The organism is Erythrobacter alti (assembly GCF_037996805.1).
Lineage (GTDB): Bacteria > Pseudomonadota > Alphaproteobacteria > Sphingomonadales > Sphingomonadaceae > Alteraurantiacibacter > Alteraurantiacibacter alti.
In genome coordinates, this window is the sequence record NZ_JBBNAX010000008.1 from 112,205 (window position 1) to 167,731 (window position 55,527).

General features: G+C 59.9%; 56 protein-coding genes and 1 tRNA gene (2 of these 57 only partly in view). 28 read left to right on the forward strand and 29 right to left on the reverse strand.

Annotated elements, in window-relative coordinates; all coding sequences use genetic code 11:
* Positions 1–1,341: the 5' end (the start) of a bifunctional proline dehydrogenase/L-glutamate gamma-semialdehyde dehydrogenase PutA gene (gene putA, locus AAC850_RS10295; protein ID WP_340588666.1), read on the reverse strand. The gene continues 1,776 nt to the left of window position 1, outside the view; 1,341 of the gene's 3,117 nt are visible here — the first part of the coding sequence; its start codon is at positions 1,339–1,341; its stop codon lies off the left edge, out of view.
* Positions 1,342–1,429: 88 nt separating this feature from the next.
* Between putA and AAC850_RS10300 the strand changes: the two genes are divergently transcribed.
* Positions 1,430–2,161: an Nmad3 family putative nucleotide modification protein gene (locus AAC850_RS10300; RefSeq protein WP_340588667.1), complete on the forward strand. Its 732-nt coding sequence runs from the start codon at positions 1,430–1,432 to the stop codon at positions 2,159–2,161.
* Here AAC850_RS10300 and AAC850_RS10305 read toward each other — a convergent pair.
* The 4 genes from AAC850_RS10305 to ftsE are packed head-to-tail and all read right to left on the reverse strand — an operon-like array spanning position 2,158 to position 5,065.
* Positions 2,158–2,877, reverse strand: a complete 720-nt coding sequence (locus AAC850_RS10305) for a lysophospholipid acyltransferase family protein (RefSeq protein ID WP_340588668.1) — start codon at positions 2,875–2,877, stop codon at positions 2,158–2,160. The two genes, AAC850_RS10300 and AAC850_RS10305, sit on opposite strands and share 4 nt — an antisense overlap.
* 7 nt (positions 2,878–2,884) lie before the next feature.
* A complete protein-coding gene (locus tag AAC850_RS10310) occupies positions 2,885–3,412 on the reverse strand; it encodes a YdcF family protein (RefSeq protein WP_340588669.1) in 528 nt (175 codons plus the stop codon).
* Between the two features lie 10 nt (positions 3,413–3,422).
* Positions 3,423–4,343, reverse strand: a complete 921-nt coding sequence (locus AAC850_RS10315; protein ID WP_340588670.1) for a cell division protein FtsX — start codon at positions 4,341–4,343, stop codon at positions 3,423–3,425.
* Complete coding sequence (gene ftsE, locus AAC850_RS10320) at positions 4,340–5,065, reverse strand: cell division ATP-binding protein FtsE (RefSeq protein ID WP_340588671.1); 726 nt, start codon at positions 5,063–5,065, stop codon at positions 4,340–4,342. Before ftsE ends, AAC850_RS10315 begins: the two co-directional genes overlap by 4 nt.
* Positions 5,066–5,228: 163 nt before the next feature.
* Here ftsE and AAC850_RS10325 point away from each other — a divergent pair, with 163 nt between their 5' ends.
* The 5 genes from AAC850_RS10325 (at position 5,229) to AAC850_RS10345 (ending at position 8,325) form a co-directional block, all read left to right on the forward strand.
* Complete coding sequence (locus tag AAC850_RS10325) at positions 5,229–6,098, forward strand: zinc-ribbon domain-containing protein (RefSeq protein ID WP_340588672.1); 870 nt, start codon at positions 5,229–5,231, stop codon at positions 6,096–6,098.
* A gap of 109 nt (positions 6,099–6,207) precedes the next feature.
* Positions 6,208–6,294 (forward strand) — tRNA-Leu (locus AAC850_RS10330).
* Positions 6,295–6,461: 167 nt separating this feature from the next.
* A complete protein-coding gene (locus AAC850_RS10335) occupies positions 6,462–7,637 on the forward strand; it encodes a tyrosine-type recombinase/integrase (RefSeq protein ID WP_340588673.1) in 1,176 nt (391 codons plus the stop codon).
* 137 nt (positions 7,638–7,774) lie between these two features.
* Positions 7,775–7,975: a helix-turn-helix domain-containing protein gene (locus AAC850_RS10340; RefSeq protein WP_340588674.1), complete on the forward strand. Its 201-nt coding sequence runs from the start codon at positions 7,775–7,777 to the stop codon at positions 7,973–7,975.
* Positions 7,975–8,325, forward strand: coding sequence for a winged helix domain-containing protein (locus AAC850_RS10345; RefSeq protein ID WP_340588675.1), 351 nt, complete (start codon positions 7,975–7,977; stop codon positions 8,323–8,325). The genes AAC850_RS10340 and AAC850_RS10345 overlap by 1 nt, the downstream gene beginning before the upstream one ends.
* A 447-nt stretch (positions 8,326–8,772) precedes the next feature.
* On the opposite strand, the gene AAC850_RS10350 is transcribed toward AAC850_RS10345, so the two are convergent.
* A complete protein-coding gene (locus AAC850_RS10350) occupies positions 8,773–9,378 on the reverse strand; it encodes a hypothetical protein (RefSeq protein WP_340588676.1) in 606 nt (201 codons plus the stop codon).
* A 399-nt stretch (positions 9,379–9,777) separates the two neighbouring features.
* Between AAC850_RS10350 and AAC850_RS10355 the strand changes: the two genes are divergently transcribed.
* The 8 genes from AAC850_RS10355 (at position 9,778) to AAC850_RS10390 (ending at position 19,411) form a co-directional block, all read left to right on the forward strand.
* Positions 9,778–10,791, forward strand: coding sequence for a restriction endonuclease (locus AAC850_RS10355; RefSeq protein WP_340588677.1), 1,014 nt, complete (start codon positions 9,778–9,780; stop codon positions 10,789–10,791).
* Between the two features lie 96 nt (positions 10,792–10,887).
* A complete protein-coding gene (locus AAC850_RS10360) occupies positions 10,888–11,328 on the forward strand; it encodes a DUF5681 domain-containing protein (protein WP_340588678.1) in 441 nt (146 codons plus the stop codon).
* Positions 11,325–11,630 (forward strand): hypothetical protein, encoded by a 306-nt coding sequence (locus AAC850_RS10365; protein WP_340588679.1) that lies wholly within the window; start codon positions 11,325–11,327, stop codon positions 11,628–11,630. The genes AAC850_RS10360 and AAC850_RS10365 overlap by 4 nt, the downstream gene beginning before the upstream one ends.
* 769 nt (positions 11,631–12,399) lie before the next feature.
* Complete coding sequence (locus AAC850_RS10370) at positions 12,400–13,932, forward strand: sensor histidine kinase (RefSeq protein WP_340588680.1); 1,533 nt, start codon at positions 12,400–12,402, stop codon at positions 13,930–13,932.
* The gene (locus tag AAC850_RS10375; protein ID WP_340588681.1) at positions 13,932–14,621 is read left to right on the forward strand and encodes a response regulator; all 690 of its coding nucleotides are present in this window, start codon (positions 13,932–13,934) and stop codon (positions 14,619–14,621) included. The genes AAC850_RS10370 and AAC850_RS10375 overlap by 1 nt, the downstream gene beginning before the upstream one ends.
* 439 nt (positions 14,622–15,060) lie before the next feature.
* Positions 15,061–15,381, forward strand: coding sequence for a peptidoglycan-associated lipoprotein Pal (pal, locus tag AAC850_RS13985; protein WP_422723194.1), 321 nt, complete (start codon positions 15,061–15,063; stop codon positions 15,379–15,381).
* A gap of 454 nt (positions 15,382–15,835) precedes the next feature.
* Positions 15,836–16,741 carry a hypothetical protein gene (locus tag AAC850_RS10385; RefSeq protein ID WP_340588683.1) on the forward strand — a complete coding sequence of 302 codons (906 nt, stop codon included), beginning with the start codon at positions 15,836–15,838 and terminating at the stop codon, positions 16,739–16,741.
* Positions 16,742–16,888: 147 nt separating this feature from the next.
* Positions 16,889–19,411: a hypothetical protein gene (locus tag AAC850_RS10390; protein ID WP_340588684.1), complete on the forward strand. Its 2,523-nt coding sequence runs from the start codon at positions 16,889–16,891 to the stop codon at positions 19,409–19,411.
* On the opposite strand, the gene AAC850_RS10395 is transcribed toward AAC850_RS10390, so the two are convergent.
* The 3 genes from AAC850_RS10395 to AAC850_RS10405 all read right to left on the reverse strand — a co-directional run bounded on the left by AAC850_RS10395 (position 19,408) and on the right by AAC850_RS10405 (position 22,967).
* Positions 19,408–20,031 carry a response regulator gene (locus AAC850_RS10395; RefSeq protein WP_340588685.1) on the reverse strand — a complete coding sequence of 208 codons (624 nt, stop codon included), beginning with the start codon at positions 20,029–20,031 and terminating at the stop codon, positions 19,408–19,410. The genes AAC850_RS10390 and AAC850_RS10395 overlap by 4 nt on opposite strands.
* The gene (locus tag AAC850_RS10400) at positions 20,028–21,665 is read right to left on the reverse strand and encodes a sensor histidine kinase (protein WP_340588686.1); all 1,638 of its coding nucleotides are present in this window, start codon (positions 21,663–21,665) and stop codon (positions 20,028–20,030) included. Before AAC850_RS10400 ends, AAC850_RS10395 begins: the two co-directional genes overlap by 4 nt.
* A gap of 384 nt (positions 21,666–22,049) precedes the next feature.
* Entirely contained in the window at positions 22,050–22,967 is a 918-nt protein-coding gene (locus AAC850_RS10405; protein WP_340588687.1) for a hypothetical protein, read from the reverse strand.
* A gap of 109 nt (positions 22,968–23,076) precedes the next feature.
* Between AAC850_RS10405 and AAC850_RS10410 the strand changes: the two genes are divergently transcribed.
* On the forward strand, positions 23,077–25,506 hold the full coding sequence (locus AAC850_RS10410) for a putative bifunctional diguanylate cyclase/phosphodiesterase (protein ID WP_340588688.1): 2,430 nt from the start codon (positions 23,077–23,079) through the stop codon (positions 25,504–25,506).
* 530 nt (positions 25,507–26,036) lie between these two features.
* Here the strand turns inward: AAC850_RS10410 and AAC850_RS10415 are convergent.
* The 8 genes from AAC850_RS10415 to AAC850_RS10450 all read right to left on the reverse strand — a co-directional run bounded on the left by AAC850_RS10415 (position 26,037) and on the right by AAC850_RS10450 (position 32,090).
* The gene (locus tag AAC850_RS10415; protein ID WP_340588689.1) at positions 26,037–26,426 is read right to left on the reverse strand and encodes a hypothetical protein; all 390 of its coding nucleotides are present in this window, start codon (positions 26,424–26,426) and stop codon (positions 26,037–26,039) included.
* On the reverse strand, positions 26,386–26,802 hold the full coding sequence (locus tag AAC850_RS10420) for a hypothetical protein (RefSeq protein WP_340588690.1): 417 nt from the start codon (positions 26,800–26,802) through the stop codon (positions 26,386–26,388). The genes AAC850_RS10415 and AAC850_RS10420 overlap by 41 nt, the downstream gene beginning before the upstream one ends.
* 110 nt (positions 26,803–26,912) lie before the next feature.
* A complete protein-coding gene (locus AAC850_RS10425; protein WP_340588691.1) occupies positions 26,913–28,292 on the reverse strand; it encodes a tetratricopeptide repeat protein in 1,380 nt (459 codons plus the stop codon).
* A gap of 11 nt (positions 28,293–28,303) precedes the next feature.
* Positions 28,304–29,023 (reverse strand): DUF4331 family protein, encoded by a 720-nt coding sequence (locus AAC850_RS10430; protein WP_340588692.1) that lies wholly within the window; start codon positions 29,021–29,023, stop codon positions 28,304–28,306.
* Entirely contained in the window at positions 29,023–29,688 is a 666-nt protein-coding gene (locus AAC850_RS10435; protein WP_340588693.1) for a DUF4331 family protein, read from the reverse strand. The genes AAC850_RS10430 and AAC850_RS10435 overlap by 1 nt, the downstream gene beginning before the upstream one ends.
* Before the next feature lie 182 nt (positions 29,689–29,870).
* Positions 29,871–30,623, reverse strand: a complete 753-nt coding sequence (locus AAC850_RS10440; protein WP_340588694.1) for an anti-sigma factor — start codon at positions 30,621–30,623, stop codon at positions 29,871–29,873.
* Positions 30,616–31,200, reverse strand: a complete 585-nt coding sequence (locus AAC850_RS10445; protein WP_340588695.1) for an RNA polymerase sigma factor — start codon at positions 31,198–31,200, stop codon at positions 30,616–30,618. Before AAC850_RS10445 ends, AAC850_RS10440 begins: the two co-directional genes overlap by 8 nt.
* Before the next feature lie 113 nt (positions 31,201–31,313).
* Positions 31,314–32,090 carry an alpha/beta fold hydrolase gene (locus tag AAC850_RS10450; RefSeq protein WP_340588696.1) on the reverse strand — a complete coding sequence of 259 codons (777 nt, stop codon included), beginning with the start codon at positions 32,088–32,090 and terminating at the stop codon, positions 31,314–31,316.
* Between the two features lie 274 nt (positions 32,091–32,364).
* Between AAC850_RS10450 and AAC850_RS10455 the strand changes: the two genes are divergently transcribed.
* From AAC850_RS10455 to AAC850_RS10465, 3 genes are all read left to right on the forward strand, one after another.
* Entirely contained in the window at positions 32,365–32,568 is a 204-nt protein-coding gene (locus AAC850_RS10455; RefSeq protein WP_340588697.1) for a hypothetical protein, read from the forward strand.
* Between the two features lie 114 nt (positions 32,569–32,682).
* Complete coding sequence (gene trxB, locus AAC850_RS10460) at positions 32,683–33,654, forward strand: thioredoxin-disulfide reductase (RefSeq protein WP_340588698.1); 972 nt, start codon at positions 32,683–32,685, stop codon at positions 33,652–33,654.
* 7 nt (positions 33,655–33,661) lie between these two features.
* A complete protein-coding gene (locus tag AAC850_RS10465) occupies positions 33,662–34,123 on the forward strand; it encodes a MaoC family dehydratase (protein ID WP_340588699.1) in 462 nt (153 codons plus the stop codon).
* Positions 34,124–34,147: 24 nt separating this feature from the next.
* On the opposite strand, the gene AAC850_RS10470 is transcribed toward AAC850_RS10465, so the two are convergent.
* Genes AAC850_RS10470 through hisC form a run of 3 tightly spaced genes read right to left on the reverse strand, consistent with a single transcriptional unit; the run spans position 34,148 to position 36,908 of the window.
* Entirely contained in the window at positions 34,148–34,912 is a 765-nt protein-coding gene (locus AAC850_RS10470) for an enoyl-CoA hydratase (protein WP_340588700.1), read from the reverse strand.
* Positions 34,913–34,921: 9 nt separating this feature from the next.
* A complete protein-coding gene (locus AAC850_RS10475) occupies positions 34,922–35,830 on the reverse strand; it encodes a prephenate/arogenate dehydrogenase family protein (RefSeq protein WP_340588701.1) in 909 nt (302 codons plus the stop codon).
* Positions 35,820–36,908 carry a histidinol-phosphate transaminase gene (gene hisC / locus AAC850_RS10480; RefSeq protein ID WP_340588953.1) on the reverse strand — a complete coding sequence of 363 codons (1,089 nt, stop codon included), beginning with the start codon at positions 36,906–36,908 and terminating at the stop codon, positions 35,820–35,822. Before hisC ends, AAC850_RS10475 begins: the two co-directional genes overlap by 11 nt.
* A 108-nt stretch (positions 36,909–37,016) precedes the next feature.
* Between hisC and metX the strand changes: the two genes are divergently transcribed.
* On the forward strand, positions 37,017–38,120 hold the full coding sequence (gene metX / locus AAC850_RS10485; protein WP_340588702.1) for a homoserine O-acetyltransferase MetX: 1,104 nt from the start codon (positions 37,017–37,019) through the stop codon (positions 38,118–38,120).
* The gene (metW, locus tag AAC850_RS10490) at positions 38,117–38,707 is read left to right on the forward strand and encodes a methionine biosynthesis protein MetW (protein ID WP_340588703.1); all 591 of its coding nucleotides are present in this window, start codon (positions 38,117–38,119) and stop codon (positions 38,705–38,707) included. Before metX ends, metW begins: the two co-directional genes overlap by 4 nt.
* A 12-nt stretch (positions 38,708–38,719) precedes the next feature.
* On the opposite strand, the gene AAC850_RS10495 is transcribed toward metW, so the two are convergent.
* The 6 genes from AAC850_RS10495 to AAC850_RS10520 form a co-directional block, all read right to left on the reverse strand.
* Positions 38,720–39,205 carry a VTT domain-containing protein gene (locus AAC850_RS10495; RefSeq protein WP_340588704.1) on the reverse strand — a complete coding sequence of 162 codons (486 nt, stop codon included), beginning with the start codon at positions 39,203–39,205 and terminating at the stop codon, positions 38,720–38,722.
* 87 nt (positions 39,206–39,292) lie between these two features.
* Positions 39,293–40,126, reverse strand: a complete 834-nt coding sequence (gene fghA, locus AAC850_RS10500) for an S-formylglutathione hydrolase (RefSeq protein ID WP_422723195.1) — start codon at positions 40,124–40,126, stop codon at positions 39,293–39,295.
* 2 nt (positions 40,127–40,128) lie between these two features.
* On the reverse strand, positions 40,129–40,527 hold the full coding sequence (locus tag AAC850_RS10505) for a VOC family protein (RefSeq protein ID WP_340588705.1): 399 nt from the start codon (positions 40,525–40,527) through the stop codon (positions 40,129–40,131).
* A 10-nt stretch (positions 40,528–40,537) separates the two neighbouring features.
* Positions 40,538–40,891 (reverse strand): cupin domain-containing protein, encoded by a 354-nt coding sequence (locus tag AAC850_RS10510; RefSeq protein WP_340588706.1) that lies wholly within the window; start codon positions 40,889–40,891, stop codon positions 40,538–40,540.
* A complete protein-coding gene (locus AAC850_RS10515) occupies positions 40,891–41,997 on the reverse strand; it encodes an S-(hydroxymethyl)glutathione dehydrogenase/class III alcohol dehydrogenase (protein WP_340588707.1) in 1,107 nt (368 codons plus the stop codon). The genes AAC850_RS10510 and AAC850_RS10515 overlap by 1 nt, the downstream gene beginning before the upstream one ends.
* 93 nt (positions 41,998–42,090) lie before the next feature.
* A complete protein-coding gene (locus tag AAC850_RS10520) occupies positions 42,091–43,521 on the reverse strand; it encodes an NAD-dependent succinate-semialdehyde dehydrogenase (protein ID WP_340588708.1) in 1,431 nt (476 codons plus the stop codon).
* On the opposite strand from AAC850_RS10520, the gene AAC850_RS10525 reads away from it, so the two are divergent.
* The 5 genes from AAC850_RS10525 (at position 43,520) to AAC850_RS10545 (ending at position 47,573) form a co-directional block, all read left to right on the forward strand.
* The gene (locus AAC850_RS10525) at positions 43,520–43,642 is read left to right on the forward strand and encodes a hypothetical protein (RefSeq protein WP_340588709.1); all 123 of its coding nucleotides are present in this window, start codon (positions 43,520–43,522) and stop codon (positions 43,640–43,642) included. The two genes, AAC850_RS10520 and AAC850_RS10525, sit on opposite strands and share 2 nt — an antisense overlap.
* Complete coding sequence (locus AAC850_RS10530; protein WP_340588710.1) at positions 43,639–44,004, forward strand: hypothetical protein; 366 nt, start codon at positions 43,639–43,641, stop codon at positions 44,002–44,004. The genes AAC850_RS10525 and AAC850_RS10530 overlap by 4 nt, the downstream gene beginning before the upstream one ends.
* Positions 44,005–44,087: 83 nt before the next feature.
* Complete coding sequence (locus AAC850_RS10535) at positions 44,088–44,759, forward strand: glutathione S-transferase family protein (protein WP_340588711.1); 672 nt, start codon at positions 44,088–44,090, stop codon at positions 44,757–44,759.
* An 84-nt stretch (positions 44,760–44,843) separates the two neighbouring features.
* Positions 44,844–45,254 (forward strand): peptide-methionine (R)-S-oxide reductase MsrB, encoded by a 411-nt coding sequence (msrB, locus tag AAC850_RS10540; RefSeq protein WP_340588712.1) that lies wholly within the window; start codon positions 44,844–44,846, stop codon positions 45,252–45,254.
* A 144-nt stretch (positions 45,255–45,398) separates the two neighbouring features.
* On the forward strand, positions 45,399–47,573 hold the full coding sequence (locus tag AAC850_RS10545) for a transglycosylase domain-containing protein (protein WP_340588713.1): 2,175 nt from the start codon (positions 45,399–45,401) through the stop codon (positions 47,571–47,573).
* A 75-nt stretch (positions 47,574–47,648) separates the two neighbouring features.
* Here the strand turns inward: AAC850_RS10545 and AAC850_RS10550 are convergent, their stop codons facing one another.
* The 3 genes from AAC850_RS10550 to hflK form a co-directional block, all read right to left on the reverse strand.
* Complete coding sequence (locus AAC850_RS10550) at positions 47,649–49,211, reverse strand: Do family serine endopeptidase (protein WP_340588955.1); 1,563 nt, start codon at positions 49,209–49,211, stop codon at positions 47,649–47,651.
* 80 nt (positions 49,212–49,291) lie between these two features.
* Entirely contained in the window at positions 49,292–50,155 is an 864-nt protein-coding gene (hflC, locus tag AAC850_RS10555) for a protease modulator HflC (protein ID WP_340588714.1), read from the reverse strand.
* Between the two features lies 1 nt (position 50,156).
* Positions 50,157–51,344, reverse strand: a complete 1,188-nt coding sequence (gene hflK, locus AAC850_RS10560) for a protease modulator HflK (protein ID WP_340588715.1) — start codon at positions 51,342–51,344, stop codon at positions 50,157–50,159.
* Positions 51,345–51,438: 94 nt separating this feature from the next.
* On the opposite strand from hflK, the gene AAC850_RS10565 reads away from it, so the two are divergent.
* The 3 genes in view from AAC850_RS10565 to hemH are tightly spaced (at most 10 nt apart) and all read left to right on the forward strand, a layout consistent with a single transcriptional unit that may run on beyond the window.
* Entirely contained in the window at positions 51,439–52,404 is a 966-nt protein-coding gene (locus tag AAC850_RS10565; RefSeq protein ID WP_340588716.1) for an Mrp/NBP35 family ATP-binding protein, read from the forward strand.
* Between the two features lie 10 nt (positions 52,405–52,414).
* Entirely contained in the window at positions 52,415–54,691 is a 2,277-nt protein-coding gene (locus AAC850_RS10570) for a molybdopterin cofactor-binding domain-containing protein (protein WP_340588717.1), read from the forward strand.
* Positions 54,688–55,527, forward strand: partial view of a ferrochelatase gene (gene hemH, locus AAC850_RS10575; RefSeq protein WP_340588718.1) — the 5' portion only. Its footprint extends 195 nt past the window's final position; 840 of the gene's 1,035 nt are visible here — the first part of the coding sequence; the start codon lies at positions 54,688–54,690; the stop codon falls past the right edge of the window. The genes AAC850_RS10570 and hemH overlap by 4 nt, the downstream gene beginning before the upstream one ends.

The window sequence follows — 55,527 nt, forward strand, 5'->3', positions numbered from 1 at the left end:
CGTGGTACGCTTGTCGCCCTCCATTTCGGCGAGCGTGTCATACACTTCCTCGCCCATGCCGTGGAGGCGCTGGAACTCGTATCCCGAAACGCCCATGTCCGCCGCCAGCGCCTTGATCGCGCCGATGGTGTAAGCGTTGTGCGTGGCGAAGGCGGGGAAGATGACATCATCCGCCTTCATCAATTCGCGGGCGCAGGCGAGGTAGGACACGTCGGTCGCGATCTTGCGGGTGAACACCGGATAATCGGTATGGCCGCCCACCTGGCTCAGCTTGATCTCGGCATCCCAATAGGCACCCTTCACAAGCCGCACGAACAGCTTGCGATCATGCTTGCGCGCGGCCTTGGCGGTCCAGCGGCACAGCTCGACTGCGCGTTTCTGATAGCCCTGGATGGCAAGGCCGAAGCCGTCCCACTGGCTGCCGTCGGCTCTCGTGAACAGGCTGTCATCCGCCAGCAGCGCCTCGATAATGTCCATGCTCAGCTCAAGCCGCTCGGCTTCCTCGGCATCGACGGTAAAGTGGATATCGGCCTCGCGCGCCTGCTCGGCCAGTTCCCGCAGCATCGGCACGATGGCCTTGCGCGCGGCCTTGGCGTGGAGGAAATCATATTTCGGATAAAGCGCGGACAGCTTCACCGAAATGCCCGGCCCGCCGTGCACGCCGCCCGGTTCCTTTGCGAGCCGTTCGATCGCGTTCCAGTAGGCGTGGGCATAGCGTTCGGCATCGTCGTAGGTCATCGCCGCTTCGCCGAGCATGTCGAAACTGTGGGTCAGGCGCTTCTTGCGCTCGGGCGCAGCGCGCTTCATCGCCTCGTCGATGGTGCGCGCGTAGACAAACTGGCCCCCGAGGATTTTCATGGCCTGCTGCACGGCCTGCCGGATTACCGGCTCGCCAAGCCGCCCGGTCGTCCGCCGCACGGTGTTGGCAAGACCCGCTTCGCTACGCACGCCGCCGCGCAGCACTTCGCCGGTCAGCATGAGAGAGAAGGTTGCCGCATTGACGAACACCGATTTGCTGGTCCCCAGATGCTCGGCCCAATCGACATTGGCGAGCTTGTCACGGATCAGCGCGTCGGCGGTCTGCTGGTCGGGAATGCGCAGCAGGGCCTCGGCAAGGCACATCAGCGCGATGCCTTCCTCGGTATTGAGGCCATAGGTGGCAAGGAAGGCGTCGAGCCCCTTGCTGGTGCGTTTGCGCGCGCCTTCGATCAGCTTCGTGGCGTAGGCGGAAGCCTTGTCGTGCAGGGCGGACACGGGTGCGGCCTGCTCCAGCCGTTGGGCTATGCAGGCTTCTTCTTCCATGCGGTAAGCTTGGCGGAGCGCGAGTCGATCAATAGTCATTTGCGCGCCCTTTCGCATATGGTTTCATCTGCAAGCAAGCGAAGTCGACGCATTGCAGTGGGCGGGTTGATGGAGCAGGGGGCATGGTATGAAAATCATCCTGAGCCGAAAGGGTTTCGACAGCAGCTCTGGCGGTGGCCCCTCGCCAGTGGTGAGCGGGCGCGCATTGAGCCTGCCGATCCCCGACACGCAGGGGATCTCGCGCACGAGTTATGGCAGTTTGCGGCTGGGTGGACATGCCAGGGCAGCTAGCAGGGGGAGGCTGAACGGCAGGCATCTTTGTCATAACGACCCGATGTTTACCGATGACGGGCGCGCTTATCTGGGCCAGTGCAGCGCTGCGCAAACGCATCTCGCCAATCATGGCGTGAGTATCGGCGACCTGTTTCTGTTCTTCGGACTGTTTCGCGAAGGGGCACGGCGTCCTCACCACCGGATTTTCGGCTACCTCGAGGTCGAGGAGGTGGTCGATCTGGCGACTTGCGAAGATAGCGCCCGCAGCACGCTGGCGGCGCTCGATCATCCCCATGCCATTGGAATGCATTCGAGCAATGACGCGGTCTATTGCGGGCCGGGCAAGACCCATGCTCCGGCTTGCGAGGGATTGCGCCTGACCGTCCCCGACGGTTCGCCGAGCTTGTGGCAGGTGCCCCCGTGGCTCGCCGAGACGGGGCTCAGTTATCATGGCAAGGCAGAACGCTGGTTGCCCGGCAACCGCTTGCAAAGCGTGGCGCGGGGGCAGGAATTCGTGGCCGATATCGGAGGCCGGCAGGACGCGCGCGACTGGGCGGCGCAGATCGTGCAACTGATCGAAAGCTAGGCGTTCTCGCCTTCTACAGCCGTTTCGGTTTCGACAGCGTCGTTCAACGCATTGATCCCGGCATGAACCCGTGCGGCAACTTCCTGCCGCGGCAGACCCGGCTCGATCATTTCGCCGAAGTGCCAGGTGATCGTGCCGCGCTTCTTGAGGAACGGGCCATAGACCGGGCCGCTGTTCACTGCGACCGGTACAACCGGCAGGCCGAACAGCTTGTACAGCGCGGCGAAGCCAGATTGCAGCGGCGGCTGCGTTCCGTGCGGTACGCGCGTCCCCTCGGGAAAGATAACGATGGGCCGTCCCTGATCGAGTGCGGGCTTGGCCGCCTTGAGCATCGAGCGCAGCGCCTTCGCGCCCTGTTCGCGGGCAACCGGGATCAACCCATAGGCCAGTCCTGCACGGCCCCATCCGGGAATATCGAACAGTTCGCGCTTTGCCACGCCTGCCGGGTGATCGAAGGTATGCGCCATGGCGATGGCTTCGAAAAAGCTTTCGTGCTTGATAGCGTAGAGCGCGGGGACATCGGGCCGCGTCCCCGTGATCTCGATTGTCAGCCCGAGCAGGCGGGTGCAGCACCAATGGTGCCAGTGCGACCAGTTATCGCAGATCGGGCGGACCCATTTTGGCCGCACATAGGATGACAGCGCCGCAATTGCCGAAATGAACGCGGATCCGATATAAAAGGCGAGGTAGAAGGCGATATTGCGTAGTAACAGCATGACCGTCTTAGCCTAGCGCCTGCAAGGTCCAGACCGCGAGGAACTTGTGATATTCCACGAACAGGGTCGACAGGCTGACTTCGGAGCGGACAGCATCGCGCTCTATCGCGATATTGTCGGGAAGTTGCTCGGCAAGTTCTGCCGCCGCGCGCCGCATATGCCAGTCTGCGGTAACAAGGCGCAGCGAATTGTAGCCGCGCTCCTCCATCCATTCTGCCGTCTCACGGGCGTTGCCACGCGTATCGAGCGCCGAGAAGCCAAGCGTGACGCAGCAATCCATGACCCTGTCGGGAACATCGAACTCGACCTGGAATTCGCCCGGCAGCACTGAAGGGTCGACCCCCGTCACCAGCATCTGCTCTGCAGCGCCAAGCTGGATCAGCTCCAACCCGCGCTCGATCCGCCCGCCGCTCCCGGTAGGAACGACGATGGCATCGGTCGGCGATGTCTCCATGGGCTGCGGCAAGGCGACCGCGAAGAAGACAAAGCCCAACGCCCAGGCAATCAGGGGAATGGCAATCAGGGTACGGATCAACGCTAAAGCCTCATAACATCCGTCGCAGCGCGGCGACGACGGTCAGGCGCGCGGTTATCACGGCCAGCACGACGCCGATAACAGGAATTGCGCCAATCGCCACCCAATCGATAATCCCCAACCCTCCACCGGCAACAAGGCCGGAGCCAAGACCCTGGAATTGCTGTGCAAGTATGAAAATTGCGGATAGGCCCAGAAGCAGTCCCGCGATCCCCCCCAGGGCCGCATCGATACCGATCGAGCGCGCGAACAGCGATGCGATCTGGCCATCCGTCCCGCCGAGGTGATGGATTGCCTCTATCGTTCCGCGATTGGAGCCAAGCGCGCTGCGCGCCGCCAGCCACACCGCCGCCGCACTCGTCAGGGCCAGCAGGACGACAAGTCCGATTGCGAGAATCTGCAGTGAGCGAACTGCATCGAATACCGGACCGAGCCAGCTTGCCTGCGCATCGAGCCGCGCCGCCGGTGCCTCGGCCAGCAGCCCTTCGCGCATCTGCTCAAGCCGCAGCGCGGTGACGGGACCGGACAGGCGCACGTCGACCAGTGCGGGGATCGGCACGCCATCTTCTTGCGCCTGGCCGACATCGCCCAGCCACGGCGCAAGCAGCTCGGCCAGCTCGTCATCGGGCACGCGGCGCACCGATGCGACATCCTCGCGGTTCGAGAAATAGGATACCGCGCGTTCGGCCTGCCGGTCACGCTCGAGTGGTGCCGCCTCAACGATCTGGACCGTCAGGCCGCCGGCGATCTCGTCGCGCGCATTGTCGGCGATGTTGTTGAGAGCAAGTCCTGCTGCTGCCGCCATTACGGTGAGCGCGATCATGATGGCGATCACCCACGGCATTGGCCCGGCGATGCGGGCCTGTTGCAGCAGGCGGCCCGAATCGCCGAAGCGCGGCCCGCCGCGCCGGATGGGCGAGGGCGCGCTCATGCGCCTGCCGGCTCGCGCCGGGGTGGATAGCGCAGAGCACCGGTCGGGTCGGACAGCGTACCCTTGTTGAGCCGCATGATAAGGGAATCGGGCACCTTGCGCAGCAAGTGGACATCGTGAGTGGCGACCACGACCGTCGTGCCCAGCCGGTTGAGCGCCTCGAACAGGCGCAACAGCTTCACCGCCATTTCGGGATCGACATTACCGGTCGGCTCGTCCGCGACAAGAATGGCGGGTCGGTTGATCACGGCACGGGCGATGGCTGCGCGCTGCTGCTCCCCGCCCGAAAGCGTTTCGGGCCGCGCGTCGCTGCGATGGTCCAGCCCGACCCAGGCGAGCATGTCCGCGACGGGCTTCTTCAACCGCTCTTCCGACATGCCCGCAATGCGCAGCGGCAGCGCGACATTATCGAAAGTGGTCAGGTGCGGAACGAGGCGGAAATCCTGAAATACCACTCCGATCCGCCGTCGCACGTCGGGCAGGGCTTTGCGCGGTAGGGTGATGACATCTTCGCCGAACATAGAAATCATGCCGCGGCTCGGGCGCTGCGCAAGGTAAAGCAGCTTCAGCATCGAAGTCTTGCCGGCACCGCTGGCTCCGGTGAGAAAGTAAAAGCTGCCGGGATACAGTGTGAAGGAAATATCGCTCAGCACTTCGCGGTCGGTGCCATAGCGCAGCCCGACGTTGGAAAACTGGACAATTGAACTTTCTGGCCCGCTCATAACGCCTAGCTAAAGCCTGAGGTGGGTGACGGGAAGTGCTCAAAAGCCATGTATTTGCAGTATAGATGCTGGCGCTTGTGGAAAACAGGCGCAACTTGCTACTTCTGGTGGCGCGTCAATCTTGTTGCGCGCGAATCTGACGCGTAGGCATCGAAGCTGGCCCATGATTATTCAGTGCCCTGCCTGTACGACACGCTATGTTGTGCCCGATGCCGCGATTGGTGTGGATGGCCGGACTGTGCGTTGCGCAAAGTGCCGCCACAGCTGGTTTCAGGACGGGCCGACGCTTGAAAATTCGGACCTCACCAAGCCCGACAAGACTGGCAAGGCGGCGACGCCTGCCGCTCCCCGCCCGGCATCGCCGCCAGGCCCGGCTCCCGCGCAATCGCAGGTGGAGGACGATGCAAAGGTCTCTGCGCCCCCATCCGACATACAGGATGCGGAGGAAGAGCAGGCCGATTCGCCGCATGAAGAACCCGCCGCGCCTACCGAAGGGCCATCAGCCGCGTCCCAGCGCGATGTCATTCGCCCGCCGCGTTCCGAGCCTGCGGATTTCGGTGATCCGCCGGCTTCCGCCTTCGATCACGAGCCACCGTTCCGGCCGCGCCGCAACTGGCTCAAGCTGTGGACATGGGCTGCTGGCATTTTCGCACTGGTCGTTGCAGGGTTGATATTTGCCGTGTCCTATTGGGGCCTGCCCGACTGGGTCCCGGTCGAACAGCCGACCTTTGCCGCCGGCCAACCCGATCTCGAGCTCGATTTCCCGCCTGACCAGCAGGAAAGACGCACTCTGCCTAACGGCACCGAATTCTTCGGCGCCAGCGGAACGATAACCAACATCGGCACTACGGCGCGCAATATCCCGACGATATTGATTGTCCTGCGCGATTCGCGTGATCGTATCGTTTACAGCTGGGAAGTACCGCCTCCGCAGCGCACGATCGCTCCGGGTGAAACTATTCCTGTGAGCGAGGCCGTCACCGATATTCCGCGCTCCGCACGCGAAGTTCAGATAGGCTGGAAGCCGGAGTAATCACCTTCCGGTCACTGTCAGCGAATAGACTGCTTGCAGCGGTGAAACCCTTTTGCTAGTGGCGCGCTCCTACCGAGGCGGGCCGTTGGCCTTGCACTCCTATCGATGTGCGGTCGTGGCGGAACTGGTAGACGCGCAACGTTGAGGTCGTTGTGGCCGAAAGGCCGTGGAAGTTCGAGTCTTCTCGACCGCACCATCAAACTTTTCGCTGACATTCGCGGGGGACCAATCGGTTCCCTTTTTTCGTCGTAGATCAGCCATTTTCTCCCTCACAGGCTTTCATTGCTCTTCATCCTCTTTCGGCCTATCAGTGTGGGACGAAATGAGGGAAGTTCTGTAACTAGAACGGAAGGGCATAGCGAAATGGGCAATTTGACCGCTGCAAGCGCCAAGGCAGCTTTACGGACGCCGGGGCGATACCGCGACGGGGGCGGTCTCATGCTTTACGTTCGCGAGCCGGGAAAGGCGTCTTGGGTCGCACGACTGCAAAGTGAGGGAAAGCGGCGCGATTACGGGCTTGGCTCCTATGATCTGGTGTCGCTGGCGGAGGCTCGCGAAAAAGCGCGGGCCTACAAGCGGGAGTTACTTTCTGGTGGTGATCCACTCGCTTTGTCGCGTCCCCCGGAAGGAATGACCCGGCTCTTTAGGGAAACGGCTCTCGAATTTATCGAGACCAAGGTTTCAAAGGGTAGCCGTGCGCGCGAGAGGGCGCGGTTGGAAAATCATGCCTTCCCCAAGCTGGGTAAGCTCCAACTCCAGAGCGTTGATGCAAATGCGATTGCTGATTGCCTAGCGCCGATTTGGCAAAAGAAGCCTGAGACAGCTCGAAAAGTGCGTGAGTTCATTATTCGCACACTTCGGTTTGGACGCCCGGATGGGGCCTTGCTGATTGGCAATCTGGCGAAGGCGGTGAGCGACCGGCTGCCCGCTCAACCGCCCCGAGGGAATTTCGCGGCGATGGATTATCGCGACGTTCCCGCACTCATGGCGAAGCTGGAAGCCAAGAGCGGTATCGGTGCGCTTGCGGTTCGCGCGACAATTCTCACCGCCGCGCGCTCGGGGACAATTCGAGAGGCGACTTGGGAAGAGCTTGATCTGGAGAATGCAGTTTGGAGCATTCCAGGCGAGCACATGAAGATGCGCCGTCCGCACCGTATTCCCTTGTCTGCTGAGACTGTTGAAGTGTTTCGCGAGGCTGCCAACATCCGTCGAGCAGATAGTCGGCTGATCTTCCCGTCTCGCACCGGCGGTTCTCTCTCCGATATGACTTTGACGAAGGCGCTCCGTGATCTTGGGGAACGAGCCACGGTGCATGGCTTCCGCAGCGCATTCGAGGATTGGGCGGCTGAGCAGACTTCCCAGCCGCGCGAAATTCGTCGCGCCGCGCTTGCTCATAAAGTCGAAAACGAGGTTGAGGCTGCATACCTCCGGACGGACTTCTTCGATAAGCGACGGGGCCTGATGGACGCATGGGGTCGCTTCGCTACCGGCAAAGAAGCTGGTCAAGTGATCAAACTCAAAACGTCCCGCTCGATTTGATCTGTTTTCGCTGCGAGCCAAGTGGTTGCGCTGGCATTCAAACGCAATTAGATTGCGAACTGCAACAGGGGCGATGCCCCGCCACGAAACCGCCCGGTAGTCGGACGGTTGGAGCACTTCACTAGGAGGCTCCACACGTGGCCATTACTCAGACTTGCCAGCTTGATCCCGAAATCCTTGCCTACCGCGTCAAGGATGCCAGCCGCGTTTCCGGCATCGGCATCACTTCGCTTTATGCCATGATGAAGGACGGACGGCTGGAAAAGCGCAAGGTTGGCGGCATGACGCTGATCCCTGCTGCCTCGCTCCGCTCGCTGATCGACGGGGAGGCAGTCTAATGGAAAACGCCCTCCCCCGGCTGGGGAAGGGCGCTGCCATCGTCGAAAGTGACAGCGCCCCCAATGCCACTGGCAACCGTCGCGCGAAAGCCCGCCTTACCTGCCACCCCGTTGATGCCGCTCCCTTCACGGTAAGCGGCAAGACTGCCCGCGCGCTCCGCCTCTTGGCGACCAACAGCGACGGGATAACTCCGCTGGATTGCATTCCCACCATCATGCGGCTGGGCAGCATCATCTGGCAGCTTCGCCATCGCTACGGTTTGGCGATCTCGACCGAAATGGAGCCACACGAGGATGGCCGGCACGCGCGTTATCGCCTCGTGTCACGGTTCCGGCTGGAGAGTGGATAGACGAATTGCCCCCGCCGGGTGCGCTGGCGGGGGCGATACCGATTGAGGACGGGTAAGACGGTGGCTCAATCGGTGTGTTTGGCGCTACCACGGGTTGCATCAGAGCGCCAGCCCAGCCGAAGGACCGAAGGGCGATGCCGTGGCGGAAAGCTGCCTAGCTACATAGCGGTCCCGCTGTCTCGCCAGCTCCGGCTTGACAGTGCCTGAAAGCGACGCCCGGCTCCGCCGTCCATCGCAAGGGCAGGGACGACGCCTTCGCATCGGCCATGTGCCAGAGCGGGGGATGTTCGCCTCTGCCTTCAGCTCAACCCTCACCACCATCCATCACGGATGCTGCAAGCTTGACGATTAGGGCCTGAGCTGTGAGACGAAGAGTGTAGCCCTCGCGAAATCGGGTGTCGTAAGAGCCAATGCCCCGGGTGGAAAGTGCTTGTTGCTCAGTCGAGGCTAGCTTGATGCCGCTGCTCGCTGGGAAGCCGTCGTTAAATACCCGCCGATCTGTGAAAGAATGTATCTGGCCTCGGAGTGCAGGCTCGAAACACTCGCGTCATTGGACATTATGCCGTCAAAGTAAGTAGCCGTCGCTGCGACATTTACGTCTACAATATCATTTACGATCTTCTCTGGCTTCTTTTCCATCTGCTTTCCCTCGGCCACCCAATGAGAAAACAGTAATGTCACGCAAAGCGAGTAGCGGAAGGGGAATAGATTGATCGCATCTCCGACGGTTTTTGGCCAATAATGCTTCTCAATTCCACCATGCTCGTAAAGCACCCGAGTTTGCTCAAACATCAAATCGATAAGCTTACCTTGAGTTTCGGAAGAGCGAGGTAGCCTATCTCGCAATTCGATTATCTGTTCTTTGCTGAATAACGAGGTGAGCCTGTCAAAAATGCGCGGAAATTGTTTTGCATTCTCCAAGAGGAAGGCCAGATTGTCCTCGGCTTCCTTCTGACTAGCTTCGATATAAGCCCGCTCTCTTCCGCCCTTTTGTGCATCGCCTAAAAACTGATTGAATGTCTGGAAAGCCGCAGTCTGCTTGGCATCGATCATTCGCGGTCCGAGACCACTCGACCTTGAGCTGAGGCGAAGGATTTTGTCGGGCCGCTTCAGTATGGCGACTTGTCTTGGATAACGTCGCAGGATTGCAGTGGATTTTTCTGCCGATAGCAGCGCGTTCTTCTTGAAAGTCTCCATTAATACCGCGTCCGGAATTACCGCGATGTTGCTAGTTCCACGAGATAGGTAATGGTCAAGCCGGGGATCTTGCAGACTATTGGTGTCGATTACGGTCCGTATGATCACCTCGCTAAAATCTCCGGTGCTCCATCGCTAATCAACGCTAAGCTCGTAATCGGCAGCACGAATGCCGCTAGTAGACTACAAATGCGCGAACCGCGACCTTGCGCATCCTCGCTAGGCTTCTGCACATACCGCGCTCAGTCGACTTCTGTGGTTGATCGGGTAACCCATTTATTGCGTTGCCGTGATTTAGTTGCCAACCTGCACATCACAAGAGGCTTCTCTCAAGGGGACGGCGCATTGGCTATTCCGGATTACCAGACATTGATGCTCCCGGTGTTGCAGTTAGCCGCTCAAGGCGAAATGAGAGTGCCTGAGGCAGCCGAGAAGATCGCGGATCAACTCTCGCTCAGCGAAGATGATCGGGCGGAAATGTTGCCAAGCAATCGGCAACGGGTGCTGCACAATCGTATCCACTGGGCCAAATTTTATATGAGCAAGGCAGGGTTGGTCGAAAACCCAAAGCGTGGGTTGTTTCGCGCCACCCCTAATGGGATGGCGCTCTTGGCGTCTCACCCTCCTACAATCGATAATGAGGTGCTTAAGGCATATCCGTCATTCGTAGAGTTCCTGGAAAAGAGTGCCTCTGGGAAGCCAAAGGACGAAAAGCCTGTCACAAAGGCAGCTGCCGGTTCAACAGCCACCCCAGAAGAGCAAATCGACGCGGCTCAAGCGGTTTTGCATTCAGCTCTAAGTGGTGACCTGCTGCAACGTATTCTCGACAATTCCCCTACATTCTTTGAGCAGGTGATAGTCGATCTCCTTGTTGCGATGGGCTACGGCGGCACTCACGAAAACGCTGCATTGAAGCTCGGAAAGAGCGGCGACAATGGTGTAGACGGAGTGATCGATGAAGACCGCCTTGGTCTCGACCGAATTTATGTTCAGGCCAAGCGATACGCGGAGGCTAACTCGGTAGGACGTCCGGAAGTCCAAGCGTTCGTCGGCAGTCTGGTCGGGTTCGGCGCAACCAAGGGAGTTTTCGTCACCACTTCCGCATTCAGCAGTGGTGCACGTGAATATGCAAATCAAATTCCTCAGCGCATCATTTTGATTGACGGCTCCCGCCTTACCGATCTGATGATTGAACACGACGTTGGCGTGCGCGTGAGCCGCACTGTCAGGATCAAGCGAATTGATGAGGACTTCTTCGAAGAGATCTAGTCTCTCGCAGGCAATGCGCGTTCCACCTAATTGGCCTGATGGCGGTAAAAGGCTGCGAAGAAATCCGATAGGTGCTTCCGCGAAAGCGAGGAGTGCATGCCTGATAGCCCTGCCAAAACAGGCCGCCGGAAGAACGGGACGTTTCGCAAGGGCGTTTCTGGCAATCCGAAGGGCCGTCCGGCTGGCAGTCGTCACAGCGTCTCTCTTGCATTGGAGGCGCTCATTGGCGGTGAAGCCGAGGCGCTAACCCGGCAGGTGATCCAGCAAGCTCTCGGGGGCGACGTGCAATCCCTTCGTATGTGCATGGACCGGCTATATCCCGCACCGAAGGACCGCCCGATCAATTTCACTCTGCCAGCCGTTGAAAGCCTGACCGATCATCCAAAGGCCATCGGCGCGTTGCTGGTTGCAATGGCGGCTGGCGAGCTAACGCCTACCGAAGCGGCATCTTTCGCGAAGTTGCTGGAGGCTCATGCTAATGCAACCGGGCTTGCCGAGCTTGAGCATCGCATCGCTGCGCTGGAGAACCGCCAATGAGCCGGAGTTTGGAGCGTCGTGTGCAGGCACTGGAAGCCGAAAGCCCCGCATCGTGGGCAGCGAGCGCCGCAGATGAATTTTGGCGGGCCGTAGCAAATGCGAAGGGCAATTTCGGCCCTTATGATAGCGAGCTAACCGTGGCCCAGCGCATTGTGCGTTTCACGCCGCTGGAGCATCTGGCTTGGCAACTCAACTTCACCGGGGAAGCCGATCTGGAGGCTATTCTCGCGCTTTACGGAGAGACGCCGCCCGAAATCTGGACCGGCTGGGTGCTGCTATTGAACTGGATGCCCGGAGATTGATCGCAAAAGTGCAGTTCAATACATCGTAATATCCAGCAAGCTCCAATCATTGCCACTGGCATCAGGGGCAAGCATCACCGTGTAATTCTGGCGGACGGTCGCACCAAACCCATTTTGAGCGTCGACGTATCCACGGACGGTGAACGCGCATTGCCCATTGCTTGCCGTGAACCGAGAAACAGATACCCCGCTAGAATTGACGAAGGGAAAGTCGGCCGTGCTGGGAGAGCGGAGTTGGCGCTTCACGAACTCTTGCGACATTACAAACGCTGTCGTGTCTTGCTCGCATGGCGGTGTGCTAGAGCAAGCGGCAAGCGTCGCGGCGATCAAAATTGCAAGATGGCGCATAGCGAGAGTGTATTATCAGCAAATGCTCGCGTCTAGCCGAACAACTTGAGGAAGCGGGTATCGGGCTTCTGAAGGGGGATGAAATGAGGGATGAAAGAAGTTTGAGCGCACTCATTATTTAGTAGAATACTGATAATACAGAGCGTTATGAAAAGTCGGTTCTAATCCTCTCGACCGCACCAAACAATCAGCCAAGCTAACCGATTTTCGCCTCCGGGCGGCATTTGCCGGTAGAATGGCGCAGTTCTGCGGCCTTCTCTCTTTTTGTGCAGACAAGTGCAGTCAGAGATCTACTCCTGTTTGACAGGATCCAGGCAAAGTCAGTCGGCTATTTGGTAGCCATGGCGAGCATCGCCATTTTGAAATTCGTACGACTATTTCCGGCGCCTTTCCGATTGCATGTGAAAATGGCGTTGAAGTGTTGAGGGCAAAAACCGGCTATCGTTCCCGCATTCATTTATCAGGGAGCCCACTTAAAGTGACCAGACGCTTTGTCATCGATATTTCCATTGACGTCATCATCTTCATGCTTGCGGTCGCTGGAACATATGTGGCGCAACTTGGAGATCGACCGATCACGGCCGTTCTCGTTTTTCTGTCCGGCGTCATCGCTATCGCCTTTCGTTCGGGCCTTCTCAGCGGTCTTGTTGCAGCCATCGCTGCCTCGCTGATTTACAACTTCTTCCTCAGCGAGCCGACCTTCCGATTTGGCATTACGACGGCTGACGAAGCGGTTCCCCTGCTGGCTTTCAATGCGGCTGCCCTTGTTGCTGCTGTGATGGTGGGGCGCCTAAAGGACTCTGCGCAAAGAGCCTATGTCGCGCAGTCCGAGACGGCGTTCCTGCTGGCCGTCAGCGACCGGTTGCAATCAGCCGTGAAAATTGAGGAAGTCGAGGCCGCAATCCGCGCGATTGTGCCACGCGAAGGCGTAAGCGCGGTGGAAATTTTCCTGGTCCGTGGTGACACCTATTACCGGCCATCAACCGGCGAGGTCGATATCGACCAGCTAAAGCCCCTGATTGAAACTTCGACCGACACATCGTCTGGTGGAGCGGGCAAGTCAGCCATCGTCGAACTCACCGGTGCGCGTGGCTCGCTGGGCATCGTCAAATTCAAACTCGTTGGCGATCCCATGGAACGCGCGGATCAGAAAAACCTTCAGTCGATCGCATCAATGCTGGCATTGGCTGTGGAGCGGTGCCTCCTTCTCGAAGAAGTGATGGAGGCGCGCGCTCTAGCCAGGACCGAGGCACTGAAAGATGCACTCCTTTCGTCAGTTTCCCACGACCTGCGCACGCCCCTTACAGTAATCAGGGCTGCAGCAGGGGCACTCAATTCGGACGAAGTCAATTTGCCCGAAGCTGAGCGGGAGCGCTTGCTCGCGTCCATCCTTGAGCACTGCGAGCGACTTGATCGCTACACTGCCGAGCTTCTTGATGTCGGCTTGATCGAGTCTGGCATTCAAGAGAACGCGCTTGAGGTTGTCGATCCAGCAGAGATCATGCACCTTGCGATCAACCAGGCACGCAGTGTCCATTCCTCCATCCGCGTGGAACGCGAGGTCCCGCGCGAACAGCATTTCATACGTGCCAATTCGGGAATGTTGCAGCAGGCGATTTACAACGTGATCGACAACGCCCAAAAATTTGGCGGTGAGGCTGCCGCAATCAAAGTTGGACTAACTTATGCGGGAGATGAAGCCGTCATCACCGTGACAGATCATGGGCCGGGCATATTCGGGCGTGAGCGAGCGAGTGTGTTCACCCGCTTCTACAAGGGCAGCGAAAGCGCGAAAAAGGCTGGCCTTGGCTTGGGGCTTTTCATAGCCAAGGGCTTTGTCGAGGCGTTTTCTGGTACCTTAACGGTGCATTCGCCAGTCGTTAACGGACGCGGCGCACGCTTCGAATTCCGACTGCCGCTTATCGCTGATATCGAACCAGCGGTGTCGGCTTGATGCGTATCCTTATCGTCGATGACGCACCCTCAATCATCGATGCCTTGCGCCCTGTGTTGATTTCGTTGGGCCATGAAATTTTCGAGGCGGCTGATGCAAAGCAGGCGCTAGATGTGGTCGGCGCTTCTGATCTCGATCTCGTGCTTCTGGATCTAGGATTGCCGGACGCCGACGGGATTGAACTGATACCGGCGATAAAGCAGACGGCGGAGGCCGCAGTTATCGTTATCTCCGCCCGTCACTTGGAGAAGGACAAGGTTCGCGCTTTGGATGAAGGCGCCGATGACTATGTCGACAAGCCGTTCAGTTTGAACGAGCTTCTAGCGCGTATTCGGGTGGCAGAGCGGCGACGGACCGAGCTAGGCGGTCGTACCGTCACAAGGTATGTCTCCGCCGGTCTGGAAATCGACCTTACCACAAGGGTGGTCACCTTGATGGAAGAACCGATCCATTTGTCTCCGAAAGAGTTCGCTTTATTCGAGTTGCTTGCCCGCCACTCCGGGCAGGTCGTTACGCAGCGGCAGATGATGATCGCCGGGTGGGCAACGCCGCGGATCGACGGGCAATACCTGCGAAGCTACATTTCTATGCTGCGCGATAAACTGGAAGTCGATCCATCCGACCCAGAACTTATTCTGACCGAACCGGGGGTAGGCTACCGCCTCAACGCCGATTTATCGCCTGCCTGATTCAAGTGTTGGCGGCAGGTCCGGCTCTATCGGGGGACGAACGGAGCTTTGGACCTGCCGACTTTGCGTAAGATCAGCGATCAACTTGGGGAATTCCGCTGACTGATCGTATTTTAGGACGAAAATTGCTCGATCGTTACTACGCGATTTTTATGCGAGGCGTGAAAATCCCATACTAACTGTCAGCCGGCGATTGGCAGTAAATTCGCGGCGAGCAATCGACTACCTCATGGAATCGGAGTTTTCGCCAGTGTCCCGTTCAGTATCCGTAATCACGCTAATTACTCTCGCTCTGGTATCTAGCGCCTGTTCAAAGAAGCAGCCGCCTGAAACCACCCCCCCTCCGCCGGGTGTAGCTACTGCACCGGCCGCTCCTCGTCCTGCTGGAGTGGTGCCGGGTAGCCAAGCTGATTTTCTCCAGCGCATGGGGGGAAGGGACGTGATCTATTTCGATACCGATCGCTCGAACATCGATGACGTCGACGCTGCCGCTTTGCGTGCCCAGGCGGAATGGCTGACGCAGTATCCGAACAAGCGCGCCACCGTTGAGGGCCACGCGGACGAGCGAGGCACGCGCGAATACAACCTCGCGCTGGGAGAACGCCGCGCCAATGCTGCCAAGAACTATCTCTCTTCCCTCGGCATCGACGCCTCGCGTCTGAACGTGGTGAGCTATGGCGAAGAGCGGCCCGCAGCCGTAAGCAGCGACGAAACTGCATGGGCGCAGAACCGTAGAGCAGTGACCATTACTATCGACTGATAGGGAAGGGGCGGTGAATTAGATTTTCACCGCCCCTTTTGAATCGCGGATGCGAAGTTCCCAATTTGCCGTGCTGCGCCATTCGGAATCATTCCCCTTTGCTGCTGCTTAGCCGCCATCCTTTGAGCCTCGGAGTGGAGTTGCATCACGCAGATGCAGGCTTGATGCGGAGCGTTGAACGCGGCGACTTGGGGCGCATGAGAGCCGACTATATCGAAAGATATACTACCTATATACTATAAGTTATACTCAGCTCTATAGACAAAGAGTTATTCTACTTAAATCTGAGGAAATAAAAACTGAACCATTTCAGGACTTAGCCAAAGATTTACTAGTAGAATCGCACTTAAAGGCTTATTAACCTTTTCATCGACCACGACTCGACAAGCACCCTGCAAAGCTTCCCGTTGGCAATGGGAAGCCATGGTCGAGCGTATGAACAGGAGGCTTTGACATGAAAAATCTGCTCACCATCACCATGATCGGCGGTACCGCGCTGGCTTCGATCATGAGTTCCCCCGCTCTTGCCATCGCGACGGAGACGCCAAGCGCGCAAGGTCCGAACGGGGCGACACTTTCTGCAATGCAATCGCAATGCAATTCACTTGCGTTGGCTCATGGTCCTGCGTGGAGTGGAGAGCTTGACTTGGGTAGCATCAACGGATCGCTGATTAGCGGTCCAACTCAAGTCGGCGGTCGTACCATCGTGGGCGAAATTGAAGGGTATGGAGACCTAATACCCTCGGACCCGTACATCGCCGGCGACCCTTATCGCACCGGCGGAAGCGTCAACATGTTCGGCGACCAGCGGGCAAGCGCGGCGTGGTACCCTCACAGCCGGTATGATTATACTGCCAATTTCACCAGTATGTTCAGCTATGCTTTTAGCTGCAACATGAGTGAACGAGTACGCTATCCGGCGACAGGCCACCATGAGTGGCGTGGACCCTCGCAGGCCGATCCGCAAGCAGCGGCATGTCGGCAATGGGACTTGAACGGTATTCATCAAGGGGTCACTCTTGGTCCATGCGAATGGGTCGAAGATGACCCGGCACATGACGAAGATGAACCGCGCAATCCCGAAGCCGGCGTTCCGATCTCCGAAACCCAGACAGACAATTTGATGGGCCACGAGGAAGATGGTGGTCGGTTCGAAATTTCGGGCGATCTTTTCATCGGCAAGGTTGTCGTGTGCATCTCGCCGAGCACTTCCACAAGGCGCGGTGTACCTGGCGAGTGGCGGCAGCAGAATGGCTATACCGGCAACAAGTGCACCACGACCTGGTTCAACGTCGCCCCATGGGGTGGCGGTTCGCAGACCAGCAACGGCACCTACATCTCTGTCCCGCCGGCAACCTGAATTGACCCCTGAGGTTGTCTGCTGATCCTGCCTCGCCGGATTCTTCCGGCGAGGCATTTGTTTCGGGCGTAGTCACAGCGCCGCCGCTTCAAGGAGTGTAGTCGGTTGATCAAAGGCAGGCACTCACTGCTCTTGGCCTGCGCGAGCATGGCAATCGTATTGGGATGTGAAGCACCTGTCAGGGGGCAGGATGCTCAATCACAAACGCCATCTGAGACACCTGAGCAAAGCCAAGGGGAAGAGGATGAGCCCAATATTGTCGTCATCGGCAATCGCGTTATCGTCAGTCCATTGCAGGACTTGCCAGTCGAACAGAACTACGATCCGGCTTATCTTGCATCTTACGCCGCTAGTACCCTCGGTGAACTACTCGACGAGATCCGCCGCGAAAATGGCGATACTGATCCCTCGATATTGGTTAATGGGCAAAGGATATCGGATCCCAACGACATTGCCGATCTTCCGGTAGAAGCGATTGCCAGCATTGAGGCATTGCCACGCGGTGCAGCCCAGCGCGTCGGGGGGATTGCCGGACAACGTGCTTACAATGTGATTCTGCGATCTTCGGTCAGAAGCGCGACAACGACCGCAAGTCACGAATTCGCCACCGAGGGAGGATGGAGCAACTCACGCGGAGAATTGCTGCTGAATTACATCGAAGGCCAGGACCGCATCGGCCTGACGATCCGCGGCGCGAGATCAGCAAACCTGTTTGAATCAGAGCGGGATTTCGTTCCCCGCGCTGACTTCATTCCCTATTCGCCTGTCGGCAACATCACTCCGGTTTTCGGGACTGAGATTGATCCAGCTTTCAGCGCGCTAGCCGGTCAGCCAGTGACCGTGGTCGCATTGAATGCGGGGGACCCGCAGCCAACGCTAGCCAGCTTGCTCGCGAATGCAAACACGATCAATCCGAGCATGCAGAGCGAATTCCGTACGCTCCGTGGATCTTCGCGCCCAATCGAAATAGCCTTGGCGGGAAACAAGGTTCTGACGCCGTGGCTCTCCGTTTCCTTCAACGGGAGAATCAACTGGTTTGAATCTGAAAGCTTCAACGGACTGCCGTCAGCTCGCTTCAGAATTCCGGAAAGCAACCCCAGCTCGCCATTTGCAACGCCGGTTTTTCTGGCGCTCAATGATCCATCTCGGCCACTGAGAAGCACAAGCAGCAATACCGACATTGCGATCTCATCGACTCTCAGTGCGGTCTGGGGCGAGTGGCGAGCCAACCTCGTCACTCGCTGGGACGATCGCGAACGTACTTATCAAAACCAGTTTGCGGGCGCACTCTTGAATGGCGCGGGTACGGTGGGCGACGCAACCAATCCATTCGACGGTTCTCTGGCTGGCACCATCCCGGTTGAGGGTCGGATTAGCGAAAGCACCAATAGCGCAACCGAGATTGCAGCAGATGCAGCCGGTCCCCTATTCGCCTTATGGACTTCGCCGATTTGGGCGCGTTTTTCGACCGGCGCTCGCTGGGTTGATCTCGACGCGAGCGACAGTTTTGGTGACAGGGTCTTTGCTCGTCACGAATATGCGGCTGACGCAGGCCTGACCATTCCCCTGACAAGCCGCGCAGACGTATTTCTTTCCGCCATGGGCGATAGCGAAATAGCGTTCGATATCGGCAGGACTGATTTAGGGATTTATGGGACGCTTGATCGACGCGCCGTAGCTTTCAACTGGCAAATTCTCGAATGGCTACGGCTCGCCGCGAGAGATTCGCGTCAGGAGCAGCCGATCATTGCAGAATTGCTTGCCGCTCCCGAATTCAGAACGCCCAATGTCCCGTACTTTGACCCGCTGACGGGCGAAACTGTCGATGTAACGATTGTATACGGCGGTGTTGGAGGCATCCAAAGCGAGGAAGCGCGAACCAGAACCCTTTCGCTAACAGCGTCACCGCTGGCAAAGTACCGCCTGCTGCTCAATCTGGATTATCTGGATACCGACCTGCGCAACCAGATTGGCGCCTTGCCAATTCCTAGCTCAGCAGTGGTTGCGGCTTTCCCCGACAGGTTCCAGCGCGATTCCACCGGCACCCTAGTTCTTGTCGACAGCAGGTCGGTCAACTTTGCCCGTCAACGCAGCGAACAAATTCGATTTGGCGCATCCTTCAATGTTCCACTTGTCGAGACAGTGCTTACCCCTGCGAACCGCGAGGCTGGCACGCCTGCCCGGCGGACCCCCGGTATCGATCTACAGGTGAATGCATCCCATACGTACCTGCTCAACAGCCGCACTGTAATCCGCGAAGGATTGCCCGAAATTGACCTCTTACGAGGAGGCGCTGTCGGCATCGGTGGTAGTCGGCAGAGGCATTCAACTGATCTCTCTCTGGCTGTGATGAGGGGCTTCAGCGGCTTCCGGTTGAACGCGCAAAGGCGTGGCGTGAACTATCTTGTCATCGGATCATCCGAAGCACCCGACCTGCTGACATTTGAGCCGCTGACGACGGTGGATTTGCGTGTCATTGCAGACCTGGCGGACGTGTTCCCCCATGCACCAATTGCCAACGGAACCCGTTTTACTCTCGTCTTTGACAATATCGCGAATGAAAGGCAGCGCGTGACAAACGACGCCGACATCGTGCCGCAAGCCTATCAGCCTGTCAGGCGCGATCCAGTTGGTCGGACCATCAAAGTGGAACTGCGCCGGGTTTTCTAGCTGTTTGCCGAATTCACGATTATCGCCAAGCCGGTGCGGCTGCGTATGTCGAGCTTGTGGTAAATTGAGTGCAAATGCACTTTTACCGTTCCCTCTGAGATACCCAGCGCTTCCGCAATCTCGCTGTTACGCATTCCTTCACCGACAAGGCGGGCTACCTCTTGTTCGCGCGGAGCCAGCGTGGAGAGTGGGCCTGCCGGAAGTCCGTCAGCGGTCAAGCTCATAGCTCTTCCGACCAGCTCAGGTTCGATCCAGTGCTGGCCGTCATGAACGGCATCAAGGCAAGTAATCAGACGCTCCTCTGCCCCATCCTTCAGCATGACGCCGTTCGCACCCGCCTTGATCAAAGCAAGGAAAATTTGGTCGTTGAGATCGGCGGTGAGCAGGATCACGGGCCGTTGATCACCGCGATTGCGCAATTCCTGCAAGGTCGCAAGCCCATCCATATTTGGCATCCTGAGGTCCAGGATGACGAGCGTCGGATCGTGCTCTTCGATCGCCACGAGCGCTTCGGCACCGTTGCTGGCGGTCGCGACAATGAAGTAGCGCGAACCACGCAGAACAGCCTCAACACCAGCGCGGATGAAAGCATGGTCGTCGGCGATTAGTACAGAAATCATGAGGTAATCTCGATTGGAATATCGATTGTGATCGATGTGCCTTGAGGACCGCTTTCTATTGTCAATGTTCCGGTGAGCTCATTGACCCGGTCTCGAATCGATCGCGGGCCGGCAGGCATATGCGACGCGTCGATGCCACATCCATCATCGCTGAAAAAAATGGTCAAGTTGTTGCCGGTTTGCTTGAGTTCACACGTGATGCAACTGGCGCCACCGTGGCGGACAGCATTCGCAACGGCTTCGCGCACTATCTGTTGAAGCTCGTGCGACAGATTCACCGCCAAGCTCACCTGTTCCGGAGCGGCAAATGAAATATCGACTTGCCAAAAACTGGCAAGGTTGGCGAGCATTCGCTCGAGATCGGCTACGGTTTCGTAGTTATCAATCCGCGAAGCACCGCCTGGACGCAAATCGGCGATTAGTCCCCGAACGTGTGCTTGTTCGCTCCGCAGCGCTTTCTTTAGCTCGACGATTTCGGGATCCGGATCGTGACCTGCGACAATCCAGTTGCGCAAGCCTTCGAGCCGGTATGACACTGCCGCTAAAGTCTGCGCAACGCTGTCATGCAAATCTCTGGCAATGACATCTCGGGTGCGTTCGAGCGCTGCTTTATGTGCCATTTGACCCAGCGCCTGACGATCAAATTCGGAGGTAATCTCGCGTACGACTGTCTGGACCATATCGAGGTCGTCTACGCACATTCCGGGAATGTCATAAAGCAGCAGCTGGCCGCGGCCAGAAGTCGCGACAAGAGGGGCTGAGACCCCTTTGGTGATTTCGAGATAGGCCGCGAGTGTGGGCGGATTTGCCGTAATGCGAGTAGGGGATGAATTTTCCTGAATTTGATATAGCCATCGTCCGCGTCGCTCGAATACGACAGCCTTCTCCGAGTGAGAGCGATCTTCAGCAAATTCGATCGGAGAGAGAACAAGCGGTCCAATGCCGGTTTCATTGGTGCGATAAACCGAGGTGCTCGGCTCTTCATCAAGCTGCCAAGAAATTGCGGCGCCTCGTGCCCGGGTGACTAGACATACAAACCGTAACGCTTCGGCCATCTTCGCGGTGTCATTTTCAGAAAGGGCGTCAACGATCCGGAACCGCGCTACAGAAATGCCGCGCCTTTCCAATCCAAACCAGACCAACATCAGCGCTAGCACAATCATGTAACCGATCCGACGGGCGAAACGATGCGCGTTCAATTCAACAGACCAAAAATCCATAATCAGGCCAACAACGAAGTAACTCGTGCATATCGCCACGGCTGCCCAAATCGTAGCCCGCCAATCCCAGCGCAGGGTTGCTGCCAGCATCAAATATGCGAAGAATGCGATGAACGGGCTCGTGAAATCTTCGGCAACATTCTCGGTAAAATAGACTGCTGCAAGGAACACGAGAAGATCGAGAATATATGCGGGGAGCGCGAGAAAGCGATCATGCCACCAATACCGCCATGCGATGACCAGCTGTAAAAGCGCCACTGAAAGATATGTCGCGAGAATTGCATAACCCAGTGCGGAGCTGCGCACCGGCTGCATCGGGTCAAGCCATATCGCGAGAACAAAGACCGCGGCAAGCGCGAGCCTGCAAATGGCGATGATCCGCCCAGATCGATGCTGCAGTGCTTGAGTGATCATTACATCATGCTGATCTCATGGCGCCGAACGACACTGTCGAAGGCGAATTTAGCTGTAGACAATATTCTGTCTTAAAAAATCTGATCAACGAACATCTTAAAGCCGACTTTCTAGCCTCGATTGAGCGTGTGGACTAGAATTAGTTGGGTGCGTTGCCGCGTTCGAGACTGTGAGAAAATGGTCTGAAACTAAATGCTGTAGGTAAATTGCGGAGTTCGCTTTTAGCTCTTCTTGCTTAACTAACGGCGGTTATCTCTCAATTGTCGAGCATAACTGGCCATTCCGCTTACGGTCCATTGGCAGCCAAAAATACAGATTTTCATGGCCTGCCAGATGATCGGCTGGCCATGCACGGTGACCTGATAGCTTCAATAGAATGAAAGGCTATTTTAGACCTTCCCGACTTGGAAATTCGTAGCGATTTATGCTGCCGAGAAGTTCTTCGAAGCGCAGAGCGGCGGTTCGTATATTTTCAAGTTCTGGATTGCTCAGCGGGATGCTTGCTCCGTTTGTCGATTCAGCAGCTTGTGAGCAATCAGCTATGATCTTGGCGACTTCCACCTCACCCTGTTTGACCAGTCGAGCAAGCCCGGCGATTTTTGTCGCCTGAAAGCTTCGCAGACCCATCTCCCGCGTGGCAAGGGTGGCTTCAATTGCGCGATGCTCCGCTACCTCAAGTTCTACGATGTCCCGTGAGTCGAGGACGCGTCCCAAATAGAAAGCCATCATGACGACATAGATCGAAGCGCCGATGAACGAAAGGAAGGCTAGCCAGTACATAGTTTCCAGCCCACCGGGCGAAGTGGGCGAACCCATAGGCACTAAGATTACGAACATGCCAATGTTCAGGCTGAGAAGGGCCAATAACGTAACCCACTGCGTGGTACTTTGTGCGGAATAGAGAAATGCTAGCAGGGGGACGATCGCAAGCCACAACAGGAAAGGAGAAGTCGCTCCACCATAGAAGAATGCTGCCCATAAAATAGTTATTAGAAGATGCTCGAGGGAAACCAGACACAGCAGCTCGTAAGGACAACCGCGTGTCAATGCGACGGGATATGCCCAGAACAGAATCGAGAGTGTCGCGAAGCCGATCAAACTGAAGTTTGCCGGATAACCCAGAACCAGCAATGCTGCCGCTAGACCCAAGCCGATAAACGGACCGAGAACGTGGCTTAAAACGAACATTTTCACATGAGGTAGCTTAGCGCTGCATTCTCGCGCTTGTGCACGCCCGGTCGCACCAACGCGCTTGAGAGTCCCCGTTGACCATTCCAATATTTTTATCCTTAGATTGGCCACGGATGCCGCCTCCCCGTTTATGCGTAACGGGCAATTAACGCATCGCGGTTAACAGCTGATTATGCCTGCGCAGCTGAAAACCACGCCGACCGAAAGCCTCAAGGCCTTGATGCTCCGCATTTCGGTTCTGCGCAGCTTATTCAATGCGCGAGATGGACATACTACGCTATATCGGAGTTTTTTAGCGGCCCAGCTTCTTATGCCGCTTTTTGTACTCCCAATCGCTCTGCTTGCCATGGCGATTGATCCCGCTCCTGCCATCTCGGCAATCGCCTGTCTCCTGTTGACAGTTCCCTTCTGGTCATTGGCTTGGGTGGCTCGCAAGAAGCTGAAACTGGCAGCAAATCTGTCAGTGCAGCTCGTCACCTTCTTGAGTCTGCTGGGATCGTTCTTTTACGGTGGCCCCAACTCCCCGTTTGCCGCGTGGCTGATCGTAGCGTTACTGACGGGCGCCCTTTATCTTCCCCGCAATTTGATGTCCTGGGGTGGGATAATGGCCCTTCAAATCGGCACTTTTGCAGTCGCATATTCGAGCTGGCCCGACATGCTAAGGATTGCGCCGTCCGCAATAGGCTTTCTGTTCGTCACTTCGTCCGGACTTGCTGCCGTATTTGTCACTTTAATCACCGCGTATTTCTCGCGGATTCGTGCCGATGGTGCCAAACTTGGCGAAATCCTGACGCAAACTGCCGACTTAGCCAATCGCCGTGAAAAGAGAATACGGCAGTTGCAGGATAACGACCGCGTGGTCAGGGATTACATGGCTGGCGCGAGCCATGAGTTACGAACTGCTTTGGACGTCGTTATCGGATACAGCGAAATGCTGCTCGAGGATGCCGATGAGGAAGAGCGGGACGGCGACGAGCGGCGCCTCTCTCGGATTATCGTGTCCAGCCGCAACCTACTCGCGCTGATCATCGACGCGAATGTCGCAATCGGCGTTCAGCCTGAGGCCCAAACCGAAATCGACACCGATGAAACTCCCGAAGTCTCACACAACAATGCCGAGATCTCTCGCGACCAAACCTTCCTTGTGCCATTCAGGAAGATAGGTTTAGGCATCGTCTTTGTCTCCGCGCTGGCGGTGATCTTCGTAACGCTTGCGCAAAATCTTTCGCTTATTCTGACGTTGGTTTCATTTGGAGCCATCGCGTGTGCCCTTGCAGCTGGACGACAACTGCTGCTTGAGGCTGACGTCTTGCCTGAAGGTGGGACCGACAAACTTACTGGCTTGATGAATCGCGGCACATTCTGGCAAAAGCTGGAACATCGTTTCGCAGCCCCACCAAAAGTTCAGGCAGCAGTTCTGTTTGCTGATCTTGACGGCTTCAAAGACGTGAATGACGCATTGGGGCACGACACGGGTGACGCGCTCTTATCGATCGTGGCCGAGAGATTTGCCCGGGTTTGTCCGCCGGAGGTCATGCTGGCGCGTCTCGGCGGCGATGAGTTCGGAGCCGCCGCTTGGGGCCCTCAAGCTGAAAGTTTGATTAGGCTCTTCGCTTCGCAGATGCTCGATGTCCTGGCGCAACCGCTAGAAGTCGATGGCCAAATCTTGGAAATCGGCGTCAGTATCGGGATTTCAGTGAATTCAACGGGCGAAATAAAGCCGCGTGAAATGTTCCGCCGCAGTGACGTGGCGATGTACAGAGCGAAAAGTGATAATCGAGACGCGGTGCAGGCGTTTGAGCCGGAAATGGACGCGGTTCTCAATTTCCGGCGCAATATCCGTAACGATTTTGAAAGCGCGCTGGCGGGTGAAGGTTTGGATCTTCATTTACAGCCGGTAGTCGATGCGCGCTCAGGCTCTCTCTCTAGTACTGAGGCTTTGCTCCGCTGGAACCACCCAGTACTTGGGCCGATCTCGCCGGAAAAACTAGTTTCCATCGCGGGTGAATCGGGGCAGATGGTAGCGCTGGACGATTGGGTACTTGAACGCGCTCTCGACTATATCGCCAACTCGGTCGATGTTCCTATCGCGATAAACGTTTCACCTGTTCAATTTCGACAACCGCACTTTGCGCGCAAGATTATCGACAAGCTCGATGCCCATGGGGTGTCGGCGGACAAGCTCAGACTGGAGATCACCGAAGGGGTTCTAGTTACACATACTCGCACTTCCGGGCGAACTATCTGTGAATTGCGTGAAGCGGGTATCAAGGTGGCACTTGACGATTTTGGCACCGGATATTCGAGTTTGAGCTATCTCAAGGATTTTGGATTCGACTTGCTGAAGGTTGATCGCAGCTTCGTTAATGCCTTGGACAAGGGGCGGCAGGGCGCCGAGTTGCTGAGGGCGATTATTGATCTTGGCCACAGCCTGTCGATGAAGGTAATTGTCGAGGGCGTGGAAACGGCTGAGCAATCTGCATACGTGCAATTGCTTGGAAGCGACTTTATCCAGGGTTACTTCACTGGACATCCGATGCCTCTGCGACAATTCAAGGAGTGGCAAGCTTCGCAAGAGGGACAATCGGACGCCTACCCAAGCGGCATACCCCAGAATTGGCAGGCGCCCGCAGTCAAGGCGGCTGGTTGACGTGCTCGTACCAGGAAGAGGCGGCTTTCAGGAGGCGGGCATGTACCGCTGAATGTCCGCAATTTGGTCGCTTGCTGACTGAACGCTGATTCATCTCAAACGCTGCAATCGGACAGTCCGCTTACGGCCCAAGTCCCGCCTCATCGTGCCTTCTAAGTCAGCTACCCACGGCCCAACATATTGGCTCCGAAGCTCACAGTTCTCTCGCATCACCTGCGAAACATTCCCGAACGGGATGCCCCTTCACGATATGAGCGGTTCTCGTGTTTGGCCTTGTGGCGATCCGAGACGATGTCGTTGATGATATCGAACGTACCCGTTCAATGCCAGACGCGCACTAGGCTTGTGCCGGGCGTAAGCCTGCGCTGTGGCGGTGTGGCCGCGCATGAGGTTAGATCAATTCAGAGCGGGACGATTGCAGCAGGATGCGTACCAGCAGACCAATCAGGCCACTACAAAAATGGGGCCGAGGCTTGCGCCTCGACCCCACACTCCTGGTCCACAGGAGTAAGTTCAGACCGGGATAGCTGTTACCAGCTGGCTTGGAAGCCGGCCCTTGCGCCGACCTTGCATTCGTCAAATCCGATGCCGATGCCATCAGTAAGGTAAGCATTGTCGGAAAGACGTGCGGCAACGCTGGCCGAACCTGCGATCCGGTCGTTGTAGTAACCAAATCCACCGGCAATACCGAAGCTGTCGCTAGGCATCAGGACCGGAGATTCCATCGCGAGTGCCAATGCCGCACCTTCGTTGGCTTCACGGACACCGACCGCATTCTCGTTGGCGAGATCGAACAGTGTCGCTGTCTGTCCCTGTAATGCACCGATGGCAGCGGCATTCGCTCCGATATTCGCGGAATTCGTGAAAATGAGACCGGAGTTAACGTCGATCGATCGCTGCCCTGTTGGCCACCACGTCATCATTGCTGGCAAGGCCCGACAGACCCATCGTCGAAGTGAGGCCGAGAGTGCCATTGGCGTCTGCGGTGACGAAGTTGACAGGACCGGTCTGGACGGCGGTGCTGGCAGCAAGGCTGGCAACAACCACTTGTCCGTCGGCAGTGGCAGTCGCGCCATTGCCGATGGCGACGGAATTGGCACCGGATGCGACGGTTTCATTGCCCAGTGCAACTGCTCCATCACCCGAGGCTACCGCGGCTTCACCGACAGCGACGGATCGAACACCTGTCGCATTGGCGAGATGGCCCAGCGCTGTTGCACGCTCGGCATCGGCAACAGACCGCCAGCCATACGCGGTGGCGGGACAGCTACGAAGCGGATTTGCTTTGAGATGCATTCATGCGCGAGAAATAATTGAACGGGGTGTTTCGCCGCCGTTTCGCGTTCACAAGATTATGCGTCCGCTTCGTGAGAAACGATACATCCGACGGTGATGACGGCCGCGAATTAGCCGTGACCGAACCAGAGCCGTCCGATTTTCGGGCTGAAAATGTGCGGGTTCAACTGTTCGGCCCGGTTTGCCGCAGAGCGTGACGCGGACACATTGCCAAGCTGCTCTTCAGCTTCGGACAGGCGCGCGTAGAGCGGCGCGCTACGCCAGCCTTGCTCTTCTGCCTGCAGCAAATGCGCCCGAGCTTCCGCAGGCCGATCATTTGCAAGAAACGCCTCCGCCAACAGGATATGGGCATCGCCATATGGCCGCATCGCAAGATTGCGGCGAGCAAGAATCAGCGCGCGCTCGGGGTTGCCGAAAGCCAGGGCGCTTTCGAATGCGTGCGCCGTATAGGCCAGCGGCATGGCTTCCACGCGCGAGCGCCAAAGAGCGGCCGAGCGATTGCTCCAGCGCAGGGCCGATTGTTCGTTGCCGTTTGCAAGGTGGAGCGTGGCGGCCGCATCCATAGCTTGCGGATCGCCGGTTTCTCTCGCGATACGCTCGAACGATGCGATAGCTGGGGCGAGTTCATCGGCCATGGCCTGCGCTTCGGCCAGATAGAACTCGGTCAGCCAGTGTCCCGGGAATAGTTCATCGGCCCGCGTATAGCGTGTTGCAGCGTCTTCGAAATTCCCCCGGGCGCTTTCAACCATGCCGATCTGCAATTCAAAGGCTGCCATCGAACGGGGAGTACGCAACTGGTCGCGCTGGGCAGCTTCGCGGATAAAGGTGATCGCCTGATCAAATTCCCCCCGAGAGCGGGCGAGCACTGATCGCCGGATCGCGGTCCCGGCAGTGGGAGTGATGCTTTCAGCCTCCAGATACAGCCGCTCCGCAGATGCCATATCGCCACGATAGAAGGCGATATCACCGCGCATTGCCCTGGCTACTGCCAAGGCCGATTGACCGGGACTGACGACGACACGGTCGAACCGGTCAAGAAACGTTTCCACTCCTTCCAGATCATGCCGCGCCATCGCGATTTCTGCGGAGGTAAGTAGAGGTCCCGAACCTTCAGGAGACAGGCTATTGGCCCGCGCAATGCTCTCGTTGGCAAGCGCCAGTTCGCTCGGTTCTGCGGTGAGCTTGAACCGCGCAAGAGCGGCCCGGGCAAGGGTTTCGTGCCGCAGCCACTCGTCCTCGGCGAATGCGACACGCTCTTTCATCAAACTCATTTGGCGATCGGAGGCCGTGAGTTCTGCTTCGTAGTCGACCGGGCCGTATCCAGCAGCCGGAAGGGCGGCTGCGGACACGTCCCGGTCTCCGCGGTGCAACAGGGTTTCAGCACCGAATATCAGGGTGACCGCAGTCGCAGAAAGGACGAGTGCTTTAAAAGCAAAAACCTTGCCACGGCTGCGATCACTGCCGCTGCCCCAGATGTGCCCCCAAGGCATGCGGCGACCCATCAGCTCGGCACTGCACAAGGCGTAAGGCCCGCGCCTGTCAGGTCATCGGCCAAAGCATTGGTCAGCCCGGTCAACTGGGCCGACAAGTCTGGGACAAACTCGCCGGTGACATCGTCGGCCGGACTTGCGTCATTGTAGGCGATCTTCCTGTCGGAACCGATGAGCGCCGTCGAAACTGCAGGCATACCCATTCTGTCCACCCTCACATAGGCCGAGGGATCGTTGGTTCTGAAAGCGAAGGACGCGCCGCCGGGAGTAGCGGTCGGTGGCGAGCCTTGCGGTGGAGCCAGGAAAGGAAAGCCCGTTCGGAACGCGACATCGTTCGACGGTGGATTGAGAGGCAGGGCAGCCAATGTTGTCGGGCTATGCACCGAAAGATCGAGGAAGATCACCGCCAGCGTCACATCGATCACCGGATCGCGCAGCAAACGGCCGTTCGGGAAGCCACCTCCGTTAGCCGACAGGTTGAGCGTCAAAGTGTCCGGAACCACTGCATTGGCGACAGTAAACCCTGTTCCCGGAATATTCTGCTCCAGACATGGCGTTACGTCAAAGGACGCGCTGGTTGGAGTAGGAGTGGGTGTTGGCGTCGGGGTCGGAGTTGGCGCGACTACAATTTCGTCATCATCGTCATCACCGTCGAAACAGCCTGACAGCATGGTGAGCGCGAGCATTGTCGGTGCCAGGGCCAGCGACTTGAGTGTTTTTCTATTGGTCATCAGAGTTGTCCTCCAAAACGCGAGGTTTCGGCCCAGATATCGATCAAATTGTCACCATTCTCGATGCGGTCACGCGGAATGGAAAGCACGACAGCGGTGAGGTTCTGGCCGGCGAAAAAGTCTCGGTCCGACATGAAGCTGAGCGTTCCGGTGTCGGCGGTTTCCCTGAAACCCTGAAGGTCGAAGAAGAAGGGATCGTCGAACAGGCCTGCTCTCACCCTCACTCCATTTCGCGCAATGTCGGTTTCGACGGCCCCTACGATGGGGCTCGTCGTGCCGGGCACATTGCTTACCTGCACTCCGGCTTGGCCGGGATTTGGGCCGTTTCCGAAGCGGATATAGATCGGGATTTCCGTATCCGCGCGTGAACCGGCATTGGAAATGTTGATCGTGTAAAGAACATCCGGGTCATAGGTGGCTGGTCGGTCGGTCGCTTGGGGGCCGGCAAAGGTGAGGATGATGTTGATGTTGTTGGCGGTATGCCAGGCATACAGGTCAGCAATATCTGCTGCGCGGTCCGGCGTGCTGTCGACGTTGGGATCGGTGCGGCCGGGCGGGTCGAGGTGATCGGCTGCTATCGAACCCAGTCCGGGCGCGAATTGTGAGACACCCACGGCAAGTGCAAGCACTGCCACTCCGGCCAGCACTGTGGTCTTTTTTCTCATATTGAACTCCCTGAGTTCCCTGTGCCGGGAAACGCGTATTTCCGGCGTTCGAGCGCAGCCGGTCATCCGGATGCTGAGGGAGCTACGTCGCAACTGCCGCCGCGGATGCATCAGGGTGAAAATTTAATTCCGGTCCGGAATTGCCAAAGCATCTGCTTGTCGGGCAATTCCCGGACGGCGGCTCAGACGCTTGAAAGGCCGCCGATCACCAGAATATCTGTTGAGGGAGCTTCATGCGGTGCGCTTGAGGCATCTTCGTAAGTCACGGCGAGTGACGCGCCAGCGACCAGCGCTTGCTGCTCGGCCTCTGTCAGTTGGCGTTCGAACGAACCACTTGCCGGAATCAGGCCCAGCGATTGCGGTGCGCCGCCAGCTGGCACCACCCACAACTCAGCCGCTTGCCCCTCGCCCGGTGCAAAACCCTCGATATTTAGCGAAAGCTCGCTTGCGTTGGGATCGACAAGTCCTGCCAGCGTCAACGCGCCGTCGGCGCTCTGCAATTGCGCGATCAGCACCGGACCGGAAGCGGGCGCGGTGGTTTCTACCGGTGCGATGGGGGCTTGCCCGGCAGGTTGCACAAGCAAAAGCGTCAAGACTGCCGCTACAGCCGCTGCACCGGCCATTCCGAAGGCAAGCGCCCACGCGCTGATGCCCTTGGCCCTTGACTGTTCGAGGCGTTCAACGATCTGGCGGTCGACTGGGTCGCGATCGACAAGGCGTTGTTCGATATTGGGCCAAACACTGGCAGAAGGCTCAACCGCGCCCATGGATTCGGCCATCTGGCCGAGGCGATAGCTCCACCAGCGCACGTTTTCGGCAAAGTCACGATCCGAAAGGTACAGCCGTTCGGCAGCCGCTAGTTCGTCTCCTTCAAGTACGCCCAAGGCATATTCGCCAGCGAAAAGATCGCGGTCGCCAGGATCGATGTCATCCATCGGCGACGCCTCCCAGACACCCTTTTAGGCTAGCAAGCCCGCGTCGGATCCGGCTCTTCAATGTACCCAGAGGCACATCAAGAACCTCCGAAAGTTCGGTGTGAGTGTATCCGCGGAAAAATGCCATGCGAATACACTTACGATGATCGGAGTTCAGGTCGTCAAGACATTCTTTCAACCTGGCGCTGTCTTCAGCATCGCACAACAAACCTTCCGCGTCGGGTGATTCATCTTCGATATCCGGCAACAGATCGTCGGAAACCTCCCCGCGACGCCCTGTCTTGCGCACTGCGTCTATGGCTGAATTGCGGGCAACCGTACAAAGCCAGGTGATCGGGCTCGCGCGGCTTCTGTCGAAGCTTCCAGATCTCTGCCAGACCTTGAGAAAGACATTCTGCAGCACATCTTCGGCCACATCGCGATCACGTACGATTTGCAAGATGACTGCCAGCAGTTTCGACGATGTCAGGTCGTATACCAGGCGCAAAGACTGACGCTTTCCGTCGGCAACCTCACGAAGCGCCTGTTCAAGACGATTCCGCCGGTCTGCTTGCGAGAGTTGCGCCATTTTTGTCATTTAAGCCTCTGCAATATCAAAAAAACTTATATCAACAACCCAATTATCAAAAGCCTGACAGTGTGGTGACGCTGCGGTCAGCCATGATTGGCCACATCGTGCCGCGCCGCCGGTCAGCCAGTGGTCTCCAGGATCAACCGGATTGTTTCTTCTGGCTGATCCCACATCGGAAAGTGTCCGCTACGATCAAACCAGTGCATTCTTGCCTTCGGGAATGCTGCCATTGCGCGCTCCGCCTGCTGCGGAAGGCACAGCCGGTCCTTGCGGCCCCAACCGATCACGAGCGGAGCATTCGTGTTTGCAGAACCTTCCTGCATCGGGCCGGCGGCAAGATCATTCACAAGCGCATCAAAAGTCGGCGTATCCGCAAAGGACCTGAGTTCGCGCGACAGCAGCAAGGGATCGAGCGACCACGGCCTTGCCGAGAGCTGGACCATGAGCGCGGTCCTGCCAACGACATTTCGGGTAATGGCCGGCAGGGCCGGTCGCAGGGCCCGAACCAGGGCAATCGAAGCTGTTATCGTGGTCTTGAAGAACGTGCGCTCCCAGCCATCCCAGAATCCACCCGGATCCAAGGCGACGACCGCTCCGGCGCGGCCGCGTCGCGCCATTTCGAGCACCAGGCGAGCGCCCAGGGAACTGCCGACCATGTCGATCCCTGCGAGATCCTCTGCAGCGAGCCATTCGTCCAGACCGCGTGCCAGACCATCGAAGCTACCACTGTCGGACTCCGCGGGAGTCTGACCGTGCCCCGGCAGATCGAGGGCGATCACATCTCTCTTCTGGGCAAGCGCCGGAGAGATCGTGTCCCAGGAAAAATTGGATCCGCCAAGTCCGTGGACAAGCAATAGGGGCTTGCCGCGGCCCGAGCGCGTGTGGTGGATGGTCATGCAAGGGTAACGCTTCAGACCCGATCATGGGCCCGACAACACGCAGATAAGGTCTTATGTCGATTATTTTATCTGGTGCGCTCAGTCCGCTTACTGCCCAAGAGCCGCCATTCACCTGACCTTGGCAAGTGATCTGGACTCCGGCAGAAAAATTCTACAACGATCAGAGTACCCTTTGCTGTCATCAATGGGGCACCATCACTCTTGCTATCAGTCCTGTCCGGACCGGAACCCGATCCCTTTCCCAACCGTTTGCTGGGAAAGGAGACAATACATGATTGGCAAGATTATCGGTGCCGGCGTCGGCGCGGCGCTCAGCAAGGAAACCCGCAAGCTTGGCGGCACGACAGGTGCTGTCCTCGGCGCGCTTTCAGTACCGCTGCTGGCACGTATGCGCCTGCCTACGATGCTCGGCCTGGCGGCGGGCGGCTACTTCGTCAAGAAAATGGCTGACAAGGGTTCGCGCCGAAACAGCTAGCCTGTTTCGCACTTCCCTTGCGGAGGGAACATGGTTGAGAAGCACGGCGCATCGCTTGAACCGAATCGATGCGCTTCCTAGGTCGAAGCCTTCACGCGAAGGATTCGACCTAAAATGGCTACCCACACTACCCGCATGCTCATCATCGGCTCCGGCCCCGCCGGCTATTCCGCTGCCATCTATGGCGCGCGGGCGGGGATGGAGCCGATTGTCGTGCAGGGCCTTCAGCCCGGCGGCCAGCTGACCATCACCACCGATGTCGAGAATTACCCCGGATTTGCCGATGTGATCCAGGGCCCGTGGCTGATGGAGCAGATGCAGAAGCAGGCCGAGCATGTCGGCACGCGCATGAAGTGGGACACGATCGTCGACGTCGATCTCGAGAACGGTTCGCCCTTCCGGGCAGTCGGCGACAGCGGCGACGAGTATATCGGCGATGTGCTGGTCATCGCGACGGGCGCACAGGCCAAATGGCTGGGCGTTCCGGGCGAGGCCGAGCTGGGCGGCAAGGGCGTGTCCGCCTGCGCCACCTGTGACGGTTTCTTCTATCGCGGCAAGAAGGTGGCGGTGATCGGCGGCGGCAACACTGCGGTCGAAGAAGCGCTTTACCTCACTAACCATTCGGACGACGTGACCCTGATCCACCGCCGCGACGAGCTGCGCAGCGAGAAGATTCTGCAGGACCGCCTGTTCGCGAGCGACAAGATCACCCCGATGTGGAACAAGACGGTCGAGAGCTTTGCTGCCGGAGAAAACGGCGCGCTCGGCCATCTCAACCTTGTCGACACGCAAACCGGCGAACGGTCGACAATTGAAGTGGACGGCGCATTCGTCGCGATTGGCCACGCGCCCGCGACCGAATTGTTCAAGGGCAAACTGCCGATGGATGATGGCGGTTACCTGCTGGTCGAGCCGGGCACTCCGAAAACCAGCATTCCGGGCGTATTCGCTTGCGGCGACGTGATGGATCACACCTATCGCCAGGCGGTGACCGCAGCGGGCACCGGCTGCATGGCCGCGCTGGATGCCGAACGTTTCCTTGCCACGTTGGAGCATTCCAAGAAGGAAGCCGTCGCGGCGGAGTAGACGCAGCATGGCGCAGGATGAACTCTATCTCGATGATCTGGCTGTCGGCCAGACTTTCGAGAGTGCGACCCATGCGATGGATGCAGATCAAATCGTCGCGTTCGCGCGCGATTACGATCCGCAGCCATTCCATATTGATGCGGCTGCGGCCGAGGATACCTATTTTCGCGGACTTGCGGCGAGCGGCTGGCATACGGCTGCCATCACCATGCGCTTGCTGGTCGAAACCATGCCGCTCGCCAACGGCGTGATCGGCGGCGGCGGCGAGCTTCGCTGGCCGAGCGCGACGCGCGCTGACGACCTGCTGCGCGTAACCGCGACAATCGATGAAATTGTCCCCTCCCGCTCACGCCCGGGGCGCGGTCTTGTCGTCGCGCATTGCGTGACGCTCAACCAGAACGACGAAATCCGTCAGGAATTCCGCCCGCGATTGGTCGCGTGGAAACGCGGCGTCGATCCGCAAGTCTGATCACCACGCGGATCGACCTGCCTGTTACGAGAACTTCGAGAAGTCGGGTGCGCGTTTCTGCATGAAAGCGGCAAAAGCCTCGGCCGCTTCGGGGCTTTGCAGGCGCTTCGAAAAAATGGCGATCTCCTCGTCCATCTTGGCGGCCACTGTATCGGGGTCCTGCATCAGGGCCTTGGTCGCCTGAACCGCGCCGGGTGGCAGTTGCGCGATCCGCGCCGCAATTGCTTGCAGCGCTTCGTCAAGAGCGGTCCGCGCCACAACCTCGTTCGCAAGGCCAAGCTGGAACGCTTTCTCGGCTGCCACCCTTTCTCCCATCGCCAGCATCGCAAAGGCGCGCTGGTGGCCGATGCGTTGCGGCAGCATCATGCTCGATGCCGCTTCGGGGACGAGGCCCAGTCCGACGAAGGGAGTGCTCAGCACCGCGTCATCAGCCAGCACGACATAGTCGCAATGCAGCAGCATGGTGGTGCCGATACCAACGGCCTTGCCCTGGACGCCCGCAATCAGCGGCTTGCGCGCCTTGCCCAGCAGGCGAATGAAGCGGAAAACGTTGGGGTCCGAGTGTTCGCCGCCCGCCGCCATGAAATCCCCAATGTCATTGCCCGCGCAGAATAGATCGCCCTCCGCACGGATGGCGACCACGCGCACCGCCGGATCATCTTGCGCAGCCTCCAGCGCATCGGCCAGCGCGCCGTACATGGCGTCGGTCAGCGCGTTTTTCTTGTCAGGACGGTTCAGGCTCAGCGTGAGAACGCCATTGTCCTGCGCGATGTTGACATGTTCGGTCATGGGTAGCTCCTAATCGTGATCGTGGCGCCCGAAGTCGGGTCGTGCATCGTCCTGGCCCTGCTCGAGAATACCACGGCGAATGGCGCGGGTGCGACTGAACAGGTCAAACATCGATTCGCCATCATCGGCTTCGATCGCTTCGCGCATCGCACAAAGGTCCGCCTCGAAACGCTTCATCATTTCCAGCACGGCGTCCTTGTTATGCAGGAAAACATCACGCCACATTGTCGGATCGCTCGCGGCGATGCGGGTGAAGTCGCGGAAACCACCGGCGGAATATTTGATAACCTCGCTACGCGTCACCTCTTCAAGGTCGCTCGCCGTCCCCACGATCGTATAGGCGATGAGGTGCGGGATATGGCTCGTCACTGCTAGAACCATGTCGTGATGCTCTGCATCCATTACCTCGACCGTGGAGCCGAGTGCGCGCCAGAATTCGACCAGCGCGGCCAGCTTGGCATCTTCTGCGCCATCGGGCGGCGTGATGATGCACCAGCGCTGGTGGAACAGGCTGGCAAACCCTGCTTCCGGTCCGGATTGTTCGGTCCCGGCAACCGGATGTGCGGGGATGACATGATGGCCCGGCAGCGTCTCTGCCAGCGCCTTGCCCACGCGTTGCTTTGCAGAGCCGACATCGCTGACAATAGCATCGGGTGAAAGGCCCGTAGCGATAGCCTCTGCCGCAGCACGCATGGCGCCCACGGGCACGCACAACACGACCAGATCGGCACCGCGCACCGCGTCTGCCGGATCGTCCGCGATGGTTTGCGCAAGGCCCAGTTCGCGCGCTCTTTCACGTACATCGGGGTCGGCGTCATAACCCACGGTTGTCACATCGGGCAGATGCTCTCGCACCGCCAGTCCGATCGATCCGCCGAGCAGGCCAAGGCCGATTATGGCGACGCGGTCAAAGGGCATTCGTGCCGCCCGTAAGGTCAGCCAGCAGGTCGGCAATCGCATCCATATCGCCGCGCTTGCCAATGGTGATGCGCAGGTAGTCGCCAAGGCCCTGCCCGGGCAGGTGGCGCACGGCATAGCCGGCCTCGCCGATGGCTTTGAGCGCAGTTTCGGCCGTCACATCACCCTTGAACGCAACCAGCACGAAATTTGCCTTGCTTGGCACCACCGCCAGCCCGCGATTGCCGAGCATGGTAATGCGCTGCGCAAAACGCTCGCGCTCTGCCTTGTTGTGCTCGCGGCTGCGGACGACGAAAGCCTGGTCGCCTGCCGCCGCAATTGCGGCGCGCTGCCCGCTCGAAGTGACGTTGAACGGCCCCCGGATACGGTTCAGGGCATCGATGATATGCGGTGCGCCGGTCGCCCAGCCGACACGCTCTCCGGCCAATCCGTAGATTTTCGAGAAGGTGCGGGTCACGAGCACATTGTCCGCGCGTTCTGCCAGCGCCATGCCGCCATCGTCCTCGCCCGGCTCGAGATATTCGGCATAGGCCTGATCGAGCACCAGCAGCACATCGCCCGGCAATCCGGCGTGCAGTCGCTCGATCTCGCTGCGCGGCAGGAACGTGCCGGTAGGGTTGTTGGGATTGGCGATGAACACCACCCGCGTCCGCCCGGTCACCGCATCCAGCAGGATATCGACGTCGGCGGTATAGTCGCTGTCCGCCACTTCCACCGGCGCCGCGCCGCACTTGTTGGCGGCCATGTCGTAGACGACAAAGCTGTGGCGGCTGAACAGCACCTCGTCGCCTGCACCGGCATAGGCCTGCGCGGCGAGGTTGAGCAATTCGTCCGAGCCTGTGCCGCATACGATGCGCGCGGGGGCGATCCCGTGCAGCTTGCCGATTGCTTCGCGCAACGCGGTTGCACCGGGATCGGGGTAATCATTGGGCGTGCTCGGCTGGGCGAGCGCGGCCAACGCATCGGGCGAACTGCCGAGCGGGTTCTCGTTCGCCGACAGCTTTACCAGCCGCTTGCCGTCATTTGCCTTGCTCTTGCCCGGCACATAGGCATGGATCTTTGCCACATAGGGCTTCATCTGCGGGCGGGTGTTGGAGGTCTCGTCAGTCACGGGCAGGGCGCATACCGCTCCTTGCGCACGATTGACAGCCTGCAACGCCTCCCCCAAGTCGATTTCGCAAAGATTATGGCCAGTCAGACCGCAACTTCCTTTCGCAAAGAGGCACTGCCCGACCCGCTTGAGCTCGATAGCGGGCGCGAGCTGGCGGGCGTGGAAATCGCGTTTGAAACCTATGGCGAGCTGAACGAGGCGCGTGACAACGCAATCCTCGTCTTTCACGCGCTGACCGGCGACCAGTTCGTGGCGAGCGAGCATCCCGTGACCGGCAAGCCGGGCTGGTGGGAGCGGATGATCGGCCCCGGCAAGCCGGTCGATACCGATCGCTACCACGTCATTTGTGCCAATGTTCTTGGCAGTTGCATGGGTTCGACCGGCCCGGCGAGCAGCGGAGCCGATGGTGCACCCTTCGGAATGGCCTTCCCCGTCATCACCATCCGCGACATGGTTCGCGCGCAGATGCGCTTGCTTGAAGTGCTGGGAATTGAGGCGCTTCACGCCGTTGTCGGCGGATCAATGGGCGGGATGCAGGCGCTGTCCTGCGCCGCCAATTTCCCTGAGCGCACCAATCGCGTCCTCGCCATCGCCACAACCGCGCGCCATTCCGCTCAAAATATCGCGTTCCACGAAGTCGGGCGGCAGGCGATCATGGCCGATCCCGATTGGCAGGGCGGCAATTATTACGGCGGGAATTCGCCCGACAAGGGCCTCTCGGTTGCGCGCATGGCGGCCCATATCACCTATCTTTCCGAAGCCGGACTGACCGAGAAATTCGGTCGTCGCCTGCAGGATCGCGATGCGAAAAGCTTCGGTTTCGACGCCGATTTCCAGGTCGAGAGCTATCTGCGCCATCAGGGCATCAGCTTCACCGACCGCTTCGATGCCAACTCATATCTCTACATCACCCGCGCGATGGATTATTTCGATCTGGCAGAGGAGCACGGCGGGTTGCTCGCCAATGCCTTCCGGGGCGCGAGCGACACGCGTTTCTGCCTCGTCAGTTTCGATACCGACTGGCTCTACACCACCGCCGACATGCGCGAGGTGGTCCACGCCTTGAACGCCGTGGCTGCGCCGGTCAGCTTCGTCGAACTCAGCGCGCCCTATGGTCACGACAGCTTCCTGCTCGACGTGCCCGCGCTCGACCGGGTGGTCAAAGGCTTTATCGGATGAGCGAGCTGCGACCCGATCTGGCGCGAATTGCGCAGAACGTGCCACAAGGCGCACGCGTGCTAGATGTGGGCTGCGGCGATGGCGCGCTCATGGCGGAGTTGCAGGGCAGCAAGGGTGTCGATGCGCGCGGGATCGAGATCGACCCCGAAGAGGTAGAACGGGCCGTCGCACGCGGACTTTCCGTGGTGCAGGGCGATGCCAATCGCGACCTTGCCGATTATCCGGACAAGGCGTTCGATGTGGCTATCCTCAGCCAGACGCTGCAGACCGCCGAGCGGCCCGACTGGTTGCTCGACCAGCTTTTGCGCGTGGGCGGCACTGCCTTCGTCAGCTTTCCCAATTTCGCCTATTGGCGGATGCGCATGGCGCTGCTTTTCGGCGGCAAGATGCCGGTTGTGCGCCATTTGCCGGTGAGCTGGTACGCGACCAAGAACATCCACCACCTGACAGTCGAGGATTTCCACCTGCTGCTCGCCGACAAGGGCGTGACGGTAGAGGATTGCTGGTACTTTGCCGGAGGCCGCGAGATTGGCGGAATGCGGGCCAACTGGCGCGCCGAGCACGCGGTGTTCAGGTTGAGTCGCTAGCGATTAAAACCCCTAGATCGCCGATCCGGCGCCCACAGCCAGCACGATGGCAGGCATCAAGCCAAGCAAGGTCGCTCCGGCGAAGGATCGCCCGCTGATCGGCGCGGCGGCGCAGCCGGCGGTAATCAGCACATGCGGCACGCCCGACAGGCGAGCGCCCGCGACGTAGATCGGTCCGCGCTTTTCCAGATGGTCGCGCACGCCATCGAGCCGCGTGCCGAACCGGCGCTGCATCGAACCAGAGAGCCAGCGACGCGAAGCGAGCAACAGGATATGGCTGCCGATCACGGCGCCCAGCGCCACGACAAGAATGCCGCCAAAGCCCATAAGCATTCCGCTAAAGAAGGCGGTAGGGGTCAGGGCACCGGGAATAGAGAAAGTCATGATGGACGCGGTCAGTACGGCGATGACGACCGGGACGGCCAGCTCGCCATAAGGCATGGCCGCAACGGCTTCCAAAAAGCCAAGCGGCAGCCAGGATGCAATTACGGAGTCCATATACCTCCAGCGCCGGAAAACGGTTTGGGTTCCGGCTTGCACCTTTCATAGCACAAAATCGTTGCTTTTTGGTGACTCGCTTGGGGTTCAGCCCTTCAGCAGCTCGGCGTGCCAAGCAATCTGGTCGGCGACGAAGGTCGACACGAAGAAATACGAATGATCGTAACCTTCGTGCATCCGGATATCGGCGCCCATTCCGGCACTCTCGCAGGCGCGGGCGAACAAATGCGTCTTGAGCTGTTCGTCCAGCCATTCGTCTGCCGTGCCCTGGTCCACGCGGATGTTGTCGATGCGCGCGCCATCCTCGATCAGCGCGACCGAATCATATTCGCGCCAAGCCTCGCGATCATCGCCCAGATAGCCGGTCAGCGCCTTCTCTCCCCACGGACAATTCAGCGGCGAGACAATGGGGGCAAAGGCTCCGGTCGAGCGGAAGCGGCCGGGGTTGCGCAAGCTGACCGTCAGCGCGCCGTGCCCGCCCATCGAATGGCCCGAAATGCCTTGCCGATCCATATCGACCGGGAAATTGGCGGCGACGATGCCGGGCAGCTCTTCCTCGATATAGGCGCGCATCTGGAAATGGTCGGCCCACGGGTCTTGCGTGGCATTGACGTAAAAGCCCGCGCCTTGTCCGAAATCATAGTCCTCGTGATCGGGCACGCCTTCGCCGCGCGGGCTTGTGTCCGGGCAGACGAAGATGATGCCATGCTCGGCGCAAGCGGCCTTGTATTCGCATTTGGTCATCGCGTTTTCATGCGTGCAGGTGAGGCCCGACAGCCACCAGATCACCGGCAGCTTCGCGCCTTCATCGTGATCGGGCACGTAGATGGCGAAATTCATCGGTGTGCCGGTGCTGACGCTGTCGTGCCGCCAGACCTGCTGTTCGCCCGCAAAGCAGCGCGAAGTCGAGATATGCTCCATTGTCAGCCCTGCGAACGATGGATGCCGCAGACCTTGTGTCCGTCAAGATCGCGGAAATAGCACAAATGCATCGGCCCCATCGCGCCGCCATCACGCAGGCCAGGCGCATCCTCGATCGAGGTCGCACCCGCGGCGATGGCAGCATCGTGCAATTCCTTCACCTGTTCGGGCGAATTGCAGGCAAAGCCGATGGTCATGCCGTTGGCGCATGTCGCAGGCTGGTCGTCAATCGGCTGCGAAAGGGCGAAGATACTGCCATCGTGGATAAAGAAGGCGCGCATATGGCCGCTCTTGGACTCGTTCATCATCGGCTCGCCCGCGCCGAGAACGCCCAACACCTTGGTATAAAATGCCTTCGACTTATCGATATCATTGGTACCGACCATGATGTGACTGAACATTGGTTCTCTCCTAGGCTTCGACGGCTACCGTCGCGGTGGCGGGATCGCCAGTATTGGGTGCATCGGCGGGATCGAGCAAGAGCAGATTTGCTTCGCCATGGTTGGCGACGGGACGGTGTTCCTCGCCCGCCTTGATGATCAGCAATTCGCCCGCGCGCAATGTCTCCGTTCGGTCGCGAAATTCGACTTCGAGCATGCCTTCAATCAGCAGGAACAGTTCGTCATGCGTGTGGCTGTGCCAAGTGAATTCGCCGTCTAGCTTGGCGATGCGCACTTCATGCCCCTCATACCGACCAACAATGCGCGGTGCCCAATGCTCGCTGAAAGTGGCGAACTTCTCTTCGAGGTTGACCGTTCGGCCCATCAATACACCACCACGCTGCGGATGCTTTCGCCCGAATGCATCAGGTCGAAGCCTTTGTTGATTTCGTCGAGCGTCAGTGTGTGGGTGATCATCGGGTCGATTGCGATCTTGCCGTTCATGTACCAGTCGACGATCTTGGGCACATCGGTGCGGCCCTTAGCTCCGCCGAACGCGGTGCCGCGCCAGTTGCGGCCCGTCACCAGCTGGAACGGACGGGTGGCGATTTCCTTGCCCGCTTCGGCCACGCCGATGATGATCGAGGTCCCCCAGCCCTTGTGGCAGCATTCGAGCGCCTGGCGCATGACATCGGTATTGCCCGTGCAGTCAAAGCTGTAATCCGCCCCGCCGTCGAGCAGTTCGACAAGGTGCGCGACCACATCCGAAGTTTCCTTGGGATTGACGAAATCGGTCATGCCGAATTTCTCGCCCCATTCTTTTTTCGCCGGATTGAGATCGACACCCACGATGCGGTCCGCGCCCGCCATCTTCGCGCCCTGGATGACATTGAGGCCAATGCCGCCAAGGCCGAACACCACGACATTGTCGCCCGGCTTGACCTGCGCCGTATTCACCACCGCGCCCACACCCGTCGTCACTCCGCAACCAATGTAGCAGGAGGTTTCAAACGGCGCGTCGGTACGGATCTTGGCGACGGCAATTTCGGGCAGGACTGTGAAGTTCGAGAAGGTCGAACAGCCCATGTAGTGATAGATCGTCTGACCCTTGTAGCTGAACCGGCTGGTTCCGTCGGGCATCAGACCCTTGCCCTGTGTCTCGCGGATGGCGCTGCACAGATTGGTCTTGCCCGACAGGCACATTTTGCACTGGCGACACTCGGGCGTGTAGAGCGGGATAACATGATCGCCCGGCACAACGCTAGTAACGCCCGCACCCACTTCGCGCACAATGCCAGCACCTTCATGGCCGAGCACGGACGGGAACAGGCCTTCTGAGTCCAACCCGTCCAGCGTGTAGGCATCAGTGTGGCAGATACCCGTCGCCATGATCTCGACCAGCACCTCGCCGGCCTTGGGGCCTTCGAGGTCGAGTTCGACAATCTCGAGCGGCTTTTTCGGTTCGAATGCAACGGCGGCGCGGGTTTTCATCGATACATGGTCCTTGGTGGCAAGTGTGGCTCGATCCCGGCCGAGCGCTTGGCTGAATGATACTCCTGAGTGCAGTTCAAGGCCAGCTTGCGCCTAGCCTTCGTGAATAGCCTTCACGACCATGCATGCCATCACGCCCTCGCGCCCATCTTCGCTGCCATAGCCCGACCATTTGACCCCGCCAAACGGGGCATCGACGGTCGAGACACCGCCGGTGTTGATCGCCAGCATTCCGGCTTCGACATCGGCGGCGAGGCGGCGGCGGCGCGCGGGATCGTTGGTCCAGGCATAGGCGGCAAGGCCATAGGGCAGGCGATTGGCCTCTTCGATCATCGCCTCTTCGCCCGACATCGGGTTGAGGATGGCGACGGGTCCGAAGGGTTCTTCATTCATGATATCGGCGTCGAGCGGTACTTCGCTCAGCACGGTCGGCTGGTGGAAGAAACCCTGGTTGCCGATCCGCTCGCCGCCAGTCAGCAAAGTTCCGCCCTTGTCTTTCGCATTGGCGATCAGCTTGCTGATATTGTCGAGCCCGCGCGCATTGGCCATCGGGCCCATGTCGGTGCCCTTGTCCATGCCATTGCCCACCGACAAGGCGGCGGCGCGCTCGGCAAAACGGTCGCGAAAGCGTTCGAACGCGCTTTCCTCGATCAGGAAGCGCGTCGGGCTGACACAGACCTGTCCGGCATTGCGGAATTTGTTGGCGGCCATCGTGTCGACAGCCTTGTCGACGTCGCAATCGTCGAACACCAGCACCGGGCCGTGTCCGCCCAGTTCCATGGTGGTAATCTTGAGATCTTCCGCCGCCAGTTTTGCCAGATGCTTGCCGACCGGCGTGGAGCCGGTGAAGGTCAGCTTGCGGATGATGGGAGAGCCGAGCAGGTGTTCGCTCACATCGCTGGGCACGCCGAACACGCATTGCACCGCGCTGCCCGGCACGCCTGCATCGAGCAGTGCCTGCACTACCGCGATACCGGTGGCGGGTGTTTCCTCGCTCGGCTTGACGATCACCGAACAGCCCGCCGCCAAGGCGCCGCCAATCTTGCGCATCACGTTGATCGCGGGGAAGTTCCACGGCGCAAAGCCGGCTACCGGGCCGACCGGGTGATATTGCACTTCGGCGCGCGCGCCTTCGGGGCGGACCAGCGTGCGGCCGTAGATGCGCTTGCATTCCTGCGCGTAGAATTCGATCAAATTGGCCGCATACATCGCTTCGCCGCGACCTTCGGCGAGCGGCTTGCCCTGTTCGCGGGTGAGCATTTCGCCGATGGCGTCGGCGCGCTCCCGCAGCAGGGCTGCCGCCTTGGTCAATATGCTCGCGCGCTTGTCGGCAGAGGTCTTGCGCCATTCGTGGAAACCGCGCTGCGCAGCTTCGAGCGCACGGTCCAGATCATCGCCGGATGCGTGGGGCAGGGTTCCCAGGACTTCTTCGGTTGCCGGGTTGATAACCTCTTCGGTTTGGCGGCCGCCGCCGGAAACAGGCTCGCCATCGATCAGCAGGTGAAGTTCGGGATAATCGGTCATGTCGTCTCCTCTGGCCGCCCATATCCGCATCCGTGATCGCGGCTTCAAGCTATTTCCGGTTGCAGGCGAGCACTTTCGTGAAGCCAGCGTTCACATCGCCCTGCTAAGAGTGCGCGCATGACATGGATCGTGCCCCTGCTCGCCCTGATCGCTGCGCCCGTTGCACCGGCTCCGCCGGAACCCGCCGAGCAACAGGCGGCCCCGCAGCTTAGCTTGCAGCACCGGATGCTGGTGCGCTGTTCGGCGGCCTTTGCTATGGTCGCTTACGGACAGGAGAACGGCCAGGCCGATGCGTTGCAATATCCCGACATGCGCGATCGCGGTGAGGAATTTTTCGTCCGTGCCAGCGCGCAGGTGATGGACGAAGCGCAGCTCGACCGCGTCCAGATCGAGGCGGCGCTGAGCGCCGAAGCGCAGGACCTGTGGGACAGCGGCAGCATTGGCGATGTCATGCCCGCCTGTCTCGCATTATTGCCCGAGTGATTCTGCAAGTGAAATCACCGGAGTAAATCCTTGTAGAGGTGCTGGACCGATGCGCGTGCATGAGGCAATAGCGCAAGACGACCATGTGGCACCTTTATCAATTCCCGCTCTGTCCATTCAGCCGCAAGGTGCAGCTTGTGCTGGGCGAGAAGTCGATCGCCTATGAACCGGTCACGTTATATCCATGGGATGCGGGCGAGGAATTTCGCCGCCTGAACCCGGCGGGCCGCGTGCCCGTGTTGCACGATCCGGGCAGGAAAATGACCCTGATCGACAGCCAGGCAATCTGCGAATATCTGGAAGAGACGGTAGATGATCGGCCGCTGATCATGGGTTCTGCGCGCGCCCGGGCCGAAGTGCGGCGGCTGGTTGCGCTGTTCGACGAGAGCTTTTTCAACGACATTACAGCGCCGCTGCTGCACGAAAAGATGCGCAAGCGGCTGGTGCTGCGACAGTCTCCTGACAGCCGGACCTTGCGCGAAGCGGTGCGGCTGCTCCACGAATATCTCGATTACATCGACTGGCTGGTGGACAATCGCCGCTGGCTGGCAGGCGCGCAATTGAGCCTCGCCGATTTCTCCGCTTCGGCGCAGGTATCGGTGGTCGACTATCTGGGCGATGTGGACTGGACGGGCCATGATAGCGCGCATGAATGGTACCGCGTCATGAAAAGCCGCCCCAGTTTCGGCCCGTTGCTGCGCCAGAAGATGGAAGGCCTCCCTCCGCCACGCTACTACGCGGATGTGAATGCTTAGCAGCCTTGCGGAACGCCTTCGGTTCACCGATATTGACCTCCGACAAAAACGCCTTGCCCGGAGCGGGCGCTTGAGGAGAAAATGATGCCAGAAAAATTCCAGCTCACCGAAGCCGAATGGCGCGAAAAGCTGTCTCCCGAGCAGTATCATGTCCTGCGCGAGGCGGGAACCGAGCGGGCCTTCACCGGCAAGTATGAAAAGAACAAGGCCGACGGCATGTACAAATGCGCCGGCTGCGGCCTGCCTGTGTTCGAAAGCGAGACCAAGTACGACAGCGGATCGGGCTGGCCCAGCTTTACTGCGCCTGCCGCCGGCGATGCTGTCGACCTGAACCGCGACACCGCGCATGGCATGGTCCGCACCGAAGTCGTGTGCGCGCGCTGCGAAGGCCATCTGGGCCATGTCTTTCCCGACGGGCCGGGGCCTGAAGGCCTGCGCTTTTGCATCAACAGCGCCTCGCTGGAATTCGAACCGGAGGATAAAGCGGACGATTGATCGCGTCAGCCGTTCACGCAAGATTACTTTTGTCATATGCAAAGTGACCCGCCAAAGGGGTGGCAGGAGCGCGATGGGCGTTTCGTTGCAGGATAATAGAGGCTGATGGCCAGACGTCGGGGCAGACGCTCCAGTACTCAGAAGATGCGTGACACGGCGCCGCGCGGCTGGAAGGCCAACCTCTGGCGCTGGACGAAGCGGGTGGCGATTTTTGGTATCGCACTGGTCCTGCTTGGTGCGATCGGTCTGTTCACCTCGGTTTATTTTGCGGCGCAGTCCATGCCGTCCTTCGTCGCGCTCAAGCAGAGCCAGAACGCGCAGACCATCCTGGTACGCGCGCGTGACGGATCGGAGATTGTCGAGATCGGGCCGAGCTATGGCCAATGGCTCGATGCCGACGAAATACCGCAGGTGATGAAGGATGCGATGGTCTCGGTCGAGGATCACCGCTTCTATTCGCATTTCGGCGTCGATCCGGCGGGCCTTGCGCGTGCGGTTTACAACGCCACCCGCGAAGACCGGCAGGTCAGCGCGACGTCCACGATCACGCAGCAATTGGCACGCAACGTCTTTCTCAATTCCAACCGGACGTTCGGCCGGAAGATGCGCGAAGCCGTGCTGGCAATGGCGCTGGAATGGAATTTCACCAAGGACGAGATCCTCGAACTTTATCTCAACAAGGTTTATTTCGGCGGTGGTGCCTATGGCATCGACAGCGCCAGCCGCACCTTCTTCAGCCATTCGGCGCGCGAACTGAGCCTCGAAGAAGCCGCGATCATCGCCGGACTGGTGAAGGCGCCTAGCCGCTATTCCCCCACAGCCGATGTCGATGCCGCCGTTGGCCGCGCGAATGTCGTGATCGGGCAGATGGTGCGCTACGGAGGTCTCGATCCCGCAGTGGCGCGGCAAGTGGATGTGGAAGCGGTCAACTTGCGCGAAGTGGCGGGGCAGAATTCGATCCGCTACTTCACCGATTGGGCCTTGCCGCAGCTCGACCTGCTCTTGCCCAACGGTACATTCGAACCAATCGAGGTATGGACCACGATCGACGTCGGAATGCAGCGCGCGGCCACCACCGCCGTGCAGAGCAATGCTCCCGAAGGTGCGCAGGGCGCGATGGTCAGTCTCGACCGTGACGGTGCCATTCTCGCGCTGGTCGGCGGGACCGATTACGTGACCAGCAATTACAACCGCGCCACCGACGCGCTGCGCCAGCCCGGTTCATCGTTCAAGCTGTTCGTCTATCTGGCGGCGCTGGAGGCGGGATATACGCCAGACGACCAGGTGCAGGATGTGCCGGTGACGATCAACGGCTGGAGTCCGCGCAATTCGGGCGGCAGCTATGCGGGCCAGATCGATGTGCGCACTGCCTTTGCCTATTCGAAGAATTCGGTTGCCGCGCAGCTTGGCAACGAGGTGGGCTTCTCCAATGTCGCCAGCATGGCGCGCCGGTTCGGCATAACCACGCCGATCTCGACCTATCCCTCGATGGTGCTGGGTTCGTCCGAAGTGCGCTTGCTCGACATGACCCGCGCCTACAGTGCGGTATCGGCGGGCGGGCAGTCGGTCGAGCCATACGGCATACTTCGTGTCACCACCGCTGAGGGTGAGGAGCTTTACCGCCACCAGACGGCGCGCAGCTACCGTTTGGTGCCGGACTATGTGGCCGCGGGCATCACCGACCTGTTGCAAACGGCGGTCGCCACGGGGACGGGGCGCGCTGCACAGATCGGGCGACCGGTTGCAGGCAAGACCGGCACCACCAATTCCAGTCGCGACGGCTATTTCGTAGGCTTTTCCAGCGGGATAACCACGGGCGTATGGATGGGCCGTGACGACAATGCGCGAGTCAGCGGCCTGCAGGGCGGCACCGCACCAGCGCGCGCCTTTGCCGCCTTCATGCGCTACGCCGTGCGCGATCGCCCGGTGGAGGAATTCGACACCGACCTCAAGCTGCCTGACTGGCAATTGGAACCCGATGACGAGCTCTATTACGGCGAAGAGGGCGAGTATTATTACTACATCGACGAACAAGGCAATCTGGTCGAACCGGGGCGCACACAGCGCGCGCCGGGCGATGGCTTCGATGTGGAGGGCGAAGGTGAGGGCGTGACCCGCGATCCGCTCGATCCGCGCGGCATGGACCAGCCTACCAACCGCCCGCGCCCCAATGTCCAGCGTGGCGGACAGGGCCAGGGCAAGCCTCCGCAGGCGGCGAGTGATGATTTCCTAGAGCAGGCGACCGGACAGGACCTGCCCGATGATCGGCCTCGCCAACGCCGTCCGGCAGACGACGTGATCAACGAGCAACGATACTAAATCGGCATCGCACAACAAAAAGCCCGGCAACCGTTTGGACGGTGCCGGGCTTTCTTGTTCGTCGGACCAACTGGCCTAGTCGTCGTTCAGGCGGACCGGGATCGAAGTTGCCACACCGCGACGCGCCTGCACCCGCAGCAGCACTGCACTGCGCCCGGCGGACCGGGCGCTTGCAATCACATCTTCAAGCGCGTCGAGCGTGGGGACCGGACGACCATTGGCCGCCAGGATCATCACACCGCGAGCCAGTCCGCGCCGTGCGGCATCGGAGTTGGGATCGACGCCGGTGATGGCAAGGCCCTGCGTATCGGCGGACACGCCAAGCTGACGCGCGATGGTGGCATCGATCGGAATGGCCTGGATGCCCAGTGCGTCCTCGACAAGGCTGCTCGAACCGCTCGGCGCCATGCCGGGGTCGTCCTCGTCCTCGTTCTGGAACAACTGCTGCTGGCGCAGCTCTTCCTCGCTCGGACGGCGGCCCACGGTGATATTGACGCGGCGGCGTTCGCCGTCGCGCAGGTAAGTGAGCGGGACCGAAGTGCCCGGCGCGATATTGGCAACGATGAAGGACAGCGTGCGGTCGGGCGTGATGTCCTGGTTGTTGACCGAGAGCACCACGTCACCGGCGCGCAGGCCGGCTTCTGCAGCAGGCTCGCCGGGTTGCACCATCTGCACCAGTTCGCCGCGATTGCGCGCAATACCGAGGGCTTCGGCGATGTCATCATTGACCGGCTGGATCTGCACGCCGAGGTAACCGCGCTGGATTTCCTCGCCCGCGATCAGCTGGTTGACGATTGGCTCGGCCACTTCGGCGGGAATGGCAAGGCCGATCCCGACACTGCCGCCCGAAGGCGAAAGGATGGCGTTGTTGATGCCGATGACATTGCCCTGCATGTCGAACAGCGGGCCGCCCGAATTGCCGCGATTTATCGCCGCATCGGTCTGGATATAGCGGTCGTAGGCGCCTGAGCCGACATTACGCAGCACCGACGAAACGATACCGCTCGTCACCGTTCCGCCAAGGCCGAACGGGTTGCCGATGGCAATGACCCAGTCGCCCACGCGGGCTTCGCTGGAATTGCCGAAGCGGACAAAGGGAAACGGCTCGGCGCGCGAAATCTTGAGCACGGCAAGGTCGCTCTGCGCGTCGGTGCCGACCACTTCGGCTTCGTATTCGGTGCCATCGGGCAGCGTCACCGTCACCTCTTCCAGCGTCGCACGCGCATCGGGCGAGACAACGTGGTTGTTGGTGACGAGGTATCCGTCAGCCGACACGAGGAAGCCCGAACCGAGCGAGGTCGCCTGCCGCGTTTGCGGCGTGCTGGGGCCTTGCTGTCGACGCTGGAAGAACTGGCCGAAGGGCGTGCCCTGGAACGGGTTGGCCTGCTGTTCGACCGTGATCGACTGGCGGGTGGAGATATTGACCACGGCGGGCTGCAATTGCTCGGTCAGGTCGGCAAAGCTCGCCGGAGCGCCCGCACGCGGGACCACATTGGTCATTTCGGTGCGGTCGTTTTGCGCGACCTGTGCCCAGGTCGGGTTGCCTGTGATCAGTGAGATGGCCGCCCCGCCGACTAGCAGGGCCGAGGTGATACCGTAGGAATAGCGCACTGGCTTCACGTCCTTGTTATCCTCTATGTTCAATACTGTTTCCGTCCCTTGGCTCATCTGCAGCGCAAAGCGGCTGAACCGCTCTTTAACGACAGATGTAATCGCTACTATCGACGACCCTGGAACTGGCGCAGGTAATCATTGTCTTCACTCAGGATTACAGAGCTTTCGCCGACATTCTGCTCACCCTCGCGGGCCGGACCGAATGTTACGCGGTAGCTTTCCATGGCACGGTAGAAATCATAGAAACCCGGGTCCTGGTTATAGGCCTCGGCATAGATCTCTGCTGCGGTCGCAGCCGCTTCTGCACGAATGATCTGCGCATCGCGGCGGCCACCGGCACGGATCGTTTCGGCTTCTTCCTGCCGTTCCGACCGCATCCGTTCGAACGCTGCGTTGAGCGGGCGACCTTCGGGCAGGTCGGCACGCTTGATCCGCACGTCGATGATCTGCGCGCCATAGCCGCGAGCTTCGCCATCGAGCGCGTCGCGAATGTTGGTCATCGCATTGCCGCGCTCTGCCGTCAGCAGGCTGGCGAATGTCCGCCGGCCCAGTTCCTGCCGCAGGGCGGAGTTCAGGATCGGTTCGAGCTGGTCGGTCAGATTGTCTTCGGTCTGCGCACGTTCGACGAACAGCACCGGGTCGAAGATGCGGAAACGCGCATAAGCGTTCACTTCGAGCCGCTGCTGGTCACGCGAGAGGACGGTTTCGCCATCCATGTCGAGATCACGAATTCGGCGATCGACGAACTGGACCCGCTCATAGAACGGTAAGCGCCACGTCACGCCGGCGCCGGTTTCACCGAATTCTTCGGCCGGGTCGAATCGGTTGATCACGCGGTGCGGTTCACCCGCCCTGATGACCACGCCTTGATGCGTTTCCGGCACGATGACCGTGACGCTGAGTAATACGACTATCGCAACTGCCACCGCAATCACCGACGACCGGTAGTTTTGCCAGATCGTTTCCATGTTACTGGCCCTCCTGCGGGGTAACCGTCAGCGAGTTATTGTTTTGCGAGCGACGACGCACTTCGGGCAGCGGCAGGTAAGGCGTCACGCCATCCGCTTCGATGATTGTCTTATCGGTCCCGCGCAGCACCGTCTCCATGGTCTCGTAATAAAGGCGTCGCCGCGTCACTTCGGGAGCGAGGCGATATTGCTCGTAGATTTCGTTGAATTCGGCCGCAGATCCTTGCGCCTGTGCCAGCACCTGCTGTTCGTAGCGACGCGCCTGGTTCAGCGCCTGCTCGCGGTTCTGCCGCGCTGCAAGCACATCGTTGAAGGCGTCGATCACCTGTTCGGGCGCTTCTGTCCGGGCGATGTCCACACCCTGGACCGAAATGCCCGAGCCATAGGCATCGAGAATGGTCTGCATTCGCGTGCGAACGCGCAACTCGGCTTCGGCGCGGCCTTCACCCGACAGGATGTTGTCGAGCGTGGTCTCCGCCACGGCAGCGCGCATCGCCGCTTCGGCAACTTCCACCACGGTTTCCTCGGGCTCTGCCAGTTCAAAGCGGTATTGCACCAGATCGGTAATCCGCCAGCGCACGAGATACGACAGGTCGACCAGGTTCTGGTCGCCGGTAAGGATCAAATTCTCCCCGCCTTCACCTATCGTATTGCGCCGCACTTCGTCGGTATTCTCGATGTCCACCGTCTGGATCGGATAAGGGAATGTGAAATTCAGGCCGGGCTGAAGATCACCCGCATATTGCCCGCCAAGCCAGGTCTTGAATCCTTTTTCGGACGGCTGCACCTGATGCACTGAAGTGGTCACGACCCAGATGCCGGCAATAACCGCCATGGCAATCGGGAACCAGCTACCGCCACCGGGCCGCTGCGGCATGCGGAAGTTTGGACCGCCACCACCGCTGCCACCGCGACGCGGGCCTTCGGGGCCACGGCTACGGAAGATATCTTCGATATTGGCCGAGCGGCGCGGACGGTCTCCCTCACCACCGCCGCCACCGGGCAACCACGGATTGCGTGGACCGCGTGGTTCGTCATCGCCGCCATCCGATCCGCCGTCCGGTCCGTCTCCGGGGCCATCCCCGTCGCCGCCATCATTTCCGCCACCGCCAGAGGGTTTGCCCCATGGGTTGCGCTTGCCAGCCATAGCCAGCCCAATTCTTTCGATAAAACCGCCCGTTTTTTCCATGCACCCTTCTATAGGTAGCCGTTCGACAAAAAACAGGGGTTATGCGGCGCAAAATTGCTGACCGCGCGCTGCAGAGCCGCTAGCACGCCTTGCCATGAGCACTGATACAGCCATCCGGACAGCCATCCCGGCCGAACTTTCGGGCATGGTCCGATCCGTTACCTTGCGCGATGGCGTGGCGACCCTTGTGGCCGATGCCAGCGGGCTAGGCCGTTCCGCCGCGGCCCAGTTGCAGCGCGAGCTGGAAGAGTCCGTCGGCGCGGTCGAAGGCGTGTCCGAAGTGCGCGTCGCGCTGATGGCAGACAAGGTCGCGCGCAAGATCGTCACGGTCGGTTCGGGCAAGGGCGGGGTCGGCAAGTCGACGCTCACCACCAACCTCGCGGTTGCGCTGGCGAAAATGGGCATGAAGGTCGGCGTGGTCGATGCCGATATCTACGGCCCCTCGCAGGCGACATTGCTGGGCGGCGCAGACAGCAAGCTGCGGGCGGAGGGCAAGACTCTGATCCCGCATGACAGCGAGTTCGGGGTGAAGTTCGTGTCGATGGGCCAGCTGGTCGAACCGGGTAAGGCGATTGCATGGCGGGGGCCAATGGTGGGCAGCGCGCTAGGCCAGTTGATGGACGCCGACTGGGGTGAGACCGAGCTGCTGCTGGTCGACCTGCCGCCCGGCACCGGCGATGTGCAGTTGACCATGATGCAGAAATTCAAGCCGACCGGCGCGCTGGTCGTCTCCACCCCGCAGGACCTCGCACTGATCGACGCGACCCGCGCAATCGACCTGTTCGAGCAGGCCAAGATACCGATGATCGGCATTGTCGAGAACATGGCGGGCTATCTCTGTCCGCATTGCGGCGAAGTGAGCGAGCCGTTCGGGCAGGGCGGTGCGGAAACCGCCGCCAGCAAGCTCGGCGTCCCGTTCCTTGGCCGTGTGCCGCTGGCGATGGAAATCCGCAGCGCGAGCGACGGCGGACAGCCTCCGGCATCGGGCGATGGCGAGTTTGGCAAACCCTTCACCGGCATCGCCGCGCAGTTGAAAGCCTGGCTGGAGCAGGTCGCTTGAAGGTGCGCGCATGAACATTTCGCGGCGCGGAGTTCTCGTCGGGGCGGCGGTCGGCGGCGGATTGCTCGTCGCCTGGGGTCTGATGCCGCGCAGCTTCGACAATCCGCTCGCGCCCGGCCCGGGCGAAGTGGCTTTCGATGCCTGGCTCAAGATCGCCGATGATGGCGTGGTGACGGTGGCCGTGCCGCAGCTCGAAATGGGGCAGGGCGTCACCAGTTTGCTGCCGCAGATCGTGGCGATGGAACTTGGCGCGGACTGGCGGCAGGTTGCGGTCGAGCCCGCACCTGTCAGCGGCGCCTATGCCAATATTCCGCTCGCCGTGCGCTGGTCTGCATTGCGCCGTCCGCTCATTCCCGCGCTGGCGGACGAGACCGACGACATGTTGCTGACGCGCTGGGCGCAGGACAATCGCTTTACCGTGACGGCAGAAGGCACATCGCTCGCCGCTTATGAAGCCGCCTGCCGCAATGCCGGAGCCGCCGCCCGCACGGCGCTGGCGATGGCCGCGGCGGACCGATGGGACGTAGCGTGGGAGCAATGCCGGGCTGAAAACGGCTTTATCTATCACGATGACAAGCGCGCCAGCTTTGCCGAACTGGCGCTCGAAGCTGCGCAATTTTCTCCGCCCGATCCGCCACCCTTGCGGCCCGAAGTGCCAGCAGAGGCACGCCTGCCGTTCGGCGAAGAAACAGCCGGAGAGCGCATCCTCAACTGGCCGCGCCTGGACCTGCCGAGCAAGGTCGATGGCAGCTATACATTCGCCGCCGATGTGCGCCTGCCCGATATGGTCCACGCCGCCATTCGCCATGGACCGATGGACAAGTCCGAATTGCTCGATTTCGACGCAAGCCTCGCCTCGGGACAGCAGGGCCTGATCAAGCTGGTGCGCGGCAAGCGCTGGCTGGCGGCGCTGGCGGACAATTGGTGGGCGGCGGAAGAGGCATTGCGCCGAATCGCGCCTCGCTTTGCAGTGGAGCGCCCGGTCGACAGCGCCGAAATCGTGACCGCGCTCGATGACGCTGTTCGGAGCGGCGCGCCCGCGCTTGTCGAGACACGCGGTGCTGGCGTGGAAGGCTATTCGCCCGATTTTGCGCTGCGCTATGACGTGTCGCCGGCATTGCACGCCCCGCTCGAAACCACGACCGCGACCGCGCGGCTTTCCGACGGCTTGCTCGAGCTGTGGATGCCCACGCAGACGCCCGAGGCTGCCCGCGATGCGGCGGCCAAGGCGCTCGGCATGTCGGCGGGCAAGGTCGTGCTTTATCCGGTCGCGGCAGGTGGCAGTTTTGACCGGCGTCTGGACAATCAGGTGGCCATCGAAGTGGCGTTGCTGGCGCGCGAGGCTGGGCGTCCGGTGCAACTCACCTGGTCGCGCTGGCAGGAACATCTCGCCAGCTACCCGCGTGCCCCGGTGGCGGCGCTGCTGGGTGCGGAACTGGGGCAGGAAGGCACGATCCAGCGGATGCGTGCGCGCATCGCGACCCCTTCGACCATGCCCGAATTCGGCCGCCGGCTGTTCGACAATAGCGCCGCCTGGGCCGCTGTTGACGAAGCCGCGGGTGAAGCCGACCCGATGGCGGTGGAAGGGCTCGCCCAATCCTATGCCATCCTCGACATGTCGGTGGAGCACATCGCGGTAAAACTCGACTTGCCCACGGCGCGGATGCGCGGCGGGGCGCATGGCTACACCTGCTTTTTCCGCGAGAGCTTTATCGATGAAGTCGCGTTGCGGCATGATCGTGAACCATTGTCCTACCGCATCGCCATGCTCGGGCAGGACGCACTGATGGTCGATGTGCTGCAACGTGCCGCGCGACTGGCGCAATGGGATGGCGGACGACAGGGCAGCGGACAGGGCATCGCCTGCCACCGCATGGATCTGGGCGATGCCACGGGCCGGATCGCCGTGGTCGCGCAGGCAAGCGCCGGCGAGGGCGGCGTGCGCGTCCGGCAAATATACGCTGCGGTGAATATCGGGCGCGTGGTCAATCACGATATCGCGCTCCAGCAGATCGAGGGCGGACTGGTCTTCGGCCTCGCGATGGCGCTGGGCGGTGGCACCGAATATGCCGAGGGCCTGCCCACGCACCAGCGTCTTGCCGCGCTCGGACTGCCGACGCTTGCCGACTGTCCCGAAATCACCGTCGAACTGGTGCAAAGCGAAGCTGAGCCATTCGACCCGGGCGAGATCGGCGTTCCACCCGTCGCTCCTGCGGTGGCCAACGCTTTCTTCAGCGCGACCGGACTTCGCCTTCGTCGCCTGCCGCTGCTATCGGCTGCGGCATGACAAGCGCGTTTTCCGGCCAGCCTCCGCAACTCCCTGCCGACCACAAGGCGGTGAAGACCGGGCGTGTTGGCGTTCTGCTGGTCAATCTCGGTACGCCGCAAGCGCCCCAAACAGGTGCGGTGCGGCGCTATCTGGGTGAATTCCTGTCGGACCGGCGGGTGGTCGAGATCCCGCAAATTGCATGGCAGCCGATCCTGCGCGGCATAATCCTCAATACGCGCCCCAAGAAGAGCGCTGCCGCCTACCGCGAAGTGTGGACCGAGGAAGGCTCCCCGCTCGCTGTCATTACGGCAGAACAGGCCAAGAAGTTGCAGGCGCGGCTGGGCGATGCGGTGCTGGTCGACTGGGCGATGCGCTATGGTGAACCGGCAATCGGGCCAACGCTCGATGCGATGAAGGCATCGGGCTGTGAGCGTATCTTGCTCGCGCCTATGTATCCGCAATATTGCGCCGCGACGTCCGCCACAGTGGTCGACAAGGCGGGCGACTGGCTGCGCAAACAGCGCTGGCAACCCGCCATGCGCACCATGCCGCCTTACCATGATGATCCGCTGTTTATCAGTGCGCTGGCAAAGGATGTCGGCGCGCAATTGGACGCATTGGCCTTCACGCCCGAGGTGCTGTTGTTGAGCTTCCACGGAATGCCCAAGCGGACGCTCCAATTTGGCGATCCCTATCACTGCCACTGCCAGAAAACTGCGCGACTGCTGACCGAAGCACTTGCGCGGCCCGACATTCGCATGAAGGCGACCTTCCAGAGCCGTTTCGGCCCCGCCAAGTGGCTTGAGCCCGCGACGGACGAGACAATTCTGGAAGAGGCTGCGAAGGGCACAAAG

What these genes read in the sequence shown, in the direction of transcription:
- AAC850_RS10300 (WP_340588667.1), top strand. Translation starts at nt 1,430, where the DNA reads ATGAAAATCATCCTGAGCCGAAAGGGTTTCGACAGCAGCTCTGGCGGT.
- AAC850_RS10305 (WP_340588668.1), bottom strand. Translation starts at nt 2,877, where the DNA reads ATGCTGTTACTACGCAATATCGCCTTCTACCTCGCCTTTTATATCGGA.
- AAC850_RS10315 (WP_340588670.1), bottom strand. Translation starts at nt 4,343, where the DNA reads ATGAGCGCGCCCTCGCCCATCCGGCGCGGCGGGCCGCGCTTCGGCGAT.
- ftsE (WP_340588671.1), bottom strand. Translation starts at nt 5,065, where the DNA reads ATGAGCGGGCCAGAAAGTTCAATTGTCCAGTTTTCCAACGTCGGGCTG.
- AAC850_RS10325 (WP_340588672.1), top strand. Translation starts at nt 5,229, where the DNA reads ATGATTATTCAGTGCCCTGCCTGTACGACACGCTATGTTGTGCCCGAT.
- AAC850_RS10335 (WP_340588673.1), top strand. Translation starts at nt 6,462, where the DNA reads ATGGGCAATTTGACCGCTGCAAGCGCCAAGGCAGCTTTACGGACGCCG.
- AAC850_RS10345 (WP_340588675.1), top strand. Translation starts at nt 7,975, where the DNA reads ATGGAAAACGCCCTCCCCCGGCTGGGGAAGGGCGCTGCCATCGTCGAA.
- AAC850_RS10350 (WP_340588676.1), bottom strand. Translation starts at nt 9,378, where the DNA reads ATGATCGATGCCAAGCAGACTGCGGCTTTCCAGACATTCAATCAGTTT.
- AAC850_RS10360 (WP_340588678.1), top strand. Translation starts at nt 10,888, where the DNA reads ATGCCTGATAGCCCTGCCAAAACAGGCCGCCGGAAGAACGGGACGTTT.
- AAC850_RS10365 (WP_340588679.1), top strand. Translation starts at nt 11,325, where the DNA reads ATGAGCCGGAGTTTGGAGCGTCGTGTGCAGGCACTGGAAGCCGAAAGC.
- AAC850_RS10375 (WP_340588681.1), top strand. Translation starts at nt 13,932, where the DNA reads ATGCGTATCCTTATCGTCGATGACGCACCCTCAATCATCGATGCCTTG.
- AAC850_RS10385 (WP_340588683.1), top strand. Translation starts at nt 15,836, where the DNA reads ATGAAAAATCTGCTCACCATCACCATGATCGGCGGTACCGCGCTGGCT.
- AAC850_RS10390 (WP_340588684.1), top strand. Translation starts at nt 16,889, where the DNA reads ATGGCAATCGTATTGGGATGTGAAGCACCTGTCAGGGGGCAGGATGCT.
- AAC850_RS10395 (WP_340588685.1), bottom strand. Translation starts at nt 20,031, where the DNA reads ATGATTTCTGTACTAATCGCCGACGACCATGCTTTCATCCGCGCTGGT.
- AAC850_RS10400 (WP_340588686.1), bottom strand. Translation starts at nt 21,665, where the DNA reads ATGATCACTCAAGCACTGCAGCATCGATCTGGGCGGATCATCGCCATT.
- AAC850_RS10410 (WP_340588688.1), top strand. Translation starts at nt 23,077, where the DNA reads ATGCTCCGCATTTCGGTTCTGCGCAGCTTATTCAATGCGCGAGATGGA.
- AAC850_RS10415 (WP_340588689.1), bottom strand. Translation starts at nt 26,426, where the DNA reads ATGACGTGGTGGCCAACAGGGCAGCGATCGATCGACGTTAACTCCGGT.
- AAC850_RS10420 (WP_340588690.1), bottom strand. Translation starts at nt 26,802, where the DNA reads ATGCATCTCAAAGCAAATCCGCTTCGTAGCTGTCCCGCCACCGCGTAT.
- AAC850_RS10425 (WP_340588691.1), bottom strand. Translation starts at nt 28,292, where the DNA reads ATGCCTTGGGGGCACATCTGGGGCAGCGGCAGTGATCGCAGCCGTGGC.
- AAC850_RS10430 (WP_340588692.1), bottom strand. Translation starts at nt 29,023, where the DNA reads ATGACCAATAGAAAAACACTCAAGTCGCTGGCCCTGGCACCGACAATG.
- AAC850_RS10435 (WP_340588693.1), bottom strand. Translation starts at nt 29,688, where the DNA reads ATGAGAAAAAAGACCACAGTGCTGGCCGGAGTGGCAGTGCTTGCACTT.
- AAC850_RS10440 (WP_340588694.1), bottom strand. Translation starts at nt 30,623, where the DNA reads ATGGATGACATCGATCCTGGCGACCGCGATCTTTTCGCTGGCGAATAT.
- AAC850_RS10445 (WP_340588695.1), bottom strand. Translation starts at nt 31,200, where the DNA reads ATGACAAAAATGGCGCAACTCTCGCAAGCAGACCGGCGGAATCGTCTT.
- AAC850_RS10450 (WP_340588696.1), bottom strand. Translation starts at nt 32,090, where the DNA reads ATGACCATCCACCACACGCGCTCGGGCCGCGGCAAGCCCCTATTGCTT.
- AAC850_RS10455 (WP_340588697.1), top strand. Translation starts at nt 32,365, where the DNA reads ATGATTGGCAAGATTATCGGTGCCGGCGTCGGCGCGGCGCTCAGCAAG.
- trxB (WP_340588698.1), top strand. Translation starts at nt 32,683, where the DNA reads ATGGCTACCCACACTACCCGCATGCTCATCATCGGCTCCGGCCCCGCC.
- AAC850_RS10465 (WP_340588699.1), top strand. Translation starts at nt 33,662, where the DNA reads ATGGCGCAGGATGAACTCTATCTCGATGATCTGGCTGTCGGCCAGACT.
- AAC850_RS10470 (WP_340588700.1), bottom strand. Translation starts at nt 34,912, where the DNA reads ATGACCGAACATGTCAACATCGCGCAGGACAATGGCGTTCTCACGCTG.
- AAC850_RS10475 (WP_340588701.1), bottom strand. Translation starts at nt 35,830, where the DNA reads ATGCCCTTTGACCGCGTCGCCATAATCGGCCTTGGCCTGCTCGGCGGA.
- hisC (WP_340588953.1), bottom strand. Translation starts at nt 36,908, where the DNA reads ATGAAGCCCTATGTGGCAAAGATCCATGCCTATGTGCCGGGCAAGAGC.
- metX (WP_340588702.1), top strand. Translation starts at nt 37,017, where the DNA reads ATGGCCAGTCAGACCGCAACTTCCTTTCGCAAAGAGGCACTGCCCGAC.
- metW (WP_340588703.1), top strand. Translation starts at nt 38,117, where the DNA reads ATGAGCGAGCTGCGACCCGATCTGGCGCGAATTGCGCAGAACGTGCCA.
- AAC850_RS10495 (WP_340588704.1), bottom strand. Translation starts at nt 39,205, where the DNA reads ATGGACTCCGTAATTGCATCCTGGCTGCCGCTTGGCTTTTTGGAAGCC.
- fghA (WP_422723195.1), bottom strand. Translation starts at nt 40,126, where the DNA reads ATGGAGCATATCTCGACTTCGCGCTGCTTTGCGGGCGAACAGCAGGTC.
- AAC850_RS10505 (WP_340588705.1), bottom strand. Translation starts at nt 40,527, where the DNA reads ATGTTCAGTCACATCATGGTCGGTACCAATGATATCGATAAGTCGAAG.
- AAC850_RS10510 (WP_340588706.1), bottom strand. Translation starts at nt 40,891, where the DNA reads ATGGGCCGAACGGTCAACCTCGAAGAGAAGTTCGCCACTTTCAGCGAG.
- AAC850_RS10515 (WP_340588707.1), bottom strand. Translation starts at nt 41,997, where the DNA reads ATGAAAACCCGCGCCGCCGTTGCATTCGAACCGAAAAAGCCGCTCGAG.
- AAC850_RS10525 (WP_340588709.1), top strand. Translation starts at nt 43,520, where the DNA reads ATGTCGTCTCCTCTGGCCGCCCATATCCGCATCCGTGATCGCGGCTTC.
- AAC850_RS10520 (WP_340588708.1), bottom strand. Translation starts at nt 43,521, where the DNA reads ATGACCGATTATCCCGAACTTCACCTGCTGATCGATGGCGAGCCTGTT.
- AAC850_RS10530 (WP_340588710.1), top strand. Translation starts at nt 43,639, where the DNA reads ATGACATGGATCGTGCCCCTGCTCGCCCTGATCGCTGCGCCCGTTGCA.
- AAC850_RS10535 (WP_340588711.1), top strand. Translation starts at nt 44,088, where the DNA reads ATGTGGCACCTTTATCAATTCCCGCTCTGTCCATTCAGCCGCAAGGTG.
- msrB (WP_340588712.1), top strand. Translation starts at nt 44,844, where the DNA reads ATGCCAGAAAAATTCCAGCTCACCGAAGCCGAATGGCGCGAAAAGCTG.
- AAC850_RS10545 (WP_340588713.1), top strand. Translation starts at nt 45,399, where the DNA reads ATGCGTGACACGGCGCCGCGCGGCTGGAAGGCCAACCTCTGGCGCTGG.
- hflC (WP_340588714.1), bottom strand. Translation starts at nt 50,155, where the DNA reads ATGGAAACGATCTGGCAAAACTACCGGTCGTCGGTGATTGCGGTGGCA.
- hflK (WP_340588715.1), bottom strand. Translation starts at nt 51,344, where the DNA reads ATGGAAAAAACGGGCGGTTTTATCGAAAGAATTGGGCTGGCTATGGCT.
- AAC850_RS10565 (WP_340588716.1), top strand. Translation starts at nt 51,439, where the DNA reads ATGAGCACTGATACAGCCATCCGGACAGCCATCCCGGCCGAACTTTCG.
- AAC850_RS10570 (WP_340588717.1), top strand. Translation starts at nt 52,415, where the DNA reads ATGAACATTTCGCGGCGCGGAGTTCTCGTCGGGGCGGCGGTCGGCGGC.